General features: G+C 56.7%; 51 protein-coding genes and 3 pseudogenes (2 of these 54 running past the window's edge). 32 read left to right on the top strand and 22 right to left on the bottom strand.

Going from position 1 to position 57,671, the window contains the following annotated elements; genetic code table 11:
* On the bottom strand, positions 1-721 hold the 5' portion of the coding sequence (locus PSES9_RS0104555) for an AraC family transcriptional regulator (RefSeq protein ID WP_238530369.1). 296 nt of this gene lie to the left of the window's left edge; the window shows 721 of its 1,017 coding nt (coding positions 1-721); it begins with the start codon at positions 719-721; the stop codon falls past the left edge of the window.
* 171 nt (positions 722-892) lie between these two features.
* On the opposite strand from PSES9_RS0104555, the gene PSES9_RS0104550 reads away from it, so the two are divergent.
* From PSES9_RS0104550 to PSES9_RS0104540, 3 genes are read left to right on the top strand one after another with little or no spacing between them, the layout of a single operon-like run.
* Positions 893-1,831 (top strand): 3-keto-5-aminohexanoate cleavage protein, encoded by a 939-nt coding sequence (locus PSES9_RS0104550; protein WP_010484558.1) that lies wholly within the window; start codon positions 893-895, stop codon positions 1,829-1,831.
* 44 nt (positions 1,832-1,875) lie between these two features.
* The gene (locus PSES9_RS0104545) at positions 1,876-3,198 is read left to right on the top strand and encodes an MFS transporter (protein WP_010484556.1); all 1,323 of its coding nucleotides are present in this window, start codon (positions 1,876-1,878) and stop codon (positions 3,196-3,198) included.
* An 11-nt stretch (positions 3,199-3,209) separates the two neighbouring features.
* Positions 3,210-4,001 (top strand): SDR family oxidoreductase, encoded by a 792-nt coding sequence (locus PSES9_RS0104540; protein WP_010484553.1) that lies wholly within the window; start codon positions 3,210-3,212, stop codon positions 3,999-4,001.
* A gap of 109 nt (positions 4,002-4,110) precedes the next feature.
* Here the strand turns inward: PSES9_RS0104540 and phnX are convergent, their stop codons facing one another.
* The 5 genes from phnX to phnD form a co-directional block, all read right to left on the bottom strand.
* Complete coding sequence (gene phnX / locus PSES9_RS0104535) at positions 4,111-4,938, bottom strand: phosphonoacetaldehyde hydrolase (RefSeq protein WP_010484551.1); 828 nt, start codon at positions 4,936-4,938, stop codon at positions 4,111-4,113.
* Between the two features lie 208 nt (positions 4,939-5,146).
* Positions 5,147-6,238, bottom strand: a complete 1,092-nt coding sequence (psrA, locus tag PSES9_RS0104525; RefSeq protein ID WP_010484549.1) for an iron-containing alcohol dehydrogenase PsrA — start codon at positions 6,236-6,238, stop codon at positions 5,147-5,149.
* Between the two features lie 188 nt (positions 6,239-6,426).
* Positions 6,427-7,245, bottom strand: coding sequence for a phosphonate ABC transporter, permease protein PhnE (gene phnE, locus PSES9_RS0104520; RefSeq protein ID WP_029529370.1), 819 nt, complete (start codon positions 7,243-7,245; stop codon positions 6,427-6,429).
* A 1-nt stretch (position 7,246) separates the two neighbouring features.
* Complete coding sequence (gene phnC / locus PSES9_RS0104515) at positions 7,247-8,044, bottom strand: phosphonate ABC transporter ATP-binding protein (RefSeq protein ID WP_010484544.1); 798 nt, start codon at positions 8,042-8,044, stop codon at positions 7,247-7,249.
* The gene (gene phnD / locus PSES9_RS0104510) at positions 8,041-8,907 is read right to left on the bottom strand and encodes a phosphonate ABC transporter substrate-binding protein (protein ID WP_010484542.1); all 867 of its coding nucleotides are present in this window, start codon (positions 8,905-8,907) and stop codon (positions 8,041-8,043) included. Before phnD ends, phnC begins: the two co-directional genes overlap by 4 nt.
* A 112-nt stretch (positions 8,908-9,019) precedes the next feature.
* On the opposite strand from phnD, the gene PSES9_RS0104505 reads away from it, so the two are divergent.
* Both PSES9_RS0104505 and PSES9_RS0104500 read left to right on the top strand, forming a co-directional pair.
* Positions 9,020-9,892 carry a LysR substrate-binding domain-containing protein gene (locus PSES9_RS0104505; RefSeq protein WP_010484541.1) on the top strand — a complete coding sequence of 291 codons (873 nt, stop codon included), beginning with the start codon at positions 9,020-9,022 and terminating at the stop codon, positions 9,890-9,892.
* Between the two features lie 280 nt (positions 9,893-10,172).
* The gene (locus PSES9_RS0104500; protein WP_029529369.1) at positions 10,173-10,907 is read left to right on the top strand and encodes a substrate-binding periplasmic protein; all 735 of its coding nucleotides are present in this window, start codon (positions 10,173-10,175) and stop codon (positions 10,905-10,907) included.
* A gap of 209 nt (positions 10,908-11,116) precedes the next feature.
* Here PSES9_RS0104500 and PSES9_RS0104495 read toward each other — a convergent pair whose 3' ends face one another.
* Together PSES9_RS0104495 and PSES9_RS0104490 are read right to left on the bottom strand one after the other, a co-directional pair.
* Entirely contained in the window at positions 11,117-12,121 is a 1,005-nt protein-coding gene (locus PSES9_RS0104495; protein ID WP_010484538.1) for a DUF2860 family protein, read from the bottom strand.
* 622 nt (positions 12,122-12,743) lie between these two features.
* The gene (locus PSES9_RS0104490) at positions 12,744-13,442 is read right to left on the bottom strand and encodes a cytochrome P460 family protein (RefSeq protein ID WP_010484537.1); all 699 of its coding nucleotides are present in this window, start codon (positions 13,440-13,442) and stop codon (positions 12,744-12,746) included.
* A gap of 477 nt (positions 13,443-13,919) precedes the next feature.
* Between PSES9_RS0104490 and PSES9_RS0104485 the strand changes: the two genes are divergently transcribed.
* The 13 genes from PSES9_RS0104485 to PSES9_RS0104430 all read left to right on the top strand — a co-directional run bounded on the left by PSES9_RS0104485 (position 13,920) and on the right by PSES9_RS0104430 (position 31,179).
* The gene (locus tag PSES9_RS0104485; protein ID WP_010484536.1) at positions 13,920-14,900 is read left to right on the top strand and encodes an AAA family ATPase; all 981 of its coding nucleotides are present in this window, start codon (positions 13,920-13,922) and stop codon (positions 14,898-14,900) included.
* Between the two features lie 14 nt (positions 14,901-14,914).
* Complete coding sequence (locus PSES9_RS0104480) at positions 14,915-15,865, top strand: DUF58 domain-containing protein (RefSeq protein ID WP_010484535.1); 951 nt, start codon at positions 14,915-14,917, stop codon at positions 15,863-15,865.
* Complete coding sequence (locus tag PSES9_RS0104475) at positions 15,862-16,368, top strand: DUF4381 domain-containing protein (RefSeq protein ID WP_010484534.1); 507 nt, start codon at positions 15,862-15,864, stop codon at positions 16,366-16,368. The genes PSES9_RS0104480 and PSES9_RS0104475 overlap by 4 nt, the downstream gene beginning before the upstream one ends.
* Entirely contained in the window at positions 16,355-17,356 is a 1,002-nt protein-coding gene (locus tag PSES9_RS0104470) for a vWA domain-containing protein (protein ID WP_010484533.1), read from the top strand. The genes PSES9_RS0104475 and PSES9_RS0104470 overlap by 14 nt, the downstream gene beginning before the upstream one ends.
* 1 nt (position 17,357) lies before the next feature.
* Positions 17,358-18,956: a VWA domain-containing protein gene (locus tag PSES9_RS0104465; protein ID WP_010484532.1), complete on the top strand. Its 1,599-nt coding sequence runs from the start codon at positions 17,358-17,360 to the stop codon at positions 18,954-18,956.
* Complete coding sequence (locus PSES9_RS24245) at positions 18,953-19,480, top strand: hypothetical protein (RefSeq protein ID WP_051120928.1); 528 nt, start codon at positions 18,953-18,955, stop codon at positions 19,478-19,480. The genes PSES9_RS0104465 and PSES9_RS24245 overlap by 4 nt, the downstream gene beginning before the upstream one ends.
* 259 nt (positions 19,481-19,739) lie before the next feature.
* Complete coding sequence (locus PSES9_RS24240; protein WP_051120926.1) at positions 19,740-20,291, top strand: hypothetical protein; 552 nt, start codon at positions 19,740-19,742, stop codon at positions 20,289-20,291.
* Positions 20,292-20,322: 31 nt separating this feature from the next.
* Positions 20,323-21,330, top strand: a complete 1,008-nt coding sequence (locus PSES9_RS0104455; RefSeq protein ID WP_010484531.1) for an HAD family hydrolase — start codon at positions 20,323-20,325, stop codon at positions 21,328-21,330.
* Positions 21,331-21,428: 98 nt separating this feature from the next.
* The gene (locus PSES9_RS0104450; protein WP_029529367.1) at positions 21,429-23,015 is read left to right on the top strand and encodes an arylsulfatase; all 1,587 of its coding nucleotides are present in this window, start codon (positions 21,429-21,431) and stop codon (positions 23,013-23,015) included.
* A 180-nt stretch (positions 23,016-23,195) separates the two neighbouring features.
* Positions 23,196-25,667: a fused MFS/spermidine synthase gene (locus PSES9_RS0104445; protein WP_010484529.1), complete on the top strand. Its 2,472-nt coding sequence runs from the start codon at positions 23,196-23,198 to the stop codon at positions 25,665-25,667.
* 162 nt (positions 25,668-25,829) lie between these two features.
* Positions 25,830-27,014, top strand: a complete 1,185-nt coding sequence (locus PSES9_RS0104440; protein ID WP_083840242.1) for a BamA/TamA family outer membrane protein — start codon at positions 25,830-25,832, stop codon at positions 27,012-27,014.
* Between the two features lie 197 nt (positions 27,015-27,211).
* A complete protein-coding gene (locus PSES9_RS0104435) occupies positions 27,212-29,734 on the top strand; it encodes a penicillin acylase family protein (protein ID WP_010484527.1) in 2,523 nt (840 codons plus the stop codon).
* Between the two features lie 332 nt (positions 29,735-30,066).
* Positions 30,067-31,179, top strand: coding sequence for an AI-2E family transporter (locus tag PSES9_RS0104430; RefSeq protein WP_010484525.1), 1,113 nt, complete (start codon positions 30,067-30,069; stop codon positions 31,177-31,179).
* Between the two features lie 18 nt (positions 31,180-31,197).
* Here PSES9_RS0104430 and umuC read toward each other — a convergent pair whose 3' ends face one another.
* From umuC to dcd, 4 genes are all read right to left on the bottom strand, one after another.
* Positions 31,198-32,472, bottom strand: coding sequence for a translesion error-prone DNA polymerase V subunit UmuC (umuC, locus tag PSES9_RS0104425; RefSeq protein ID WP_010484524.1), 1,275 nt, complete (start codon positions 32,470-32,472; stop codon positions 31,198-31,200).
* A 40-nt stretch (positions 32,473-32,512) separates the two neighbouring features.
* Complete coding sequence (locus tag PSES9_RS22985; RefSeq protein ID WP_051120932.1) at positions 32,513-32,890, bottom strand: LexA family protein; 378 nt, start codon at positions 32,888-32,890, stop codon at positions 32,513-32,515.
* 268 nt (positions 32,891-33,158) lie between these two features.
* The gene (locus PSES9_RS0104415) at positions 33,159-33,386 is read right to left on the bottom strand and encodes a hypothetical protein (RefSeq protein WP_010484521.1); all 228 of its coding nucleotides are present in this window, start codon (positions 33,384-33,386) and stop codon (positions 33,159-33,161) included.
* Positions 33,387-33,607: 221 nt separating this feature from the next.
* Entirely contained in the window at positions 33,608-34,174 is a 567-nt protein-coding gene (dcd, locus tag PSES9_RS0104410) for a dCTP deaminase (protein WP_010484519.1), read from the bottom strand.
* Between the two features lie 325 nt (positions 34,175-34,499).
* Here dcd and PSES9_RS0104405 point away from each other — a divergent pair, with 325 nt between their 5' ends.
* The gene (locus tag PSES9_RS0104405; RefSeq protein ID WP_010484518.1) at positions 34,500-34,709 is read left to right on the top strand and encodes a cold-shock protein; all 210 of its coding nucleotides are present in this window, start codon (positions 34,500-34,502) and stop codon (positions 34,707-34,709) included.
* A 106-nt stretch (positions 34,710-34,815) separates the two neighbouring features.
* Here the strand turns inward: PSES9_RS0104405 and apbC are convergent.
* Positions 34,816-35,938, bottom strand: a pseudogene (gene apbC / locus PSES9_RS22980) (iron-sulfur cluster carrier protein ApbC).
* 169 nt (positions 35,939-36,107) lie between these two features.
* Here apbC and metG point away from each other — a divergent pair.
* From metG to PSES9_RS0104355, 9 genes and pseudogenes are all read left to right on the top strand, one after another.
* Positions 36,108-38,150: a methionine--tRNA ligase gene (metG, locus tag PSES9_RS0104395; RefSeq protein WP_010484513.1), complete on the top strand. Its 2,043-nt coding sequence runs from the start codon at positions 36,108-36,110 to the stop codon at positions 38,148-38,150.
* Positions 38,151-38,313: 163 nt separating this feature from the next.
* The gene (rsxA, locus tag PSES9_RS0104390) at positions 38,314-38,898 is read left to right on the top strand and encodes an electron transport complex subunit RsxA (protein ID WP_010484511.1); all 585 of its coding nucleotides are present in this window, start codon (positions 38,314-38,316) and stop codon (positions 38,896-38,898) included.
* Positions 38,895-39,485 (top strand): electron transport complex subunit RsxB, encoded by a 591-nt coding sequence (gene rsxB / locus PSES9_RS0104385; protein WP_010484509.1) that lies wholly within the window; start codon positions 38,895-38,897, stop codon positions 39,483-39,485. The genes rsxA and rsxB overlap by 4 nt, the downstream gene beginning before the upstream one ends.
* Positions 39,482-42,184: pseudogene (gene rsxC / locus PSES9_RS22975) on the top strand (electron transport complex subunit RsxC). Before rsxB ends, rsxC begins: the two are co-directional and overlap by 4 nt.
* A 16-nt stretch (positions 42,185-42,200) precedes the next feature.
* Positions 42,201-43,232 (top strand): annotated as a pseudogene (gene rsxD / locus PSES9_RS22970) (electron transport complex subunit RsxD).
* Between the two features lie 30 nt (positions 43,233-43,262).
* Complete coding sequence (gene rsxG / locus PSES9_RS0104370; protein WP_177313038.1) at positions 43,263-43,889, top strand: electron transport complex subunit RsxG; 627 nt, start codon at positions 43,263-43,265, stop codon at positions 43,887-43,889.
* Positions 43,889-44,602: an electron transport complex subunit E gene (locus PSES9_RS0104365; protein ID WP_010484506.1), complete on the top strand. Its 714-nt coding sequence runs from the start codon at positions 43,889-43,891 to the stop codon at positions 44,600-44,602. Before rsxG ends, PSES9_RS0104365 begins: the two co-directional genes overlap by 1 nt.
* Positions 44,599-45,237: an endonuclease III gene (gene nth / locus PSES9_RS0104360; protein WP_010484503.1), complete on the top strand. Its 639-nt coding sequence runs from the start codon at positions 44,599-44,601 to the stop codon at positions 45,235-45,237. The genes PSES9_RS0104365 and nth overlap by 4 nt, the downstream gene beginning before the upstream one ends.
* 107 nt (positions 45,238-45,344) lie before the next feature.
* Positions 45,345-45,524, top strand: coding sequence for a PA3496 family putative envelope integrity protein (locus PSES9_RS0104355; protein ID WP_010484502.1), 180 nt, complete (start codon positions 45,345-45,347; stop codon positions 45,522-45,524).
* A 127-nt stretch (positions 45,525-45,651) separates the two neighbouring features.
* Here the strand turns inward: PSES9_RS0104355 and PSES9_RS0104350 are convergent, their stop codons facing one another.
* The 5 genes from PSES9_RS0104350 to PSES9_RS0104330 all read right to left on the bottom strand — a co-directional run bounded on the left by PSES9_RS0104350 (position 45,652) and on the right by PSES9_RS0104330 (position 50,156).
* Complete coding sequence (locus PSES9_RS0104350; protein WP_010484500.1) at positions 45,652-46,785, bottom strand: aminotransferase class V-fold PLP-dependent enzyme; 1,134 nt, start codon at positions 46,783-46,785, stop codon at positions 45,652-45,654.
* 83 nt (positions 46,786-46,868) lie between these two features.
* Positions 46,869-47,261: a lactoylglutathione lyase gene (gene gloA, locus PSES9_RS0104345; protein WP_010484498.1), complete on the bottom strand. Its 393-nt coding sequence runs from the start codon at positions 47,259-47,261 to the stop codon at positions 46,869-46,871.
* Positions 47,262-47,417: 156 nt separating this feature from the next.
* On the bottom strand, positions 47,418-47,708 hold the full coding sequence (locus tag PSES9_RS22965; RefSeq protein ID WP_010484496.1) for a hypothetical protein: 291 nt from the start codon (positions 47,706-47,708) through the stop codon (positions 47,418-47,420).
* 167 nt (positions 47,709-47,875) lie between these two features.
* Positions 47,876-49,093 (bottom strand): argininosuccinate synthase, encoded by a 1,218-nt coding sequence (locus PSES9_RS0104335; protein ID WP_010484494.1) that lies wholly within the window; start codon positions 49,091-49,093, stop codon positions 47,876-47,878.
* A gap of 130 nt (positions 49,094-49,223) precedes the next feature.
* On the bottom strand, positions 49,224-50,156 hold the full coding sequence (locus PSES9_RS0104330) for a flagellar protein MotY (RefSeq protein WP_010484492.1): 933 nt from the start codon (positions 50,154-50,156) through the stop codon (positions 49,224-49,226).
* 179 nt (positions 50,157-50,335) lie between these two features.
* On the opposite strand from PSES9_RS0104330, the gene pyrC reads away from it, so the two are divergent.
* A complete protein-coding gene (gene pyrC / locus PSES9_RS0104325) occupies positions 50,336-51,382 on the top strand; it encodes a dihydroorotase (protein WP_010484491.1) in 1,047 nt (348 codons plus the stop codon).
* Positions 51,379-52,053, top strand: a complete 675-nt coding sequence (gene rnt, locus PSES9_RS0104320; RefSeq protein ID WP_010484489.1) for a ribonuclease T — start codon at positions 51,379-51,381, stop codon at positions 52,051-52,053. Before pyrC ends, rnt begins: the two co-directional genes overlap by 4 nt.
* A gap of 118 nt (positions 52,054-52,171) precedes the next feature.
* On the opposite strand, the gene PSES9_RS0104315 is transcribed toward rnt, so the two are convergent.
* Positions 52,172-52,774 (bottom strand): peroxiredoxin, encoded by a 603-nt coding sequence (locus PSES9_RS0104315; RefSeq protein ID WP_010484487.1) that lies wholly within the window; start codon positions 52,772-52,774, stop codon positions 52,172-52,174.
* Positions 52,775-53,060: 286 nt separating this feature from the next.
* On the opposite strand from PSES9_RS0104315, the gene PSES9_RS0104310 reads away from it, so the two are divergent.
* Entirely contained in the window at positions 53,061-53,279 is a 219-nt protein-coding gene (locus PSES9_RS0104310) for a bacterioferritin-associated ferredoxin (RefSeq protein ID WP_010484485.1), read from the top strand.
* Between the two features lie 219 nt (positions 53,280-53,498).
* A complete protein-coding gene (gene bfr, locus PSES9_RS0104305; RefSeq protein WP_010484483.1) occupies positions 53,499-53,969 on the top strand; it encodes a bacterioferritin in 471 nt (156 codons plus the stop codon).
* Between the two features lie 66 nt (positions 53,970-54,035).
* Here bfr and PSES9_RS0104300 read toward each other — a convergent pair whose 3' ends face one another.
* The 3 genes from PSES9_RS0104300 to PSES9_RS0104290 form a co-directional block, all read right to left on the bottom strand.
* Positions 54,036-55,463 (bottom strand): MATE family efflux transporter, encoded by a 1,428-nt coding sequence (locus PSES9_RS0104300; protein ID WP_010484481.1) that lies wholly within the window; start codon positions 55,461-55,463, stop codon positions 54,036-54,038.
* A 145-nt stretch (positions 55,464-55,608) separates the two neighbouring features.
* Positions 55,609-55,935, bottom strand: coding sequence for a Grx4 family monothiol glutaredoxin (grxD, locus tag PSES9_RS0104295; RefSeq protein ID WP_010484479.1), 327 nt, complete (start codon positions 55,933-55,935; stop codon positions 55,609-55,611).
* 120 nt (positions 55,936-56,055) lie between these two features.
* Positions 56,056-57,671, bottom strand: partial view of a molybdopterin oxidoreductase family protein gene (locus PSES9_RS0104290; protein WP_010484477.1) — the 3' portion only. Its footprint extends 493 nt past the window's final position; 1,616 of the gene's 2,109 nt are visible here — the last part of the coding sequence; the start codon falls outside the window, past its right edge; it ends in the stop codon at positions 56,056-56,058.

Here is a 57,671-nt window from a genome sequence, read left to right as displayed (position 1 = left end):
CCGAAATACCCGAAGACACCTTTGCCTGACCAATCAGGCGGTCGCAAGTTTCTTGCAATACCGTGGCCGTCAAACGATGTGCCAGATGGGGCTTTTGCTCAAGTATCGAGCTGTCGTAATACAGCTCGCACTGATCGTGATCGAAAATGCATGGGCAGCCCAGGTACTGCTCGTAGATCGCGGCATGGGCCGGAGCCGGGTAAGAAAAACAGGCTTTGGTTGGCGGACAGCTTTTCCCGAAAACATCCTGAAGGTGGGTGACGTGCTGGGTGAACTGCTGCTCGATAAGAAACTGCTTGATCTCCCTGGACGGGCTTGGGTTCGAAGCATCAGGGAAGGTCCACACCGCCTCGTTTTCATACTCATGCCATTCAATGGTCAGCGTAGGCGTTGCCAACGAATGGTATTTAACCCCAAGCCTGAAATAGTCCCGCAGCGACAAACAAGACATCAGCGCATAGCCATACATCCCATAGGCCGACAGGTGCAAGCGCGAACCGGTGATAAAGGGCGTGGCAGGGTCTTTCGACAAGCTCAGCGCGTTGCCGCAGACCGTCGCGTACTGGCGCACCGAAGTCAGCGCCGTCGCATCATAGATTTTGTCCTCGTCCACACCGCTGCCTCTCAGGCTGTCAGCCGGTGCAATGCCCTGCTCTGCAAGAACCTCAACTAATGCCGCAATTTTATAGGGAGCGTAGATACGCTCATTGAACAAAGGCATTTTGGGGGGCATTGGCTGGTTCCTTTCCCTGTCCTTTATAGATTCTTTTGTGTCCGTTAATGATCTTACCGACACATGGGAATTTCAATAAGCTTGTTTTATAGACCGCGCCTGCAAACGCCACCGCGTGTTATCGCGCCGGTAAAAGTCCAATAACAAGCCAGGTCCCCAATGAGCCAGTTGAATCGCAAAGTCATCATTTCCTGTGCAATTACAGGCGCCACGCACACGCCGTCGATGTCTGAATACCTTCCTCTCACACCGAGAGAAATCGAGGAACAGTCCATCGAAGCTGCCGAAGCTGGCGCAGCGATCCTGCACTTGCATGCACGCGACCCGGATGACGGCCGACCGACTCCTGACCCAGAAGTCTTCAGCCAATTCGTCCCGGCGATCGCCCAAGCAACAGATGCCGTTATCAACATCACCACCGGCGGCAGTACTCGCATGACGCTGGCGCAACGGCTCGCCTATCCGTTGATTGCCAAGCCCGAACTGTGCTCGCTGAATATGGGTTCGATGAATTTTTCTATCCACCCCATTGCCCGGAAAATTTCATCCTGGAGCCATGGCTGGGAGAAAGAACATATCGAGGGCATGGAAGATGTGGTGTTTAAAAACACCTTCAAAGACATCAAAGACATCATGCTCCAGCTCGGGGAATACGGTACCCGTTTCGAGTTTGAGTGCTACGACGTCGGCCACCTGTACAACCTGGCTTATTTCGTCGAACAAGGGCTCGTGAAACCGCCACTGTTTATCCAATCCTGTTTCGGTATTCTCGGCGGCCTCGGTGCCGACCCGGAAAACATGGCAGTCATGAGGTCCACTGCGGACCGCTTATTCGGCCGCCACAACTATGAGTTTTCGATTCTCGGTGCCGGCCGGCATCAACTGTCACTGACAACCATGGGCGTGATCATGGGCGGCAATGTGCGCGTAGGCCTGGAAGACAGCATCTATCTCGCCAAAGGGGTCAAGGCCAAAACCAATGCCGAGCAAGTACGAAAGATCCGCCACATCCTCGAAGAGTTGTCGTTCGAAATAGCTACACCCGAGGAAGCCCGGCAAATGCTTGGGCTCAAAGGCAAACACAAGGTCGAGATTTAACCTTTACCCGAACCTTGCAACAAAAATAAAAATGAGGCTTCTTCATGACAATCATGCTCAGCAGCGCAGAGATCCATGGGCTCGCCACCCGGCGGGCAATGGTCCGGCTTATACCCTTGATGTGCGCAATCTACTTCATGTCCTACCTGGACCGTACGAACGTCGCACTCGCCAAGTTTGCGCTGAGTGCAGACCTTGGCATCAGTGCAGCTGCATATGGCCTGGGCGCTGGAATTTTCTTCCTCGGCTATGCGTTGCTGGAGGTTCCTAGCAACCTTCTGGCGCACCGCATAGGTCCACGCCGCTGGATTGCCAGGATTGCCGTAACCTGGGGCGCGCTGTCCTCGGCCATGATGTTTGTCCAGGGCGAATGGTCCTTCTATTTGCTTCGGGTCCTGCTGGGTATCGCCGAAGCGGGCCTGTTCCCCGCACTGATGTATATGGTGACCCTGTGGTTTGCACCCAAGGATCGTGCGATAGCCGTCGGCTGGATTTACATAGCGCCTGCCTTGGCGCTGGTGATCGGCAATCCAATCGGGGGCGCACTGATGAAGATGGACGGCATTGGCGGCTTGCATGGCTGGCAGTGGATGTTCCTTCTGGAAGGTCTGCCCAGCATTATTGTGGGGGTAATCCTTTGGTTCAAATTGCCCGAGCGCCCACGCAACGCACGCTGGTTGAGCAAGGTGGAAGCCGAGTCACTAGAAGCCCATGCATTGCTCCCCGGGCATGCAAATCCCCATGACTACTCTGGTCACTGGGTTCAAGCACTGAAGCGCCCGACGACAATACTGATCGGATTGATTTACTTCCTTAACCAAGTGGCTTTCGTCGGGCTGGTGTTCTTCACGCCGTCGATCATCCAGCAAATGCAGATCAGTTCGCCATTAACCGTGGGCTTGCTATCAAGCAGTGTCGGCATCGGGTTTCTCGCTGGCGTTTTGATCCTGCCCAGGATTCACCGGAAAATAGCCCGCGACTGCTATTGCCTGGGATTGTTCACCTGCGGCCTGATTGCCAGCGCTGTTGCATTTACCCTGATCGACAATGCATCGGCGCGTATTGCCCTGTTTACCGCAACGGCCTTTTTCGCCGGTGGCGTTCTACCCATTTACTGGGCAATTGCCATGAAACGCCTGCAAGGCATTGAGGCCGCTGCAGGCTTGGCGTTTATCAACACCATCGGCCTGTTGGGCGGCTTCGCGGGGCCTTATCTGTTCGGTCTGGTAGAAAAGGCTTCGGGCTTGAGCTCGTCTGGTTTCTACGTGATCCTTGCAGCCGCCGTTCTGGGCTTGCTGCTGGTGCCCGCTCTGGCAAAAGCAATCAATGCTGAGACAAATGCCACAGCCATGCCGATTACCGAGTAAGAGGAAAACAGATGAGGATTGTTGACTTGCTAACGCCCGCTGCCAACTTGAAAGTTGTGATTACCGGTGGCGCAGCGGGAATCGGCGCGGTTATCGCCAAGGCGTTTTATGAGGTTGATGCGCAGGTCTACATTTGCGATATCGACGCCAGCGCTGTTGAACGCATGAAGCTTGAGCACCCGGGCATGCTAGGGGGCGTGGTGGATGTCAGTATCAAACAGCATGTCGACCGCATAATGGATGAAGCCATGGCCCTGCTTGGCGGCATAGACGTTCTCGTCAATAACGCAGGCATTGCCGGACCAACGGGCAACATCGACGAGCTGGATGCACACGCATGGGAGCAGACAGTTTCGACCAATCTTAATAGCCAGTACTACTTTCTGAGCAAAGCTGTGCCTTATCTCAGGCAATCAGGCCAGCACCCACACATTATTGCAATGTCATCGGTTGCCGGTCGGTTGGGCTATCCCTTCAGAACACCCTATGCATCAACCAAGTGGGCAATTGTCGGGCTCATGAAATCACTGGCCAATGAACTGGGCCCACACAATATAAGGGTGAACGCGATCCTGCCTGGGGTTGTTGCAGGTGAGCGCATGGATCGAGTAATTGGCGCGCGGGCAGAAACCCTGGGCATCAGCTTCGACTCAATGCGCGATCAGTACCTGGAGAAAATATCCCTACGCCGGATGGTCACCATGGAAGACGTTGCCGCCATGGCGCTGTTTTTGTCATCCCCAGCCGCAGTCAATATCACTGGCCAGGCGATAAGTATCGATGGGAACGTTGAATATCTATGATTGAGCTGCTCAGCACCGCCGCCCAGCAACAGGGCCACAAGCAGCCCTGCTGAACCTGAGGCGATGTGGCCATGTTGAAACCGACCACATCGCGACAGCATATGCCCGGTCAGTTGTTTTGCGGCGTCTCGCCACGAGCCAGCCGAGCGTTGATCTCATCGATTACCGCAGGCAACTCGGCAATGGTGTCGATCAAATAGTGCGGCCGCGAACCTTCGAACATCTGGCCGATACGTGCGCGCTCCTGCTCGAGCTTGTCTTGCGGCAGTGCCTTGAACTGCTCATAGGTCAGGCCCAGGGCATTGCCCGAGCAGGTCAGTGCGACTGTCCACATACCGGCACTGCGGCCTTCGAGAATGCCCGGCCAGGTGTCGTCGACCTTTACACAGGCAGCGACATCACTGATGCCCAGGGCGATGACATTGGCCAGCGACTGCGCCGGATGCGGACGGCCATTAGGCACCTCGTCGGTTGCGACCACATGATCCGGCACATAGCCGTTGGTACGCGCCAACTCGACCACCCGGGCCATGACCACCGCCGGATAACCTGAACAGGTCCCGATCTTCAAACCTTTGTCGCGCAATGCGGCGATGGCATCGAGCGCACCGGGGATCAGCGCCGAGTGGTCGGCAATCTTTTCGATTTGCAGCGGCATAAAACGCTCGTAAATGGCGGTGACATCAGCATCCGTCGGTGTGCGACCAAATGCTGCGCGGTAGCGCTCGGCAATCTGCGGATCGTTACACAGGGTGCGTATGTGATCCCACTTGCCCATGCCCATCGGACCGCGCGCCTCCTCCAGGGAAACCGCGACACCAAATTCAGCGAAGGCTTCAACGAAGATTTGCGTGGGTGCAAAGGAGCCAAAATCGACGACGGTGCCGGCCCAATCAAGAATCGCAGCCTGCAGGTGGGTGGGTTGCTGGTAGTTCATGGTTTTCTCCATTTGCAAAAACTCCGCAGACGCAGGAGCTGAATGAGGTTTGAAATCGATATTCATGTGTGCCTTTCGGCAATCCAGTTGAAATCCAAGTGCGCCCGGCTGAATCTGTATTGCTCGTCCTGATCCTGAAACGCTGGAGCAATACAACCTAGATCCAATACAGCACCAGCTGTGCGACCAGCAGCCAGCGCGGACAGGATCAGGCAGCCTGTGAACCGATAAAGTTCTTGCCGCGCGCGCCCTGCATGGCGGAGAAAACCATCTGCCGCGCCTCACCTTCGGTCACTCCGTAATCGGCAAACTCGGTTTTGACGTCCAGGCGATGGAGGAACGCACGCAATTGCGCCTGGGCTTGACCCAGGTCGGGTCCGAAGACTCGCTGCAGCGTCTGGTCCCGCCCCGCCTCCTTGCCCCAGGCCAGGCCCAGGACGTACGGCAAGGTGAAGGAACAGGCTATGCCGTGAGACAGGCCGTGACGCAGGGTCAGCTCATAGGAAATGGAATGCGCAAGGGCCGTCTTGGTGTTGGAAAAGGCCAATCCTGCTTTCAGGGCAGCCAAGGCCATGCGCGAGCGCAGTTCGCGGCTCGCCAGGTTTTGCTGCAGCAGGGGAAGACAATCGAAAATGTCCTCGATGGCAGAAACAGCAAGGGTGTCGGAAATCGGATTGGCGTTGACATTCCAGATCGACTCCAAGGCATGAGACAGCGCATCCAGCCCGGTCGAGACAGTTACAGCAGCGGGGAGCGTGAGCATCAAGTCTGGGTCGATGATAGCTGCAGTTGGCCAGGTGCACTGCAAATGCAGCGAATACTTCTTCTGCTGCTGCGAGTCCCAAATGGTTGCCCAAGGCGTTACTTCACTGCCGGTACCAGCGGTGGTCGGTACGGCTATCAGCCTCTTGTGGCGCGGCGGCGTAAAGGTTTTGCCAGTGGCCAACAGCGCCAGCAGCTCATCGAACTGGCCGGAGTCGGTGCCGACAATCAGCGCCTTCGCTGTGTCTATGGCGCTGCCGCCACCAACGGCCAGCACAACTTCACAGCCGGACGCCTGCTGCCAGAACCGCTCGTAGGTGGCGCGCAACTGGGCAACATCAGGATTAGGCTGGACGTTCTCGACCAGGTGAATCAAGCGATCGCCAAGCAATGCCTGGAGTGTGTCGATCAAACCCAGGTCACGCGCTTCGGGAAAAGTCACCAGGGCAACGGACTGGCCTTCGGTCAGGGCAACAACCTGGCTCAGGCTGCCAGCGCCGAAATAGGTGGCAACCGGGTTATGAAATTGGGCAGACATGACGCGTCCTTTTATTGTTTGAACCTGCGGCTTTAATAGTTTCCGAGTGATTCAGGCTCGAATCGATTGGTCCGGGGCGGTGATCGGTCAAACCCATAGCGCCCCTGGTCACAATGAAGTCGCTCATCGCACTGTTACTCCATCTATATGTTTTTTTGCGGCCAGGCCGAAGTGCATAAACAGGTCACTCAATGCCTGCCGTCGCCCTGAATGGCCTTGCGCAGACGACCTGAAAGCATGTCCGCGGCAATGACCATCAAGGTAATGACGATGATGCAGGTTGCCGTTTCCGGGTACTTGAACAGCTTGAGGCTGCTCACCAGCTCGAAACCCAAGCCGCCGGCACCGACCATTCCCAGCACCGTCGCGGAACGCAGGTTGACCTCGAACCGATACAGAATCACCGCGATCCAGGCAGTAATCACCTGCGGCAAGACCCCGAACACAATCACCTGCAGGGGCCTGGCCCCCGTTGCGCGAAGGGCTTCGAGCGGGCCTTGGTCAATTTCCTCGATACTGTCGGCAAAGAACTTTCCGAGCATGCCAACGCCGTGCACAGCCAAGGCCAGCACACCGGGAAACGGACCCAGGCCTACCGCCGAGACAAATACCAGTGCAAGAATCAGTTCATTGATGCTGCGAATCACGTTGAGCGCCTGCCGGGTCCCCTGATACAACCAGCGATTACTGTGCAGGTTGCGCGCAGCGAGGAATGCCAGCGGCACCGCGAAGAGGATGCCGAGCAGGGTTCCCCAGATGGCAATCTGCACCGTCTCAAGCGCCGGGGCGAGCAACTTTGGCAAGATGTCCAGATCAGGTGGCACCGAACGGCTGATGAAATCACCAATCTGCGGCAACCCCGCCGCCAACTCGCCCCAACTGAGCTCCGCGCCACCCGCACTCCAGTGCAGCAAGGCAATGATCACCAACAGCAGGGTGCCGCTGACGGCCCAGCCACGCAGGCTTTCAGGCGTACTCACCAGCCAGCGATATTCGTGCGTACCCATGTCAGCCTCCCAGTCCATTGGCATAGTGCAACTGCGGCGCATAGGCCGCGGCGGATTCATCTTCAGTGGATTCTGCGTCTGGATAGATACGCTGCAAGGTCGCCTCATCAAGGCCACTGGCATCGCCGTCGTAGACCAGCCGGCCATGGGCCAAACCGACAATACGGTCAGCGTATTCACGGGCGAACTCCACTTGATGCAGGTTGCACACCACGGTAATCCCCAGCTCGCGGCTGGCATCGTGCAGGTATTGCATGACCAGGCGTGCGGTCTTCGGGTCGAGACTGGCCACCGGCTCATCGGCCAGGATCACCTTGGGTTGCTGAGCCAGCGCCCGGGCGATGCCGACGCGCTGCATCTGCCCGCCGGACAGTGAGTCCGTTCGCGCATCGGCCTTGTGCGCCAGCCCGACACGAAGCAAGCACTGGCGAGCCAGTTCGACGTCAGCCTGGCTGAACAGCTGCAACACCGAGGCCAGGGTCGACACCGAAGCAAGCCGCCCGGTCAGCACGTTCTTCAATACCGACAGGCGCGGCACCACATTGTGGTGCTGGAAGATCATCGCCACCTGGCGACGCAGCGCACGCTCATCACGGGCATCCAATGCATCGATGCCGGCCACCTGCAGCTCACCGCCGTCGGCCCTGGCCAGACGGTTCATGCAACGCAGGAAGGTCGATTTACCCGCACCGGACTGACCAAGCACAACCACAAATTCACCAGCTCCGATTTGCAGATCGATGCCGCGCAGCACCTGGTTTCCACCGTAGTGCTTGCTCAGTTGGCTAACCCTGATCACTTCATCTTACTCAGGTCGAGATCGAGCACCTTGGCAGTATCGCGGACCACATCGTAGGCAGCATCGGTGGTCGGTTGAAAACCATTGAGCACACCTTGGTCGCCCCAAGGCACGTCCTTGACCTGGGCCAGCGCCTTGACCAGCTTCTGCTTAAGGGCCGGGTCCAGATCCTTGCGCCAGACCATCGGCGACTCCGGAATATCCGGCGAACTCCAGACAATCTGGATATCGTCTTGCTTGATCTGCCCCTGGCTGATCGCCGACGCGAGAATACGGTCAGCCACCGCTGCTGCGTCGACCTTACGGTTGACCACGGCCAAGATGCTGGCGTCATGGGAACCGGAGAACATCACCCGCGAAAACAGCTCTTCAGGCTGGTAGCCCGCCCGCTCAATACCGGCTTTGGGGAACAGGTGGCCGGAGGTTGAGCTCGGATCAACGAAGGCAAAGGTATGATCCTTGAGGTCTGCCAAGGTCTTAATACCACTGTCACGACGGGTGATGATCAAGCTGTGATAAGCGCTGGTGCCAGTCTTTTTGGTCACGGCCACAGCAAAAGCCTCGCTGTCGGCCATTTTATTGGCAAACACATAGGAAAACGGGCCCAGGTAGGCAACATCCAGCTTTTTCGAGCGCAAGGCCTCGATCACACCGTTGTAATCGGTCGCCACGAAGGGCTTCACCGGCATGCCCAGGCCTGCCTCGAGCTGGTCGAGCACTTGTTGGCTGCTTTCGACCATTGATTGCGAGTCCTCGGAAGGAATCAAGCCGATGCGCAGGGCAGACTCGGCCAATGCATGTGGACTGGCAAGCAGCGGCAATAAAACACTGCAGGCACAAAACAGTTTGCGAAAAGTGGTCATGGCATTTCCAGCAGTTGTTGTGGGAATGCCAGTTACCCTAACCCTTTAATGTGACGGTCATACGATCGATTCAATATGCATTTACGTCGAAAAGTATTGAAAGGATCTATGGATGTCGAACAGCAAACTGCGCGCCTTTCTGGCTGTCGCGCGACACGGCAGTTTCAGCGCAGGTGCCCGCTCCCTTGGCCTGAGCCAACCTACCATCACCACCCAGGTTCAAGCGCTGGAGCGCCAGCATAATCTCGAGCTCTTCCATCGCCGTGGCCGGCGCGCCGAGCTGTCCAGTGTCGGCCGCCAGCTACTGCCAATCGCCCAGCAACTAACTAGCCTGGAGGCCGAGGCAGACGGATTACTCCGAGACTCAGGCGCCCTCTCCCGCGGGCAACTGCGCCTGGGCGCCGTGGGGCCATTCCATGTCATAGAGATGGTCGATGCCTACCGGCGCGATTACCCGCAGATCGATCTGTCGATCCGTATCGGCAACTCCGCCTCAGTGCTGGCTGACCTTGAGAACTACGTGATAGAAATAGGCGTACTGGCTGGGTTTCATGACTCCCCGGCATTTCATAGCATGCTCTATGCACGCCACCCAATCATACTGTTCGCCCATCACACACATGCCTTGGCCCAACGCGACAGGGTTCGACTTGAAGAACTGCAAGGGCAACCCATGCTTTACCGCGAACAGGGCTCCACCACCCGCCTGGCGTTCGAAAAGGTGTTGGCTGAACGGCACGTCACACCCCGCATGGTCATGGAGATTGGCAGCCGCGAAGCCTTGCGCGAGGCAGTTGTGAGAGGAATCGGCCTGGGCATGGTTTCAGCGGCGGAATACATTGGCGACCCGCAACTCAAGGTGATCCGCATCGAAGGCGAGCCAATACACACCGAGACATATCTATACTGCCTGGCCGAACGCAAGGGCAGCCAGATGATAGAAAGCTTCCTTGCTTGCGCAGACCAGGCCCGACAGCAACGCTGAACGGTTTTGCTCAGCACAATGCCCAGCGGAAAACCAGAAGCCTGCCCTCGCCACTTAATACAGCCAAGTCGAGATCAGGGTCTATCCTTACTGACACCTCATTCTGGAACAGCCCATTATGGAACCTCTGAAAAACTACTGCGCTCGATATTACTGCGTTAAAAAACTGCTCAAAATGCTCATTTACAGCACGTAAACTCCGCTTTTCGCAGTTTTTTGCCTTGTCCTATCTTCGCTCGCTACCTTTTTCTGAGGCTCCTTAGGTGAACTAACCGAACCCGTGAAATATTCAACACTAACTACAGCGTTGCTCTGCCTCGTGCTAACGACCGTTGCCAGGGCCGGGCAATACCAGGTTGTTACCGAAGAGTGGGCGCCTTACAACTATAGTGAAAACAACCAGATCACCGGTATGGTTACCGAGGTCGTCAGGGCAATCATGGCGCGAACCGGGGATGACTTCGAGATAGTGCTGCTGCCCAGCATGCGAACCACGCACAGATTGAAAACCCGCCCCAAGACAATCATGTACTCCTTGTTCCGCACGGCTGAACGCGAACCTTTGTACAAATGGGTTGGACCGGTAGTGGAAGAGTCCATCCACCCTTACCAGTTGGCGAGTGCGCCGCCGATAAACTCCCTGGAGCAACTGCTGCACGCCCCGCGGATCACCACACGCTATGCCGGCCTGGTACCCAGAATGCTCCAGTCACTGGGTTTCAAAAACCTCGACACCAGCGCAACCCAGAATCTTCAGCTCTACCGCATGCTGCTGGCCGGGCGCACCGACATCATCATCGGCGATACAGATTCGGGGGTGGCTTATTACAGCCGTCAGTTGAATATTGCCCCAGGCACACTGCGCCAAATACCTATCGAGCTTTATCGTTCATCCTTGTATATAGCCTTTAGCCGCGACAGTGCTGACGAACGAGTAGCCGCCTGGGCCCGTGCACTGGAGCAACTGCGCGACTCAGGCGAGCTGGCGCGCATCCAGCAACGGTATGAACATTGATGAACTCCAGCCTGTCGCGCACAACCGGGCCCTGAACTGGTGCAAAGTCTGTAAGCTCAGGTTGTGTATGGACTTGACGCAAAAGCTGGATTCGAATGCCTCGACAGTGAATCTGCCGGGCCTTGGGGCGGGATGTTTCAGCGCAACTGCTTTCGACAGCCCGTATGGCCTGCCGAAAGCAGAGGTTGGGAGTGCTCCAGCCGTGAGGCTTAGAAGTTGTAAAGCATACCCAGGCTCAAGCTCTTGATGCTGGTGTCATAGAAGTCGATGTTGCTGTCTTCCTCACCGTAGTTGGCAACCACACGGGCGCGCCAGTTCTTCATGCCAAACGGCTCTTTGTAGGTCGCGGCGAAGGAAATACCCATGCGATCCAAGTCGGCCTTTTTGTCGTAGATCGGGTTGCGGTCATCGCTTTCCAAATGGCCCGCAGTCAAGTTGGTCACCAACTCCCAGCGGTCAAAACCTGTGTAAGCGTAGTTAAGTTCCATTTGATAACCATCCATGGCCATGGCATCGCCATCGAGGTCACGATTGATGTAGCTAAGTGTCGGGATAACAATATGGTCTCTGCCAATACCCCAGACATAACGTACATCGAGTTTACTTTCGTCACCTTCACGATCAAGCAGCTTGCGCTGCGCTGAGCTAAGGCCCAGGGCCTCACCACTGTCTTCATCGTCTATATCGATCTTGCGATGGGTATAGGTGACGTCGAAACCGGATTCAAAAATGTGTTCCCAAGACATACGCGCACCGGAACTAGTGCGGTCGGTTTCCTTGCGCTTGCCATTAACCAGGTATGGATCTTCCCAGACCTCAACAGGCGTGGAAGCAAGCAGGCTGGCGCTGATATTACCGAGATGGCCGATACCTTGGCGTACACCCAAAGCGAGAGTGCCGTCCTGGGTCAGGAAGTCCTCAAGCTCGGTACCACCAAAAAACTCGGTACGACTGCCTTGCAGTTTATAGGACAGGCCAAAAGCAGGAACGATTTTGCTAAAGCTCTTGCTGTCTGGGGAACTATTCAATGAGTCGATATGGCTGTCGCTGACATCTGTGCCGGCCAAGGTTGCAACTGTGTTGCTCTCCATGCGGTTGGCGCTAGCTCCCAGATATGCATAGCCACTGAAGCCATCTTTCTTCGGGATTCGGTCAAACGCCTGGGCTGAGCAAGCCACTGCCAAACCAAGGGTCGTCAAGATAAGTCTACGCATTTGTTACTCCTGTAAAACGCAGCTGGGCACGAGAAAAAATTCTTATTGGCTGAGGTTTCAAAACACAGACCAAACAGCATTTGTACTTGACCGTATTATCCTTGGCTCAACTTTAGACGATTTATACAGCAACCGATGTATTTCAACTGCAAGAATATGGTATCGCGCGACGGAATCAAACAGTGGCCTGTGCAACTTCCCAACCGCCTGTGCCTTGCGCCACTGGGTAGTTGAAACTCAGTCCGCGCTTGATGGTGATGGCAATCAAACGATGAAGTAGATCGGGTTGAAGTTAAAACACTTGAAGACGTCGCAGATAGGATCTGAATTCAAGCATTTCGAGACGTGGCTCGCACTTTCGACCAATAGACCTGAGCCAGTGGGTTTGCAGGCTCGGACATCATGCGGCCAGCACCCCCTTGCAAGAGCCCTGCCCACACAGCCTGCCGGGGCCTGAAGAGCCCACCGCCAAAGGCTCGCTGGACATGCTAGCCAATGCAGCCCTACGCATTCAGCACAAGCGCTCTTGGAGCCTCATGATTTTGATGGCCTGAGCAGGGCTGTGTACAGACCAGTACACAGCCCTGCTACATAAGCTGGGTTCAACCCATAAGTTCAGGGCTTATTGCAGCCCCAAGTGCAAGTCACTGAAGACATAATCCGTGTCTTTGGCATTGGCCACATGGCAACCCGCACATTTTTCATACGGCAGTACCTTGGCGGTCTGCGGATATGACTTGTCGTCCTTGGCAGGGCCATAAGAGAAGTATGCCCAGTTACCTGGCGCATTAGGGAAGCGGGCTGCATCCTTGACCATATAGGTGACGCCAAAGAAATCATTTTGGAAGATTCCCTTGCCGTGATTCGTCACGCAAACACCAGTGGTCTTGTCACACTTGCCAATGCTCTGCGGCCAGTGCTTGCCATTGTTCTTGCTGCAACTGCCGTTGTTTTTGTCGCAATCCTCGGACAGACGCGACTCACTGAACTCCTTGACGAACTGGGTACCGTCAGGCCACTTATTGGTCGCCTTGTATATGGCCAGTGCGGTTGGCTCGACATAGGTATTGCCGAACTGGACACCTTCTCTGACGCTGCCATCGAGAATGGTTCTGCTGCCTGGCGGCGTGGCGAATGTTCCGATATGCGTCCAGCTCCGATACCCCTCGGGGATGTGCGCTGTCTGAGCATCGACGAATTTGGCTTTAACCCCCTCGTCGAGAGACTCGGCTGCCTGGGCAATGCTGCCAATCGCAGTGAGCGAAAAAGCGAGCAGAAGCCATTTTGGGGTGTTACTGAGGATTTTGGCGCTACTGAACATAGTAATCTCCCTATCTATTTATGTTGCTCCAACCATCACGGTGCGACGAGCCTCAGTGGCTTGAGTATCCCCTGGAAAACAGGGTATTGGTCACCACGACCTGTCGCCCGAGCAATTAAATCGGGCTTGCCCAACCCACGACCCAAACTTTAGTGTTGCCAAAATCATTTAACGAAATTGTAAGAGCCCTCCTACAAGCTCAGACATTAAAGTAACCAGCTCGAATGCCTCCTGCAGAGGTTCAAACTGGTCAGCCTCAGAGGCAAAGCTTTATAACAATTGCGCGCATTGATTCTTCCAGCAAAACAAGCGTTAAGGACAACCAAGCCGCTTGCTGAAATTGAGTTACCAGCTACATTTAACCGAGTATTTCGGGTTCTAAATACCTGCATGTAAAATCTCGGTTCTTACTGCCGAAACCATGCGCTTTGGTGTAAGGGACTGTGTAAGTACGGCGTCGTTTTCAAGGAAATGTTCATGGATAGCAGAGAACAAGTTGTACATTTGGAACGCTTTGTCGGCCAGCGAGTTCTTGGGCAACAACAGACCATCAAATATGTGATCCTCGGATTATTAGCCAACGGTCATATCCTGCTGGAAAGCCTTCCAGGCCTTGCCAAGACCCGGACAGTCAAGGCACTGGCCGAGCATCTTGATGCCCAGATGAGCCGCATCCAGTTCACACCGGACCTATTGCCCTCGGACATTACTGGCGGCGAAATCCTCCAGCAGGTCGATGGCCAGAACCAGATCAAATTCCAGCCAGGGCCTTTGTTTGGCAACGTCATACTTGCCGACGAAATCAACCGTGCCCCGGCAAAAGTCCAGGCGGCCTTGCTCGAGGCGATGGAAGAGCGGCAGATAACCGTCGCCGGGCAGACCCACCCGATGTCGCAACTGTTCATCGTATTGGCGACACAAAACCCGATCGAGCAAGAAGGCACCTATCCCCTTCCAGAAGCGCAGATGGATCGCTTCCTGATGAAACTGGTGATGGATTACCCGCATACGGACGACGAAGCCCAGGTGCTGCGCATGCTCAGGGCCGAGGACCAGGCCGAGCATCAAGCCAAGTCCGCCGAGCAGGAGGTTCGCCTGGCCCAGGAAGTGATTTTCGCCGCGCGCCAGGAAGTGAACAAGGTGCATGTCTCAGAGGCGATAGACCGCTACCTAATAGACCTGATCAACGCGACGCGCTATCCCGCCGACTACGACGCCGACCTCGCCCGCTGGATCCATATTGGCGCCAGCCCACGCGGCGGCATCAGTCTGGACAGGGTTGCCAGAGCCCACGCCTGGCTGGCAGGCAATGACTTCGTTTCACCGGATGATGTTCGCGCCGTTATACACCCCGTGCTGCGACACCGGTTATTGCTCACCTACGACGCAGTGGCCGACGGTGTAAATGCAGATCAGGTGCTGGACCGTTTGCTCGACAAGGTGGCAATACCCGCCTGACTAGGAGCAGTACCATGCAGTCTTCCAAGACCGCTGCAGACGGATTCGTTTACGCATCATTGCCGCAACTCATGGCATTCGAGTATCGCGCTCGCGGCCTGAGCTTTATGGCTCGCCAGTCGCTATCCAGTGTCCTGTCCGGCAATCATGCTTCTCGCCTGCGCGGCCGGGGCTTGAGCTTCGACGAGTTGCGCCACTATATGCCTGGCGATAATTTACGTCATCTCGACTGGCGCGCCTCGATGCGCTACGGCAAACCCTTTGTGCGCAGCTATACCGAGGAGCGCGACCGCCCGACCTTGGTTCTTGTCGACCAGCGCATGAGCATGTTTTTTGGCTCGCAACGTAACTTTAAGTCAGTTACAGCGGCAGAGCTGGGCGCGCTTTGCGCCTGGATCGCGCTGCAAGCGGGCGACCGTGTAGGTGGCCTGGTATTCGGCGATGACCGCATCGAGCACATCCGCCCTTTGCGCAGCCGTTCGCGGGTCGAAGCCCTGTGCACAAGCATCGTTCGGCAAAACCATAGCTTGTCCGCCACCCAGCCTGATAGTGAATACGCGGACCAGTTGGACCAAGCCCTGCGCAACTGCCTGAGCCTGGCTGGTCACGACCACCTGATCTGCATTATCAGCGACTTTGCGGCGACCAGTGAACGCACGCTGCAACTGCTTAGAGAGCTAAAGACCCACAACGATGTAATCGCCATGCAGGTTTATGACCCCATTGCCCTGAATCTGCCGAGCACGGGGCGACTGATGGTCACCCAGGGCGAACTGCAAGTCGAACTGGAGGTTAACCACCGTCGGGTCAACAAACCACTGGGCGAGTTTCTCACGGGACGCCTGCGTCAAGTAGCGGAAATGCTGAGGCTCAGCCAGGTGCCTTTGATGATGTTCAGCACCGGTGAAGACAGCCTTGAACAGCTCAGGCAAGAGTTGGGCAGGCTTGCCCAGGTCCCGCGATGACAGCGCCTAGCACACCAAACATCAGCCAGTTGCAGGAATTGCCGCTGCCAACACCCGCGTTTAGCTATTTTCCGCAAACCTGGGGCTGGCTCGTATTGTTGCTGGTTAGCCTGCTTATCTTCACCACCTGGGCATTTCTGCGCTGGCGTCGATGGCTTCGTAACCACTATCGCCGCGAGGCTTTATTGCGCTTGTCGCAACTGCAAGATGCCTCCACGGATAAAGACCTGCGCCTGGGCGCCTTGCGTGAACTTCCTGAACTGCTCAAGCGCGTGGCGCTGTCGATGCCAAACGCCCCCGAGGTGGCCAACTTGAGCGGCGCCCAGTGGCAAGGCTTCTTGCAAAGTACAAGCCCTGCCCCTCTGCCCGCTGACCTTAGCCAACAACTGGCCCTGCTGGCCTATGCGCCACAGGCACAACTGCAGGCATTGGAGCCCGAGCAGATCGACAGCCTGTTTAGCACCTGCAAGCAATGGATCGAGGCTCACCATGTGGCAGCTTGATTACCCTTGGCTGATGCTTCTTTTGCCGTTGCCCTGGCTGACGTACCGTTATTTGAGCGAGTACCGCGAGTCTCGCAGTGCCGTTCGCGTTCCATTTTTCAGAGCCGTGAGCCAGGCCGCTGGACAGGTCCCCGGCCAGTCCAAATCCAACGGTGCCCGCTGGCAGCTGCTGATCAACCTGCTTGTCTGGACGCTGGTATTGCTCGCCTGCGCTCGCCCGGTCTATGTTGAAAAGCCTATTGAGCATACGCAGCCAACCCGCGACCTGATGCTGGCTATCGACATTTCCCAGTCGATGGAGACGCGTGACTACAGCAACGCCAACGGCGAGCAAACCGACCGCCTCAGCGCGGTCAAGGATGTCGTTCGGGATTTCATTGAAGAACGCAAGGACGACCGCATTGGCCTGATCGTGTTTGGCACTGGCGCCTATCCACAGGCACCGCTGACCCTGGATCATGCCAGCCTGCATATTTTGCTCGATGAAGTAGGCATCGGCATGGCCGGGCCCAACACCGCATTAGGCGATGCCATCGGCCTGACCATAAAACTGCTGGATAAAGCCAAGGAACAAGAAAAGGTCCTGATCCTGCTCACCGATGGCAATGACACCGGCAGCGCAATAACACCCGACCATGCAGCTGACCTGGCGGCCAGCAAAGGCATCGTGGTGCACACCATCGGCATTGGCGATCCCCAGGCCACTGGCGAGTCGAAGGTCGACCTGCAAATGCTGGAAAACATCGCCAACATTACCAACGGCAAATTCTTCCGTGCCGACGACCTTAGTGCGCTGAAGCAGGTCTATGACACGCTTGACCGGATCACTCCGCACAAGGTCAAAACCTTCAGCCATCAACCCAAGCGCGACCTGTTCTGGTGGCCGCTGGGTGCTGCCCTGCTCTTGCTTGCATTGAGTCATTGTATCTCCGCCATCGCCGTGCGCATGTCCTCGATGGCCGCCCCCCAGTCACAACAGGAGCGCTGAGATGGATATCGACCTGAGCGCCCTGCACTTCCTTCGTCCTCTCTGGCTACTGCTCATACTGCCAGGCATAGCACTGCCCATCATCTGGGCGCACCGCCACGACCTGAATCGTCAACTGCGGGGCGCCATCGCACCGCACTTGCTCAAGCACCTGGTAATAAAGCCGCAGGACAACCAGCGTCTACGTCCCGTGCACCTGCTTGCGGCACTACTCATTCTGGGTGCGATTGCCGCTGCTGGCCCGACCTGGCAACAGGATCGTCCGGATTTCCTTGATGATCGCGCACCGCTCATATTGGCCGTGGACTTGTCGCCCTCGATGGATGCAGACGATGTACCACCAACGCGCTTGAGCGCGGTACGCCATAAATTACACGACCTGATCGAGCGCCGCGCCGGAGCACGCACAGCATTGATTGCCTATGCAGGAAGTGCTCACCTGGTGTTACCGGCAACCGACGATCCAGCGTTGCTCGATACCTTCCTGCAAGCACTATCCACCGGCCTCATAAATAAAGCAGGGCATGACGTGCTGGGCGTGATCGACCAGGCCAAGCGATTGCTGGAAGCAGAAAAAAGCCCCGGAACCCTTGTTCTGATTACCGACGGCGCCGATCCTGCCCTGAACAAGCAGATAGACGAGCATCTCAAGGGCGTTGACCTACAGGTTCTGGTTCTGGCCGTAGGCAGCAAGCCTTCAATCGTGGTCCGCAATGCCCAGGGGCAACCGCAGGTTGATGCCGATGGCCGCCCAGTGGTTGCCAACTTTGACAGCAAGGCACTGCAAGCACTCGCCGACGCGGCCAATGCGCCACTGGGAAGCCTGACCCTCAACGACGATGATCTTGACTGGATAGAACTGCACGCCCAGCGCCACTTTCAAGCAGTCAGCGACCAAGGGAAGCAGATTCACTGGAAGGATGCTGGCTACTGGTTGTGCTGGCCATTGTTGCTGATCGCCCTGTTTTGCGTACGCCGCGGCTGGCGCGTGCATTGGCTGGCCAGTCTGGTGCTTGCATTCGGGCTCGGCTTGCCAGCAGCTCCGGCACAAGCCGGAGCACTGGCCGATGCCTTTTTCACTGCGGATCAACAAGGCCGCTGGGCCTTCGAGCACCAGCGCTACCCACAAGCGGCGGCTCGCTTTAGTGATCCTTATTGGAAAGGGGTCGCCGCTTATAATGCCGCCGACTATGACGCCGTCCTCGTCAACTTCGCCAACCAGGATAGCGCCCAGGCATTCTTCTATATGGGCAATAGCTACGTACGTTTATTCCGCTTCCCCGAAGCGATTAGCGCATACCAGCATGCACTCAAACTGCAACCAGAATTTCCTCAGGCCACCAGCAACCTGGCCCTTGCCCAGGCCCTGCAGAAAGACTATGAAAACCAGCAGGAAGCTGGCACACCTGACGAAAAACCGGATGAAATCAAGTTCGATAACAAATCCGATCAAGGCAAGGACATCGCCCAGCCAGTGGCCAAGGCAGCATCCGATCAACTTTGGCTGGATAACCTGACCACCTCGCCCGCTCGCTTTCTCAAGCAGAAGTTTGCACTTCAAGACGCCAAACGCCAGCAGGAAACGGAGGCCTCGCCATGAAGCGCCTGATCCTGCTTCTTGCCTTGTTACTGCCATGGCCGGCGTTGGCCGATGAGCCAAGCGTGCTTGTCGACAGCCGCCTGGTGCCGGAAGCACAAGTGTTAGTCGGCGGCACCATCAATCTCGAAGTCGACCTGCTCGTCGACACCTGGTTCACCAGTGCGCCCCAACTGCCTAAACTGGAACTGCCGGGCGCGGTTGTATCCGCGCCAAGCTCGGAAGCGACCCACCTCACTCAAAGGCGCCAAGGCAAAACCTTTTTTGGCTTGCGCTTCACCTACCGGATCACGCCACAACAAGCGCAGACCTTCGATATTCCTGCGCTAAGCATTCAACTGCAGCCCGGGCAAGGCAGCAAGCCACAGACGGTACAAACGCAGGCCCAAAGCTTCAACGCGGTACAACCCGTCGGTGCCAGCCACGACAAGCATGTATTGGTAGCCAAAGAGGTCACCTTTACCCAGAGAGGTCACCTTTACCCAGAACATTGTTCGCCCCCACGACCCGCTACGCGTTGGCGATAGCATCAGCCGCCAACTCAATATCCGCGCGATAGATGCGCAGGCACTGCTGATACCGGCACCTGAGGCAGCTGAAATAGAGGGGCTTAAACACTATGTTCAAACGCCTGAAATCCAGCCACTGGATGACGGTCGAGGTGGCATTACTGGCGGTATACGTAACGACACCCTGACCTATGTTGTCAGTGAGCCGGGCAACTACACACTACCCGCGATCGAATTGAAGTGGTGGAACCAAGCCGGGGAGCAGCAGACAGCATCAGTGCCCAAGGTCAGCTTCAAGGCCCAGGGTCAAAGCAGCTACAGTGGGCCGTTTTCAATTAGCGAAGACCTGCGCCAGCTGGGCCGAAATACTCGCGTGCATATCGCACGCCATTGGCTTCTGCTGAGCGGCTTGATCCTCTTTGCAGTTGCCATGGTTTATTTCGGCAGACCTTACTGGCAGCGCGGCTGGCAATCATTTTTACGCAAGCGAGCAGCGCATCGGCAGGCTTGGCTTGACTCACCTGATTACGCCTGGCAACAACTTCAGGCACGACTGAATGATCAAACCTTGCCCCTTGACGAGCTATACCGTTGGCTCAAGCGAGATACCGATGAAAATACCTTCATCGGTGCAACCGAAGACTTGCCCTCGCATCTTAGAGAACAGCTGCTAACCTTCCTGAACGACCGTTACGCACTGAACCCGTCCCCTCTAGCTGGGGTTTCAGAGCGAAAAAAGGTGCTGTCTGAAATCCGTAAATTACTAAAACAGCGGCGTTCACCCGCCTCAGTGACAGGCCAGCTAAAACCGCTAAACCCAACACACTAAAACACTGGTAATGCTAAACAAGGATGGCTCTATGCTTGGATTGAATACACAAACGTCATGGCGCGGGCTGGTCGCACTATTGCTGGTTTTACCCATGCTGGCCCAGGCGGCCGATGAACTACCGTCTTGGAATGATGGCCCCTCGCGTCAGGCCATCGTAGAGTTTGTCCAGGCGGTCACCAGCGAAGGCAGCAAGGATTATGTGCCCGTTGCCGAGCGCATTGCCGTGTTTGATAACGACGGCACCTTGTGGAGCGAACAGCCGATGTACTTCCAGCTGCTATTCGCCCTGAGTGAGGTCAAACGCCTGGCACCACAGCACCCTGAGTGGAAAACCGAACAACCCTTCAAGGCCGTCCTCGAAAACGACCACAAGACCCTTGCCGCCAGTGGCATGGAGGGCCTGATGAAGATCGTTGGTGCCACTCATACAGGTATCAGCACTGCAACATTCAAAGAGAATGCGGAGCGCTGGCTGGCCAGCGCCAAACACCCAAAATCCACAAAACCATTCACTGAAATGGTGTTCCAGCCGATGCTGGAGCTGCTTGACTACCTGCGCGCCAATGGCTTCAAAACCTACATCGTTTCGGGTGGCGAAGTGGAATTTATGCGGGTCTTTGCCGAAGAGGTCTACGGCATTCCACCTGAGCAGGTGATTGGTACCACCTTCGTGACTAAGTTCCAGGACCAGGATGGCAAGTACTCGATCCTGCGTGAGCCCAAGCTGGCGCTTAACGATGACGGCCCGGGCAAACCGGTGAGCATCCAGTCAGTTATCGGGCGTCGGCCAATTTTTGCTTTTGGCAACTCTGATGGCGACCTGCAAATGCTGCAATGGACTACCGCAGGTGAGGGCAAGCGCTTTGCAGGCATAGTCCATCACACCGATGCCAAGCGCGAATGGGCCTATGACCGTGACAGCAAGATTGGTCGCCTGGACAAGGCGCTTGATGCCGCCAAAGCCCATGACTGGACCGTCGTAGATATGGCCGGGGAGTGGAAAAACATCCATCCCTTTGAGTTGAATCAGCCTTAGGCTTTTTTCAATCAAAACGCCAGTAATCGCTGGTACATGTACTAACCTTTTAAACCACTGCTGTAATCGTCAAATTCGTACACAAAGGAAATACGAGCATGAGAACCCCTCGGAAATGGATACCGCGAGTTGCACTCGCGATGGCTACAGCCATAAGTGCCTCAGCTGCAATAGCCGCAGACAAACCCAATATCCTGGTGATATTCGGGGATGACGTCGGCCAGACCAATATCAGTGCCTACGGTCAGGGTGTTGTCGGCTACGAAACACCGAACATCGATAAGATTGCCGCAGCGGGTATGAAGTTTACTGACTACTATGCTGAAAACAGCTGCACAGCTGGACGCTCAACCTTCATCACTGGCCAAACCATTTTCCGCACAGGCCTTTCGAAAGTAGGTCTGCCTGGAGTTCCGGTAGGCCTGCAGGATCGCGATATCACCATTGCTCAGGCGCTCAAGCCACTTGGTTATGCAACCGGCCAATTTGGTAAGAACCACTTGGGGGACCGTGACGAATACCTGCCGACCAACCATGGTTTCGATGAGTTCTTCGGCAACCTTTACCACCTCAATGCTGAAGAAGAACCTGAGCGTGAGCTCTGGCCGAAGGACGATACAGAATTCGTCAAGAACGCTTCTCCACGGGGTGTAATCAAATCCACTGCTGACGGAAAGATCGAAGACACTGGCGCGCTTAATAGCAAGCGCATGGAAACCATTGACGACGACACGACTCAAGCTGCAATCAACTTCATCGAGAAACAAGCTAAAGCGGACAAACCCTTCTTCGTGTGGATGAACACCACACGTATGCACTTGTTCACGCACGTACGTGAATCGATGCGAGGTCAGAGCGGGATGCCTGGCAATGAGTACGCTGACGGGATGATCGAGCACGACGAAGACGTCGGCATGCTACTCAAAAAGCTGGATGACTTGAAAATTGCCGACAACACCATTGTGGTTTACACCACAGACAACGGCCCTAACCAGTTCTCCTGGCCGGATGCGGCAACCACGCCATTCCGTAATGAGAAGAACTCTAACTGGGAAGGTGCATACCGAGTACCGGCAATGATCCGCTGGCCGGGCCATATCAAGCCAGGAACCATTTCCCGTGAAATGTTCTCTGGGCTCGACTGGTTCCCGACACTGCTTGCAGCGGCCGGTGATACTGATATCAAAGAAAGGCTTTTGAAGGGGACCGACGTAGGCGGTAAAAACTTCAAAGTACACCTTGATGGCTACAACCAGCTGGACTACCTGACAGGTAAAACCGACAAGGGTGCACGTAACGAGTTCTACTACTTCAACGATGATACCGATTTGGTCGCCATGCGCTTTGACAACTGGAAAGTTGTTTTCTGTGAGCAACGCGAACCTGGTGGTATGAAAGTCTGGAGCGAGCCCTTCGTCTGCCTTCGTCTACCGAAGATTTTCAACCTGCGGATGGATCCGTTTGAGCGGGCGGATATTGTTTCCGACCAGTACTACGACTTCTTGACCAAGAACGTGTACATCACCGAGCAGGCGACTCAGCGAGCAGCCAAGTTCTTGCAAACCTTCGTCGAGTATCCACCTAGCCAACGTCCAGCGAGCTTCAGCATCGACCAGATTCGCGCAAAGATCGATAAACAGATCGAAGCCAAGATGCAAGAAGCAGAAGCTGCGAAAAAACAGTGACGTAACACTTGGCGCCCGCTTGCTTGGGGCGCTATCTTGAAAACCTGCGACGGGGCAACCTGTCGCAGGTTTTCTCATATCAGATAAGGCACTTTTTTGATGTCCTCAGCCGCCAAATCATCTCGTGCCCGATCTCGTGGTGCGGTTGCTGATACCTCTGTAAACCTTCTTGCCCTACCCATGCTGATTCCCGTGCTGTTGCTGCTTATTTCCGGCTGCGCAGCCTTGGTCTATCAGGTGCTTTGGGTCAAACAACTTTCTTTGGTGGTCGGGGTTGAGGTCTATGCCATCACCACGGGCATCAGCGCATTCTTTGCCGGCCTGGCCTTGGGCGGCTTGATTTTCGGTCGTTGGGCCGATCGCCTGAGTCGTCCGATTCGACTTTATGCAGCCCTGGAAGTGATAGTGGCTGTGCTCGGGATTGCGGCCACTTATGCCTTGTCGCAATCGGCCGGCCTGTTCGCTCGGCTCGAAGGCAGCATCGGCTTGCTTGCCTGGCTGCTGCCCTTTGCATTGGTCGGCATACCCGCGTTTTTCATGGGTGGCACATTACCGGTTCTGGTGCGTGCCTTGTCACCTGCCGAAGGTCACCTCGGTGAAGCGGGTGGCCGCCTGTATGCCGGCAATACCGCCGGGGCAATCGCTGGTACATTACTGGCGGCTTTTATCCTGATTCCACAATTAGGCGTCACTGGCAGTGCCTACGCTGCGGCCATGCTTAACTTGCTTGCCGGTGGCGGAGCCTGGCTCGCACGGCGCAGTGATCAAAGGCTGCCTGAACCAGCAGTCGCATCCCCTGCTCCGCGTTCAAACATGGCCCGCCTGGCCATTGCCTTGTATTGCATCGCCGGCGGCGTAGCTCTTGGCTACGAGGTGGTCTGGACACAATCGATCGTGCCCTTCATGAGCACCCGCGCCTTCGCGTTCTCCGTGGTCTTGGCCACCTATCTCACCGGCTTGGTACTGGGTAGCGCCTTATATGCGCGCCGCGCCGATCGCATTGCCGATCCCTGGGGGCTATTCGGCCTCTTAATCGCCGCAGCCGGCCTGCTCGCCTTGCTGCAGATTGCTGGGCTGGGCCGCTGGTTGATCATTGCCCAGAGCCAGGCGGAGTTCTTAGTACTGCAACTGACTGGCAATGACCTCGCCGGAATGTCTGCCCGCTTTGCTGTCGCCGCGCTATGCGTAGTGTTCCTGCCCACGACCTTACTTGGGGCGGCCTTCCCGCTGGCGTTGCGCCTGGCGGTCAACAGCAGTCACGTCGGCCGGGATGTCGGCGCCGTGGTTGCGCTCAACACTCTCGGCGGTATTGTCGGGGTGGTGCTCACCGGTTTCGTCCTGGTGCCTGAACTGGGTCTGGTGCGAACCCTGGTCGTGCTGGCCGTAATCGCTGCATTGATCGGCGCCGTAGCCGTGCTCAAAGGTGCAGCGGTAGGCAAGGGAATGCGCTTCGCCGTTTTGACACTTGGCCTGGCCACCCTCATCGGCGGGGCACTTACGCCACCGCAACGGCTTGCTGATCTGCTACCCGGGGCGCGCAACGGCAAGATAGTGTTCTACAAGGAAGGCCGTAGCGGCACGGTCGCTGTGGTCACCCAGGGTCGAGCCGAACGCCAGTTCAACCGCCTGTATATCCAGGGCGTTTCCAATACGGGCGACGCCATGCCTTCGCTGCGCTATATGCGCCTGCAAGCACTGCTGCCGCTGCTGATCCATAAAGGCCAGCCGCAATCGGCGCTGGTCATTGGCTTTGGCACCGGGATCACCGTCGGAGCCATGTTGCGCTACAGCGACCTGAAAAAACCGGTTGTCGCCGAACTGCTGCCGGAAGTGCTCGAAGCCGCGCCACTGTTCAACGGTAACTATAACGCCGCAGAAAACCCGCAATTGGACATTCGCTTACGCGACGGCCGCCGTGAACTGCTGCGCAGCGCCGAGCGCTACGACCTGGTGACCCTGGAGCCACCGCCACCATCGGCCGCCGGAGTGGTCAACCTCTATTCCCGGGACTTCTACGCTCTGGCTGCCAGTCGCCTGCAGCCCGGTGGACTGGTTGCCCAATGGCTGCCACTGCCTACGCAGAACATCGAAGACAGCCGTTCATTGGTGCGCAGCTTTATTGATGTATTTCCCCACGCCACGCTCTGGACCACCGAGCTCCACGAGATGCTGCTGATTGGCTCTCTGGAGCCTATATCGCTATCAGTGCCTGATATCGAGCAACGCTTCGAGCGCCCACAGATTGCAGAGTCGCTAAGGGAGGTGGGGATTGATACCCCTGCGGCGTTGCTCGCGACCTGGATCACCGACCGCAAGGGGCTCGAGCGCTTTGCCGGTGATGCGCCTGCTGTCACCGACGATCGCCCACGTATCGAATACGCTCCCTGGGTACGCTCGAAGGAAATCACTCGCGTGTTGCCAGCGCTGCTTGAACTCCATAGCGCCCCTCCACTGGTCGATACTGATGATGCCTTTCGTGCCGAGGTCGCCAATAACTGGACACGCCTGCAGCACTTTTACGCAGCGGGCCTGTTCTCCTACCAGCGCGATCGCGAAGGCTGGACCCGCGAAGTGCGCCAATTGCTGAGGACTGACAGCAATAACCCTTACTACAGCTGGTTTCTGGGCCTACCTGAAAGCCGGTCAAACTGACGCCAACTGCCGTGCCCTGCAGCCACACTGCGGGGCACTCAGCTGCAGTAGCGATTTAGTCGAAACCGGCCCCTGAAGCTCAAAACAATATCCAAGCCCTTTAGTCCAGGCTTAAAAAGGCCGAACTATACTGCAATTCAAATTCCGCCCGAGCCTCTCCGGATGAGTTTGAGAACATGGTCGTACTTACCCTGCTTGTGGGCATTGATCCAGCCATCCTGGGCAAACGCCGACTTCTTCAACAAACATATGATCGACCCCGATGACGGCCAGTTCGACACCAGCAGCTACTTGTCCGAGGTACCCAATGGATTCCTGCCAGTCCCGAGCCTGATCACTGAACCGGCAGTTGGTACCGGGTTGGCGCTGGGTGCGCTGTTCTTCCATGAGTCCGATGAGCAACGCAAGCAGCGCAGCCAAAGCCAGGCAATGCTGCCTGAAAACATCAGCATTCTTGGCGGCATGGGTACGGAGAATGGTACCTGGGGCGCCGCCATCGGCCACCTTGGATTCTGGATGCAAGACAGCTTGCGCTACCGTGGTGTTCTGGCCTATGCCTCGCCCAACCTCGAGTTTTATTCGCTGCCACGTATCGGTGACCTGGGTAAATCGGTTGAGTTGAACCTGGAAGGCCCGGTGGTCTTCCAGGATCTCAAGTATCGTCTTCCCGGGACCAAGGTGTTCATCGGTGGCCGCCAGCTGTACCGCAAAGTGACAAGCAAGCTGGTCAGCTCGCCAGACCTGTCGAATTTGCCAAGCGCCGTACGGGAGTTTCTTCAACGGCAAACGGATAAATCAATCACAACTTCCGGCCTGGGACTGGTGTTGGAGTACGACAGCCGCGACAACCCCTTCAACCCGCAAAAGGGTTATTACTACTCAAGCAATTACAGCCTGTTTGACGACAGCATTGGCAGCGATGTCGAGTACAGTAGCTATCAGATTTCCGGCTTGAACTATTGGCAGCTCAATAGTCGCTGGAACCTGGGGTTGCGCCTGCAGGTCGACGCCGTCAACGCCCGTGGCGACGCCCCCCTACCGCCTTATGTTCCGCCCTTCATCGACCTGCGTGGCGTCTCGAAATCGCGCTATCAAGGCAACAGGGTCACGGTCGCGGAAATCCAGTTGGACTATAAGCTGAGCCCACGCTGGACGCTGGGAGTGTTTACAGGAACAGGCCGCGCTGCCGAGCACTTCAATGAGCTCGGCAGCGCCGAGGAAGTCAACAGCTATGGCACAGGTTTTCGCTACTTGATAGCCAAGCGTTATGGCCTGGTGATGGGCGTGGATGTTGCTGCAGGCCCAGAAGACAATGCGGTATATATCCAGACCGGCTCAACCTGGTAATAGCAACAAGGCATGCTGCTGGATCGTGGCTAAATGCCTGCCGAAAATATCAATCCAGCGCTTGCCAGTTAATGCGCCGCTGACTAACTTACGCAGCGCCAACCAAACAGCTCAAACAGCCCGCAACCCTGGCCTCCAGCCTGCTAGGCTTTGCTGAATGAATCATCGACCCGCTCCACCCGTCAGGAGTTTGCTGCATGCAATCGCGTGTGTTTCGTCCAACAGCCGTATTGATCAGTGCCGTGCTCGCGCTCAGCGGTTGCCAATCGTTTCTAAGCAGTCGCTACGCTGATAGCGTGCCTCCGGAACAAGGCATAGTCGCGGTTAAAGGTTTGGCCAAGGGAGCGGTCGTCAGGCGCAATGCCCTGGGCATGCCGCTGATTGAAACCAGCACCCTGCATGACGCCATTTTCACCCTTGGCTATGTGCATGCCGGTGACCGCCTCAGCCAGATGGTCGGCATGCGTTTGCTCGCGGAAGGTCGCTTGTCGGAAATGGTTGGCCCCGGCGCGCTGGAGGTCGACCGGCTGATGCGTGCAGCCAACCTCAGGCAAAGTGCCGAGCAGCTGTACAAGGGAGCATCGCCACGCCTGAAGAAGATTTTCGAGGTGTATGCACGCGGGGTGAACGCCTATATGTTTCGCTTCCGTGACAAGTTGCCGATGGACCTCGCCGAATCTGGCTACCGCCCCGCGTACTGGAAAGCTGAAGACTCGGCTCTGCTGTTCAGCCTGATCAACTTCGGGTTGTCGGTCAACCTGCAAGAAGAAATCGCCGCATTGGTCATGGCGCAAAAAGTCGGCAACGAAAACCTCGCCTGGCTGCTGCCGACTTACCCGGACGAACCCCTGCCCTTTGCCGAAGCCGACAAGCTCAAGGGCTTGAGCCTCAGCGGTCAGATCAGCGAATTAACCGCCATCGACTCAGCCATTCAACAAGTGGCAGACACCCGTTTGCTCAGTGTTGCCGCTTCCAACAACTGGGCAGTAAGCCCGCAAAAGACCCGCAGCGCAAAGAGTTTGCTGGCCAATGACACCCACTTGCCATTGTCATTGCCGTCAATGTGGAGCTTCGTGCAAATCCGCGCGCCGAAATACCAGGTGGCGGGTGTCTCAATCGCAGGCGTGCCTGCGGTGGTTGCAGGCTTCAACGGCAAAGTCGCATGGGGCATGACCATGGTCATGGGCGACAACCAAGATATATTCCTGGAGAAAATCAAGCGCCAGAACGGCCAGCTCTACTACCTAGCCGAAGGTAAGTGGCAGCCTGCCAAGCAGCGCCAGGAGACCTTTTTCATCAAAGGCCAGAACCCCGTACGCGAAACGATTTTTGAAACTCGCCACGGCCCGCTGCTGAACTCGGTATTGGGTGAACGCAAGCACCCGCTGCAACCGATACAGATCAGCAGTGGCTACGGGCTGGCCTTGCAAACCGCACAATTGGAGTCCGACCAGAGCCTCGATGCCTTTTTTGACCTGTCCCGTGCGCAGTCGGCCGAAAAAGCATCGACCGCCACCCGTGAAATCCGTGCAATACCGCTGAACATTGTTTTTGCCGATGCCGAGCATATCGGCTGGCAAGTCACTGGTCGTTTCCCTAATCGGCGCGCCGGTGTTGGCCTGATGCCCTCCCCCGGCTGGAGCAGCGAGTACGACTGGGACGGCTATGCAGAACCGATGCTCCATCCCTATGATCAAGATCCGCAGCAAGGCTGGATCGCAACCGCCAACAATCGCACCGTACCGCGCGGCTACGGCATGCAGCTGTCCAACTCCTGGCATTACCCTGAGCGCGCCGAGCGAATCGCCCAGTTGCTCAACAGCGGCAAGCAAGACCTGCGCAGCACCAAAGCCATGCAGTACGACCAGACCACCCTGTTTGCCGGCAAGCTGCAAAGCATGTTCGAGGCTCCAGGCATGGCCGAGCAGCTTGCGCAAGCAATCAAGGCAATGCCGCCAGCCGATGCCACCAATGCACGCAATACGCTGAAACGGCTGATGGCCTTCGATGGCAAGCTCGCGGCCAATTCGGCTGACGCAGCGCTGTACAGTGCGTTTTTGCATGAAAGCGCACGGCAGACATTCCTCGATGAGCTGGGTCCCGATACCAGCGCGGCATGGAAAGCGCTGGTCGAAACCGCCGGCATCTCCTACTCCGCCCAGGCGGACCATCTGCTCGGCCGTGATGACAGCCCGTTCTGGGACGATATCAACACCCCGCAGAAAGAAACCAAGGCCATGATCCTGGCACGCAGCCTGAGCGCCGCCGCCAGCTTCATACAAGCCAAGCTCGGCAGCGATCCGGCAGGCTGGCAGTGGGGCAAGTTGCACAGCTACAACTGGATCAGCGACAGCAGCAAAGCGGCGCCCATGCTCAGCGCCAGCCAACGCGCCAGCTTAAGTACCCTCGGCAGCTACCTTGATCGCGGCCCATACCCTGCCGGTGGCGACCACAGCACCCTGAATGTCTCGGCTTACCACTGGGGACAGGACTTCGATACCTGGTTGATTCCAGCCATGCGCATTGCTGTCGACTTTGGCCTGGACGAACCTTTCTACGGGGTTAACAGTTCCGGACAATCAGGCAATCCAGCCAGTGACCACTACGCCGATGGCATTGATGCATGGCTCAAGGGCCAATACATGAGCTTTCCGTTCAAGTCGCAAAATATCGATAAGGTCTACGGCAACAAGCGCTTGCTGCTCACACCCGGCAAATAACCCAGATTTACCAACAATCATGGAACCAATTGCTCAAGTAGCACTCTGAGTTAATGGACTTACTCCATGATCATCGTTTAGGGCGCCCTTTGGTGCCCTTTCTTTTGCCTGAAATTTAGGTGCCCCGCCGGCAAACCAGGCAATGGGCGATGACAAAGCCTGATTTTTCTATTGGCTGTGACTATCGACCCACAGTCGCCAATCTAATCTACTTAGCCAAATCAGCCGCTGACATGCAGCCCTCTTGTGTCTCATAGCATCTCTGGCAAGCGGCTATGCTGTAGCTAAACACGGGTTAGACCTCACGCCCAGCCATTCAGAAAGGAACTCAAATGTCGCCTACCTCGCCTCCCGAGCTGCAGTTTTCGCGCACCCTGCTCGATACCTTTATTCGCGCCGCGCTGATAGCGGCCCTGGTTTATGGCTGCTATCAGGTTTTTCACCCATTCCTGAGCATGATGCTCTGGGCATTGATACTGGCCGTTACCCTTTACCCATTGCATGGCATGGTCAAATCACGCCTGACCAGCCGCAGCGGCCATGCGGCGTCATTACTCGTGGCACTGGCAATTGCAGTGTTGCTGATCCCGGTGTATTTCCTCGGCAGTTCACTTACTGAATCCGTCCACGTTGCAATCGAGACCGTCAAAAGTGGCAGCGTGCATATTCCGCCGCCACCCGCCGTCGTTGAAAGCTGGCCAGTAATAGGTGGGCCACTCTACGGTTTCTGGACAAATGCAGCCTCTGACTTAACCGGCGTGCTGCAGACGGTGGCGCCACACCTGAAAGGGGTTTCCCTTGGCCTGCTGAGCAAGATCGCCGGTGTCAGTGTTGGCTTTTTGATCTTTATCGCCTCACTGATCATTGCCGGCGTGATCATCGCTTATGGCGAAACAGGCCACAGGAGCGCCATTCGCATTTCTGACCGCATCATCGGCACAGACCGCAGCCATAGCTTTATTACCCTGTGCGTCGCGACTATTCGCGCCGTTGCCCAAGGTGTAATCGGCATTGCCTTTATCCAGATGGTGGTGATTGGCATCGGCTTTATCGTGTTGGGTTTTCCGGGGGCGGGCCTGCTGGCGATGGTGGGATTGCTGCTGGGCAACATGAAGTTGCCCCTGCCGTTGGTCACTATCCCGGTGATCGCCTTTGTGTTCTTCACTGAAGGCGCCACATTGGCCACCATTATATTCGCCATCTACACCTTTATCGGCGGCTTGCTGGACAACATCCTCAAGCCGATACTCTTGGGCCGTGGCGTTGACGTCCCCATGCCGGTAATTCTTATCGGCGCCCTGGGCGGCATGCTGGCGGGGGGCATTATTGGTTTGTTCATCGGCCCTGTCGTGTTGGCCGTTGGCTACAAGCTGTTCTTGCAATGGGTCGATGCCGGGCAAACGCCTGCGGTGCAAACTGAAAGCGTGACCCAAGACACGCAATAACCATGCACCACAGTGGAGCTACTTGACGCGCCACAGTTGATCCAGCCGGGTTGTATAGCCCGGGCTCATCAACTCGCGGCGCATGCCCCACTCCGGCATTGCCGGCACACCGCAAGGGCGTACCGTGCCTTTGCCCCACTTGGCATTAATTGAGTCCAGAACCTGCATGACTTTATCGCTTGAGGCGGCCTGGGCGCCTGTGAACATATCGTCAGTAAACTCTCCACGCTGGCACAGCTCAAGCAACAGCACTTCGGCCTTGCTGAAGGCATAACCCGGACTAAAGGCATTCTCCAAGCCAGCCATCGCAACCTTGGTTATCAACCGCGTATCGTCAGTCGGGTAAGGCAACTCGCAAACCACACCTTTGGCGAATTTCGGCTCGTCAGGATTGAACATGCCAGTGCGCAGACTCACCCTGACCTTTTTGCACAAGGAGCCCTGGGCACGCAGCCTTTCACAGGCACGCGCGACATATGTAGCCACAGCCTCACGAATGGGTTCGATTTTTTTCAAGCGATAGCCAAACATTCGACTGCAACAAATTTCCTGCTTGGCCACAGCCAACTCTTCGAATTTTAGACAGGACGTGCCGCGTAGCTCCCGCGCGGTTTTCTCGATGACAACGCTGAAGCGCTTACGCAGCATCCAGGGATCCGCCTGGGCCAGGTCCCAGGCGGTCTTGATCCCCATGCGGGTCAGGTGCTGAGTCATGTTTCGGCCTACACCCCATACATCACTGACGTCACAGGCCTTGAGCAGCTTGTCGCGCCGCAGCGGATCAGTGATATCGACGACGCCATCGGTCTGGCGCTGCCAGCGCTTGGCAGCATGGTTGGCCAATTTGGCCAGGGTACGAGTACCGGCAATACCCACGCCGACTGGCAAGCCCGTATAAAGCTGCACTCTTGCGCGGATTTGCTGCCCCAACGGCTCAAATGGCGGCTTCATACCGGTTAGATCAGCAAAGGCTTCATCGATTGAATACACCTCAACAGCCGGAACCAAGCCCTCAATAGTCGCCATCACCCTCTGGCTCATATCACCGTATAAAGCGTAATTACTGGAGAACGCGAGGATACCCTTCTGCCTGAGACGTTCCTTTACCTGGAAATAAGGCTCGCCCATTTTCACAAAAGGCTTGGCGTCGGCGCTGCGAGCAATAACGCAGCCATCGTTATTGCTCAACACCACTATCGGCACCCTGGCCAGATCAGGCCGAAAGACACGTTCACAACTGGCGTAGAACGAGTTGCAGTCAACCAGGGCATACACCTTGCCCTGTTCAGACATGGTGGCGCACGCTGTAGCGCATGACGCCCCAAACGCTGAACTAATCGCCAGCCAGTACTGGACGTGGCGCATGGGCCGGGTTTTCCGACCTGAGCACATAGCCGCCATGTTCTTTGTGCAGGCGTTTTACCAACGGCTCGTTATTCAGCGCAGCAATCACTATATCGCCGGCCTTGGCTTCGATTGCGCGGTCAACCACACCCAAATCGCCATCAAAGATTCCGGCACCGATCATGCTGTCGCCCGCGACTCGCACCAGAAAGGTTTGCGGCAGACGTAGCCCAAGCAACTCATCCAGAGAAATTTCGCGCTCGATATGATCCTGCGCCGGTGACGGGAACCCGGCAGGCACATGAAAGGAATAAAGAGGCAACTCAGCTCCGCCAACAAGCTGGAGGCCGTGGTACTGGAAATACATGACGAAAGCCCATAAATACTGGTCATGCATACAGTACACTTTAATTAATGCCTTCGCCAAAACTTCAGACGAACCGTCCAGTATAGGCAGCACCTGTGCGCACAAGGCACCAGCTGCACAGCGTTACGCTGGACAAATACCGACCATTTATCGGCATCTACTGAACCAAAGACACAGGCAGACACTCAGAGAGAGTGGACTTACTCCATGATCATTTTTAGGGCGCCTCTGGCGCCTTTTCTTTTGCCCGGCATTAACCAGGCCAGGCCTACTCCTGCGCGATCCCCGTCACGGTAATCGCGTACCGTTCCAGAAGTTGCACTGCAGGCGTTTGTTCCTCATGGGGCAGCTCTTTGGGAGGCAGGGGCTTGAGGTTTTGCTCAGCCATGCGCAGCACCAACTCAACAGCCTCATCAATGCTGGGTTTTTGCGACGATTCAAACTCAAGACTCTCGGCGCTTTCATCGTGGTTATAGGTAATTCGCCAAACCGGCATAAAGCCTCCTCAATCTAAGGTTATGAACATCTAACCGCTATTCGGGCCTACAACCTTAGAAAGCGCAGAGCGATGACAGTTCGTTAGCGTTACATATTGAAAGCTATTGGATCGATCGTGGCTGAAGCAACATCAATCATCACACTGACCCGGTTGCTCAAACAGATTCTGCAGATATAAAAAAGCCCCGCAGTTTGCAGGGCTTTTCCAAAGTTTTGGAATCAGGCTTTTGGCAAGGTCACGCCACGCTGGCCCTGATACTTGCCACCGCGGTCCTTATAAGACACTTCGCACTCTTCATCCGACTCCAGGAAAAGCATCTGCGCCACGCCTTCGTTGGCGTAGATTTTCGCTGGCAGCGTCGTGGTATTGGAGAACTCCAGTGTAACGTGGCCTTCCCACTCGGGTTCAAGCGGGGTGACGTTGACTATGATGCCGCAGCGCGCATAGGTGCTCTTGCCGAGACAGATGGTCAGTACATTGCGTGGAATACGGAAGAACTCGACCGTGCGCGCCAGGGCAAATGAGTTCGGCGGGATGATGCAAACATCACTTTTCACATCAACGAAACTTTTTTCATCAAAGTTCTTGGGATCGACAGTCGCCGAGTTGATATTGGTGAAAACCTTGAATTCATCCGCGCAGCGAACGTCGTAACCGTAGCTTGAGACACCGTACGAGATTAATCGCTCGTTGCCCTCGGTACGTACTTGGCGCTCAACGAAAGGTTCGATCATGCCCTGTTCTTGGGCCATGCGGCGAATCCACTTATCCGATTTGATGCTCATGGCGGGCGTCCTGAGGTTAGTAATGACACAAAAGTGAGCGCATCTTACCGGGGCTGGCGGTAGGGTTCAAAGTTTGCCGTCGAATGTGCAAAAACTGAGCAATTTCTGATCCATCAGTCGTTAAATAACAGAAAGGTGCACACAGTATTCGCGCTTAGCGTGAAAAACGAGTATGGTGCTTCCACTGTGCTGCATGTGTCACCGCGAATCGCTACTTGATGCCTAGATTTCGATCCAAACATCGTCCGACTCCTAGTACTCGTTGCACTCAGTCCCGGCCTGGTTTTTTCCAGGGCTGTATATTACTTTTGTTAGGAGATTACACATGTCTAATCGTCAAACTGGCACCGTTAAGTGGTTCAACGACGAGAAAGGTTACGGCTTCATCACTCCACAATCTGGTGATGACCTGTTCGTACACTTCAAAGCTATCCAGAGCGATGGCTTCAAGAGCCTGAAAGAAGGCCAGCAAGTAACTTTCGTGGCCACTCGTGGTCAGAAAGGCATGCAAGCTGAGGAAGTACAAGTTATCTAACTTGTCCTCCCTATAAAGAACCCCGCTTCGGCGGGGTTTTTTTATGCCTGCAGAAACTCACCAGCCAGCAGCAATCCCGGCGCACCGGGACCGCCGCTGACGAGCCTCAGTCGTCGCTAACCGAAATAGTTGGCATGGCTTGCGCATTAGCACCACTTTGGGCAATTCGTGCACCAACGGTACGTGCGGTTTCCTGATAGATCATGGCTATCTGGCTTTCCGGGTCAGCGATGGTCGTTGGCTTGCCGCCATCTGACTGCATGCGGATGGCCATCGACAGCGGCAAAGAGGCAAGCAGATCGACATCAAACTGCTTGGCCAGCTTCTCACCGCCGCCTTCACCGAATAAATGCTCGGCATGACCGCAGTTCGAGCAGATGTGCACGGCCATGTTCTCGACCACGCCCAATACAGGGATATTGACCTTGCGGAACATCTCCACAAGGGATATTGACCTTGCGGAACATCTCCACCCCCTTCTTCGCATCCAGCAACGCCAAATCTTGCGGCGTGGTGACAATCACGGCACCGGCGACCGGGACTTTCTGCGCCAGTGTCAGCTGGATATCGCCAGTGCCTGGCGGCATGTCCACCACCAGATAATCCAGGTCAGTCCAGGCGGTCTGGGTGATCAACTGGATCAGCGCGCCGGACACCATCGGACCGCGCCACACCACGGGCGTATTCTCATCGGTCAGAAATGCCATGGACATCACTTCAACACCGTGGGCCTCAAGCGGCACGAACCATTTCTGATCCTTGACCAGTGGCCGTGTGCCCTCGGCGATGCCGAACATAATGCCCTGGCTAGGACCATAGATGTCGGCATCGAGAATACCCACCTTGGCGCCTTCACGGGCCAAGGCCAGGGCCAGGTTGGCCGCAGTGGTCGATTTGCCAACACCGCCTTTGCCCGAGGCAACCGCGATAATATTTTTAACATTGGCCAGTGCAGGCACTTGTTCTTGTGCCTTGTGCGCAGCAATCACGCAGTCAATCTGCACCTTGGCAGCCTCGACACCATCAAGATTGGTCAGCGCCATCTCCAGCACCTGCGCCCAGCCACTCTTGAACAAACCGGCGGCGTAGCCCAGTTCAAGGCGCACATTGACACTGCTGCCCTGAATATCGATCTCTCGCAGGCAACCGGCACTGACCGGGTCCTGATTCAAGTGCGGGTCGGTGTACTGACGCAGGGTGGCTTCAACTACTTCACGGGTGACAGACATGAAAACTCCCAAACAAAGGTCAAGTAACGCAGTCCAGCATGTTACCGCAAAGCCAGAGTTGCAACAGATGCCGACTTTTCCACCTTTGGACGGCCGCGCGGGATGAAAAAAAATGGCCAGGGCTATATAGTTGTCGACTTCCCTTGATTTACCAGTGCAGCCGATCTCTATGTCTGAAGCCCGCAAGATTCTCGTTACCAGCGCCCTGCCCTACGCCAACGGCTCGATCCACCTTGGCCATATGCTCGAGTACATTCAGACCGACATGTGGGTGCGCTTCCAGAAGCTGCGCGGCAACCAGTGCATCTATGTCTGCGCCGACGATGCCCATGGCTCGGCCATCATGCTGCGCGCCGAAAAAGAAGGCATCACGCCCGAGCAATTGATTGATAACGTCAAGGCCGAGCACACCGCCGACTTTGCCGACTTCGGGGTCGATTTCGACAATTACCACTCGACCCACTCCGAAGAAAATCGCGAGCTGTCTGCCGCGATCTATCTGAAACTGCGCGACGCCGGTCACATCGCCACGCGCTCGGTGACCCAGTATTTCGACCCGGAAAAGGGCATGTTCCTGGCCGACCGCTTCATCAAAGGCACCTGCCCGAAATGTGCGACGCCAGACCAGTACGGCGATAACTGCGAAAAATGTGGCGCGACCTACGAGCCAACAGAGCTGAAAGACCCGCGCTCGGCCATCTCTGGTGCCGTGCCGGTGCTGAAGGACTCCAAGCACTTCTTCTTCAAGCTGCCCGAGTTCGAGGCCATGCTCAAGCAATGGACGCGCGGTGGTGCGCTGCAAGATGCCGTTGCCAACAAGCTTGCCGAATGGCTCCACTCCGGCCTGCACGAATGGGACATCAGCCGTGATGCCCCCTATTTCGGCTTTGAGATTCCCGATGAGCCGGGCAAGTACTTCTATGTCTGGCTGGATGCGCCGATTGGCTACATGGCCAGCTTCAAGAACCTGTGTTCGCGCCGCCCTGACCTGGACTTCGACGCCTTCTGGAACCAGGACTCCAGCGCCGAGCTGTACCACTTCATCGGCAAGGACATCGTCAACTTCCACGCCCTGTTCTGGCCAGCCATGCTCGAAGGCGCGGGCCTGCGCAAGCCGACTGCGGTCAATGTACACGGCTATCTGACCGTCAACGGGCAGAAAATGTCGAAGTCGCGCGGCACCTTTATCAAGGCCCGCACCTACCTCGACCACCTCAACCCGGAATACCTGCGTTACTACTACGCCGCCAAACTGGGCCGTGGCGTTGATGACCTCGATCTCAACCTTGAAGACTTCGTGCAGAAGGTCAACTCCGACCTGATCGGCAAAGTGGTCAATATCGCCAGCCGTTGCGCCGGGTTTATCCACAAGGGTAACGCCGGCGTGCTGGTCGCCAGTAATGCCGCGCCTGAGCTGACAGAAGCCTTCAAGGCCGCAGCGCCAAGCATTGCGCAAGCCTATGAAACCCGCGACTTTGCCCGCGCAATGCGTGAAATCATGGGCCTGGCCGACCGCGCCAACGCCTGGATCGCCGACAAGGCGCCGTGGTCGCTGAACAAGCAGGAAGGCAAGCAGGAAGAAGTCCAGGCGATTTGCGCCCAGGCGATCAACCTGTTCCGCCAGTTGGTTATTTTCCTCAAGCCAGTGCTGCCAAACCTTGCCAGCGACGCCGAGAAGTTTCTCAATGTCGAACCGCTGCGCTGGGATGACCATCAAACCCAGCTGGCAGACCACCAACTGAACCCGTTCAGCGCACTGCTGACCCGTATCGAACCTGCGAAAATCGAAGCCATGACCGAAGCCTCCAAAGAAGACCTTGCCGCAGCTGAAGCCACCAACCAACCGGCGGGCAATGGTGAACTGGTAAAAGAGCCAATTGCCGCCGAGATCGCTTTCGACGCCTTTGCCGCAGTTGATTTGCGGGTTGCCCTGATTGAAAAGTGCGAGTTCGTCGAAGGCGCCGACAAACTGCTGCGCCTGAGCCTGGATATCGGTGATGCCAAGCGCAACGTCTTCTCCGGCATCAAGAGCGCCTACCCGGACCCAAGCAAGCTTGAGGGGCGCCTGACCCTGTATGTGGCCAACCTGGCCGCGCGCAAGATGAAGTTTGGTGTGTCCGAAGGCATGGTCCTGGCGGCTGGCCCCGGCGGCGAAGAGATTTACCTGCTCAGCCCGGACAGCGGTGCCAAGCCCGGCCAACGCGTCAAGTAACACGGCCCCAGGCGCTGTAACCCTGCCGCAGTACCTGCCACCAGCGGTGCTAGGCTTATAGGCCAATAACACTCAAGCCAATGCTGGCTTGAGTCTTATTTAGCTGTCATCGATAATAAACACCCTTTTTATACGGCCTTTGCCCGTCCAAACGGTACCCGCAATGACCGAACTCGCTCTGATTCTGGTTAGCGCCATCCTGGTCAACAACTTTGTGTTGGTGCAGTTTCTTGGCCTGTGCCCATTTATGGGTGTGTCGAAGAAAATCGAAACCGCGATTGGCTTGTCCCTGGCGACCCCCTTTGTCCTGACGCTGGCTGCCATGTGCAGTTCCCTGGTGCAGCAATACGTGCTAAAGCCACTGGATATCGAGTTCCTGCGCACCATCAGCTTTATCCTGGTGATCGCCGTGGTGGTGGAGTTTACCGAGGTGGTGGTTAAAAAGAATAGCCCGCTGCGGTACCGCGTCCTGGGGTTCTCCCTGCCGCTGATCACCACCAACTGCATTGTCTTGGGTGTTGCCCTGCTCAACGCCAACAAGAGCGAGTTCACCTTTATCACCGCCACTGCCAACGGCTTTGGCGCTGGCCTCGGCTTCTCCCTGGTCCTGGTCTTGTTTGCCGCCATGCGTGAGCGCATTGCCATTGCCGATGTACCCAAGTCATTCCAGGGCGCGGCAATCGGCATGGTCACCGCCGGCCTTATGTCGCTGGCCTTCATGGGCTTTACCGGGTTGATCAAGTTATGAGCCTGGTAATCAGCGCGGTTCTTGCGCTGCTGGCCCTGTGCCTGGTCTGCGGCGCCATCCTTGGTTACGCTGCGGTGCGTTTCAAGGTCGAAGGCGACCCCATTGCCGAGCAAGTCAACGCCCTGCTTCCACAAACCCAGTGCGGCCAGTGCGGTTATCCGGGCTGCAAGCCTTATGCCGAAGCCATTGCCGCTGGCGACAAGATCAACAAGTGCCCGCCCGGCGGCGAAGCGACCATCCAGGCGCTGGCCGATCTGCTGGATGTCGAGCCCGAGCCCCTTGATGCGGTCGAAGGCGAAAAGCCACAAATGGTCGCCTTCATCCGCGAAGCCGAATGCATTGGTTGCACCAAGTGCATCCAAGCCTGCCCGGTCGATGCAATTGTCGGCGCGGCCAAGCAGATGCACACGGTTATCGCCTCTGAATGCACCGGCTGCGACCTCTGTGTTGAGCCCTGCCCAGTTGATTGCATCGACATGCTCGAAGTCGGCAGCAGTGTACAAACCTGGAAATGGCAGCAGCCTCGGGCTCCCGGCCAACTAATCGCCACTGATCGCGACGCGAGCCACAGAGGCGAAGCTGCATGAGCCTGATGCAAATCTGGGATATTCCGGGCGGTATTCATCCGCCAGAGCGCAAAGACCTCTCCACCCAAACGCCGATCCAGGCCGCCCCATTGCCTGCGCGGTTGATAGTGCCGCTTAACCAGCATATCGGTGTTCCGGCCGAGCCAGTGGTTGCTTTTGGCGAGCATGTACTCAAGGGCCAACTGATCGCCAAGGCCAACGGTTTCGTGAGCGTACCGGTGCATGCACCGACATCCGGCAGCGTCAGCTTTATAGGCCCGCAGCCTTACCCGCACGTATCTGGCATGCTCGCCCCGGCCATCGTTATCGACAGCGACGGCAAGGATCAATGGTGCGCGCTACAGCCGTGCACCGACTATCGCCAGTTGGAGCCAAGCGCCCTGCTGGAGCTGATTCGTCAGGCCGGGATCAGTGGTTTGGGTGGAGCGGGTTTCCCCACAGCGGTGAAACTGACCGCACGCCCAACGCAAAAAATTCACACGCTGATTATCAACGGCACCGAGTGCGAACCCTATATCACCGCCGATGACATGCTGATGCGTGAGTTCGCCGCCGAGCTGGTTTCAGGCATCGAGATCCTCGCCCACCTGATCAATCCCGAGCAGGTGTTGATTGGCATCGAAGACAACAAGCCCGAAGCCATTGCCGCCGTGAAGCAAGCGGTGGGCGAGCGGCCGGTTTAAGTCTGCGTATTCCCAACCAAGTACCCCTCCGGCGGCGAGAAACAGCTTATCCAGATCCTGACCGGGGTCGAGGTGCCCAGCGGCGGCCTGCCTGCGGACATCGGCATGCTCTGCCAGAATGTCGGCAGCGCCGTTGCCGTACACAACGCGGTGGTACTCGGCCAGCCGTTGATCTCGCGGATCACCACCCTGACCGGCGAAGCGCTGGCGCGACCGATGAACCTCGAAGTATTGATCGGCACCCCTGTTGGCGAGTTACTCGACTTCACCGGGCTTGATCAGCAATCCTTGGGTCGTTTGATCATGGGCGGCCCGATGATGGGCTTCACCCTGCCCAACACAGATGTACCGGTGATCAAAACCAGCAACTGCCTGCTGGCATCCAGCGCCACGGAATTGCCTGCTCCAGCGCCAGCAATGCCATGCATTCGTTGCGGCGAATGCGCAGAGGCCTGCCCCGCCAGCTTGCTGCCGCAACAGTTGCACTTCTTTGCCCTCGGCCAGGACCACGAGCAGCTCAAGGCGCATAACCTGTTTGACTGCATCGAGTGCGGCGCCTGCGCCTATGTATGCCCCTCAAGCATTCCCCTGGTGCAGTACTATCGCGCCGCCAAGGGCGAGATTCGCGACCTGGAGCAGAAACAGCTCAAGGCCGAACAATCCAAGCAACGCTTCGAACTGCGCCAGGAGCGCTTGCGTCTCGCTGAAGAGAAAAAAGAAGCCGAGCGCAAAGCCCGCCAGGAGCGTGCCGCTCGCGCCAAGGCTGCCCAGACAGAGAGCCCGGCTACCGAGCCCGCCAACAGCACGGCTGCAAGCCCGGCCAGCAGCCTGAGCGATGAGTTGAAGAAGCTGAAGATTCAGGCAAGCATGGCGCAAGTCGCCCTGAAGAAAGCCGAAAAACAGCTCGCCGCGCACGACACACCTGAACTGCACACGCAGGCCAGCAACCTGCGCGAGGCAGCGCAAAAGGCACAAGAAGCCCTGGACACTGCTCTGGCCGCCGAGCCAGCCGCAGCACCAGCAGGCCCCACCGCCAATGATGCCGAGTTGAAAAAGGCCAAGACCGATGCCGCCATGCTGCGCGCGCAGCTGCGCAAGTTGGAGAAGATCGAAGCACCCACCGCCGAGCAAGCCAGCGAGTTGCAAAACCTGCGCGACCAGCTCGAGACGGCCGAGAAACGACTCACCAGCCTGCAGACAACCGCAACAGCGGCACCTGCCAAGCCAGCGCCCGCCGTCAATGATGCCGAGTTGAAAAGGGCAAAGATCGATCCCGCCATGCTGCGCGCCCACCTGCGCAAGCTGAAAAAGATCGAAGCACCCCCCGCCGAGCAACCCAGCGAGTTGCAAAACCTGCGCGACCAGCTCGAAGCAGCCGAAAAACGGCTCGCCAGCCTGCAGGCAACCGCAACAGCGGCACCTGCCAAGCCAGCGCCCGCCGCCAATGATGCCGAACTGAAAAAGGCCAAGATCGATGCCGCCATGCTGCGCGCCCAACTGCGCAAGCTGGAAAAGATCGAAACACCAACCGCCGAGCAAGCCACTGAGTTGCAAAACCTGCGCGACCAGCTCGAGACGGCCGAGAAACTGCTCACCAGCCTGCAGGCGCCTGTAGCAGCCGCGCCAGAAAAAACCGAGGCCAGTGTTGATCCATTGAAGAAAGCCAAGGTTGAACTGGCCATGGCCCGCGCGGCCTTGAAAAAAGCTGAAAAGGCCGGGGTCGAAGCCGATCAACTAAGCCGCTTGGCAGCCGCAGTAACGGCCGCCGAACAAGCCTTGCATGCTGCAGAGGAAGCATCGAGCAAACCCGCGCCACAATTGCAGCGCAGCGACAAGCGCCCGATTGACGAAACCAGCCGCGCCCTGAAAACCGAAGCGGCCTTCGCCCGCGCCGACCTGCGCAAACTGGAACGCGCCGAGAACGCCGATACTGCTGCCCTTGAGGCTGCACGCTCGCGCCTGGCTGCTGCCGAACAGGCACTGGCGACGCACCAGGCCACAGACCCAACCCTTTAGAGAGACTCGACAGCCAATGGCCTTGCCCCGCATCACATCGCCCCACGCCAAGGGCAGCAATCGCACACAGCGCGTCATGCTGCAGGTGTTGCTGGCAACCGTGCCCGGGATTATCGCCCTGACCTGGCTGTTCGGCTTTGGCACGCTGATCAATCTGATTTGGGCCAGCGCCTGCGCCCTGGGCTTTGAGGCATTGATTCTTGCCCTGCGTAAGCGCCCTGTAGGCTTCTTCCTCAAGGATTACAGCGCACTGGTGACTGCGGTACTGCTCGCACTGGCTTTGCCGCCCTACGCGCCCTGGTGGCTCACGCTGGTGGCAACGGGCTTCGCCATCAGCTTTGGCAAGCAACTGTATGGTGGCCTGGGGCAAAACCCGTTCAATCCGGCAATGGTCGGTTACGTCGTGGTGCTGGTTTCGTTTCCGGTCGAGATGACCAGTTGGCCAGCGCCGCACATGGTCGGTCCGCTGGATGCCGTGCAGCATATTTTTGGCTTGGCCAGCCTGCCCGACGGTTGGGCGCAAGCCACGGCCCTGGACGCGCTGAAGATCAATAAAAGCCTGACCATTGATGAACTCTGGATGCAAAACCCGGCTTTTGGTCGCTTCGGCGGCGCCGGAGCCGAGGTGGTCAACCTCGCCTTCCTGCTCGGCGGTATCTAACTGCTGCGCAAACGCCTGTTCACCTGGCATGCGCCCATCGGCATGCTCGCAGCATTGGCAATCATGAGCTTATTGTTCTGGAACGGCAGCGGCTCGGACTCCCACGGCTCACCACTGTTCCACCTGCTCAGTGGCGCAACCATGCTCGGTGCGTTCTTTATCGTCACCGATCCGGTTTCGGGCGCGACCAGTAACCTGGGACGCTTGCTCTTTGGCATAGGCGTGGGCGTGCTGGTCTACGTAATCCGTGCCTGGGGCGGCTATCCAGATGGCGTTGCCTTTGGCGTCTTGCTGATGAACCTGGCGGCGCCCACCATCGATTACTACACACGACCACGCACCTACGGTCATCGCAAGCCCACCCGTGGCTTCAAGCTCGGAGAATAACCAGTGGCCTTGCCTGAAATCAGCCGGTCGATGATCAAGAACAGCTTGGTGCTGGGACTCTTTGCAGTGGTCACCGTCGGCACAGTGGCGCTTACCCAACTGGGCACCGCATCACGTATCGAAACCGCGCAGCGTGAGGCCCAGGTCCGCGCGCTTGCGCAGATATTGCCCAGCGGCAGCTATGACAATCACCTGCTCGACAATGTTGTCCAGGTGTTTGATCCGAAACTGCTTGGCCTGAAAACACCAGAAGATGCCTACATTGCCCTCAAAGACGGCAAGCCCAGTGCAATCATCCTCAAGGCCGTCGCCCCGGATGGTTACAGCGGCGCGATTCACCTGCTGATCGGAATTAACGCCAATGGCACGCTGACCGGGGTAAGAGCGCTCAACCACCGTGAAACACCGGGCTTGGGCGACCGCATCGACCTGAGCAAAAGCAACTGGATCTTGGGCTTTAACGGCAAGTCGCTGAGCAACCCGGACGACAGCGGCTGGGCGGTCAAGAAAGACCACGGCGTGTTCGACCAGTTTGCCGGGGCCACTATCACGCCCCGAGCCGTGGTCAAGGCCGTGCACAAGGCCTTGCAGTACTTCGATGCCCACCAGCAACAACTGTTTGCCACTGAGCGTACGCCCAAACAGGAATCCAACTGATGGCCAGCACCAGCTACCGCGAAATCACCCTCAACGGCCTGTGGAAGAACAACCCCGGACTGGTTCAGTTGCTTGGCCTGTGCCCGCTGCTTGGCACCAGTAACTCCACGGTCAATGCCTTGGGCCTGGCACTGGCCAGCGCCCTGGTACTGATTTGCTCCAACACCGCAGTGTCGCTGGTGCGCGGCGTGGTGAACACCGCCGTGCGTCTTCCGGCGTTTGTGATGATCATTGCCGCACTGACCACCTGTATCGAGCTATTGATGCAGGCCTATACCTATGAGCTTTATCAGATTCTCGGCATTTTTATTCCGCTGATCACCACCAACTGCGTGATCCTGGGCCGCGCAGATGCCTTTGCCGCGAAGAACGATCCAGGCCGTGCAGCCTATGATGGTTTGATGATGGGCCTGGGTTTTGCAGCGGTGCTGGTGTCCATAGGCGCCATTCGCGAGTTGCTCGGCACCGGTATTCTGTTTGCCAATATGCAGTTGCTCTTTGGCCCCGCCGCAGCGAATTGGAAGATCACCCTGTTCAGCGACTACCAAGGCTTCTTGCTGGCCATTTTGCCGCCCGGTGCCTTTATCGTGCTGGGTTTGTTGATTGCCGGTAAAAACCGCATCGATTCAATATTGGCCGAGCGCGCCAAGGCCAGGCAGCCTGAAGTTGTGGTGCAAAGCCGCCGCGTTCGTGTAACAGGAGTCATTGAGTGAATGCCGCCAAACGCTACGAAATCTTCCGCCGCCTGCATGAAGACAACCCCGAGCCCAAAACCGAGCTGGCCTACAGCACACCCTTTGAGCTGTTGATTGCGGTCATCCTCTCGGCGCAAGCCACGGACGTTGGCGTGAACAAGGCCACGGCCAAGCTCTACCCCGTCGCCAATACTCCGGAAGCGATTTACGCCCTGGGGTACGACGGCCTGTGCGAGTACGTGAAAACCATTGGCTTGTATCCGAGCAAGGCAAAAAACATCGTCGAAACCTGCCGTATGCTGATTGAGTTGCACAACAGCCAGGTGCCAGAAACCCGCGAAGCGCTCGAAGCGCTGCCAGGCGTGGGCCGCAAGACCGCCAATGTGGTGCTCAACACGGCATTCCGCCAGTTCACCATGGCGGTCGACACCCATATTTTCCGCTTCAGCAATCGCACGGGCGTGGCCCCGGGCAAGAACGTGCTAGAGGTCGAAAAGAAGCTGCTGAAGTTTGTCCCCAAGGATTTTCTACTCGACGCCCACCACTGGATGATCCTCCACGGCCGCTACGTGTGCCAGGCGCGCAAACCGCGCTGTGGCAGTTGCCGCATCGAAGATCTGTGCGAATACAAGCAGAAAACATCTGACGATTGATTTTACAGTGACTTTTCTATCCTCCTGATTGAAAAAATCTTTTTTACCCGCTGCGATTTTGCCGCTATAAGGTGCGCAAATGGCTTGCACAGCCCGGAGTGGAAGATATGAGCACTGACAAAGAAGACCTGGACCTCGACGACGACTTTGTCTCAGACGATAGCGATGATAACGATGCACCGGTTGAGGTGGCGAAAACCAACCTGACCAAGCGCCGCATCATTGATAATTTTCTGGACGAACGCCGCCTGAACAAACAGCTGGCTGAATACGATTTCGATTTGTAAGCACTGCCCTGCATCAACGGCCCTTCCTGAAGCCTATAGCGCAGCAGGATCGACTCAGCAGGTTGAAAGGCAATAGCGCGGTCCAGAACCAGCGCTATTGCATTGTTTCACCCCGCCAAACCAGTGGCTATTCAGCCAGTACCTTATCCAACGCGTCCGCCAAGGTTGCGACCGTGCGCTCCAGGTTATTGAGCTTATCAAGACCAAACAGGCCCAAACGGAAAGTCTGGAAGTCTGCGGGCTCGTCACACATCAGAGGCACGCCCGAGGCGATCTGCAAGCCCTGGGCAGCAAACTTCTTACCGGTCTTGATATCGGCATCATCGGTGTAGCAAACCACCACGCCAGGCGCTTCAAAGCCCGCCGCCGCCACACTTTTAAAGCCCTTCTCTGCCAGCAAGGCACGAACCCTATCGCCAAGCGCCTGTTGTTCATCGCGCACTACATCAAAACCGTACTGCTCGGTTTCTTTCATCACATCGCGAAAGCGCACCAGTGAGTCGCTTGGCATGGTCGCGTGATAGGCGTGACCACCCTGCTCGTAGGCGCCCATAATCTGCAGCCACTTTTTCAGGTCGCAAGCAAAGCTGCTGCTTTCGGTACTTTCGATACGCTCGCGAGCCAACTCGCTGAACATTACCAATGCGCAGCATGGCGACCCGCTCCAGCCTTTCTGCGGTGCGCTGATCAGAATGTCCACGGCATTGGCCTGCATATCAACCCACAGCGCACCAGAGGCAATGCAGTCGAGCACGAAGATACCGCCAACCGCATGCACCGCATCGCCAATGGCGCGCATGTAGGCGTCTGGAAGAATGATTCCAGATGAGGTTTCAACGTGCGGAGCAAAGACTACGTCGGGCTTTTCCCGATGAATCGCGGCAACCACTTCTTCAATAGGCGCTGGGGCAAACGCTGCCTGGGGCTCAGTGCTTACAGGCCGCGCTTTGAGTACGGTGCTGTGCGCAGCAATCTTGCCCATCTCGAGAATCTGCGTCCAACGGTAGCTGAACCAACCATTACGCACGATCAGGCATTTTTTATCGCCGGCAAACTGACGCGCGACGGCCTCCATGCCAAAGGTACCGCTGCCTGGAACCACGGCCACTGCATGGGCGTTATAAACCTGCTTGAGGGTGCGCGAAATATCATTCATGACCTGCTGGAATGACTGCGACATGTGATTCAGCGAACGATCGGTATACACCACCGAATATTCAAGCAGGCCTTCTGGATCAACAGATGAGACTGAATTGTGCATAGGGTTACCTTGTAGACAGTGGCAGTAAATGCGCAGGGCTCGGCTGGATTGCAGCACAGTGCCCTGGGCTGGCAAGTGGCAAATCAGTCGTTGCGTGAGGGCGACAACAGCTCGATCTTATAGCCGTCCGGGTCTTCGACAAACGCAAGAATGCTGGTGCCATGCATCATCGGGCCTGGTTCACGGGTAATCTTGCCGCCGCGCGAGCGGATGTCATCACAGGCTTTGTAAACGTCCTCGACTTCCAGGGCAATGTGCCCGTAGCCGTTGCCAAGGTCGTAACTTTCGGTGCCCCAGTTGTGGGTCAGTTCAAGTACCGAGTTGTGCGCTTCATCCCCGTAGCCAACAAAGGCCAGGGTGAATTTACCGTCCGGATAATCCTTGCGGCGCAGCAGGGTCATGCCCAGCACTTCGGTGTAGAAAGCGATGGATTTATCCATATCGCCGACGCGTAGCATGGTATGCAACAAGCGCATGATAAAGGCTCCATAGAGTCGTTATGGCAAATGCAAAAGGCCACTATTTGGCCTCTACTAAATGAAAGCCTATTGTGAGCGCCCTAACGGATTCTGACCAGTCTTGCGCTCGATCAAGCCCCTGGAGCGCTGGACCTGGATTATAGGGAAAGCGCTCTAAAGCGCTTTCTTGAGGGTTTTTCGGCCTAGATCGTCCTTGGCATCATGCGCCCGGTCCTTCTTGTCGGAGATACCATCTTTTGCGTCATCGACCTTATCTTTCTTGTCGTCCAGACCCATGCTATCGGAAGCGGCTTCTTTTGCATCACAGCGACCACCAACACCCACGGTGGCTTTCATGGCTGCGCTTTTAGCTGCCTTTTCAGGGGTGCAATCGGGGTCAATAACCCCAGCCTGGAGGTTCAAGCAAAACAGGCCAAGGCTTAGGCCAGCGAGTAATTTGTACATGAGCACTACTCCTTTTAAAGGCGGACAACGCGAAGGTTATCCGCCATGGCTCAAACGCCTGAACCGTCAGAGATGAGCCAACTTTTCACCTGTTCGCGCCAACCAATGACGCATAAAAAAGCCTCATATAGACAAGGCTATATGAGGCTTGATGGACTACTGAAAGCTTAGATCAGTTTGCGACCCTTGTTGGCAGCAATACGCATGCGCAGGGCATTCAACTTGATAAAGCCTGCGGCGTCTTGCTGGTTGTAGGCTCCGCCGTCTTCCTCGAAGGTTGCGATGTTGGCATCAAACAGCGATTCATCCGACTTGCGGCCGACAACGATAACGTTACCCTTGTACAGTTTCATGCGAACCACGCCGTTCACGTTGACCTGCGAGGCATCGATCATCTGCTGCAGCATGGTGCGCTCAGGGCTCCACCAGAAACCGTTGTAGATCAGGCTGGCGTACTTAGGCATCAGCTCATCCTTGAGGTGAGCGACTTCGCGGTCCAGAGTGATCGACTCAATGGCGCGGTGCCCCTTGAGCATGATGGTGCCGCCTGGGGTTTCGTAGCAGCCGCGCGACTTCATGCCGACAAAGCGGTTCTCGACGATGTCGAGGCGACCAATACCGTTCTCGCCACCGATGCGGTTGAGCTCGGTCAGCACAGTTGCAGGCGTCATTTCCTTGCCGTCGATGGCAACGATGTCACCCGCGCGGTAAGTCAGTTCGATGTAGGTTGGGGTGTCCGGCGCCAGCTCTGGCGACTTGGTCCAACGCCACATGTCTTCTTCGTGCTCGGTCCAGGTATCTTCCAGCACGCCGCCTTCATAGGAGATGTGCAGCAAGTTGGCATCCATCGAGTATGGCGATTTCTTCTTGCCGTGGCGCTCGATTGGGATGCCGTGCTTTTCAGCGTAATCCATCAGTTTTTCGCGGGACATCAGGTCCCACTCGCGCCACGGGGCAATCACCTTGACGCCCGGCTTGAGTGCATAGGCGCCCAGTTCGAAACGAACCTGGTCGTTGCCTTTGCCGGTGGCACCATGGGAAATGGCGTCAGCGCCGGTTTCGTTGGCAATTTCGATCAAGCGCTTGGCAATCAGCGGACGCGCGATCGAGGTACCGAGCAGGTACTCGCCTTCGTAAACAGTGTTGGCACGGAACATCGGGAAGACGAAATCGCGAACGAACTCTTCGCGCAGGTCATCAATGTAGATTTCCTTGACGCCCATGGCCTGAGCTTTAGCGCGAGCTGGCTCAACTTCTTCGCCTTGACCGAGGTCAGCAGTGAAGGTCACTACTTCACAGTTGTAAGTATCTTGCAGCCACTTGAGGATCACTGAAGTGTCCAGGCCACCGGAATATGCCAGGACTACCTTGTTTACATCGGCCATGCCATGAACTCCATGGGGTTGTACGGAAAGCCGACCATTCTACTGACCCTGGCGGCCAATTTACAGAGGCGCGACAGCTTAAGACGACGAGGCGACAAATTGTTTAGCCGATGCGACTGCAAAAACCCGGTCAGGAAGTCGCGGCGGGATCGGCTGGCGCTGTAGCTTTTGGCGCCGGAGCCGGCTCATCCGGGGCTTTTTCAACAGCCTGCTCGGGGACTTTATCCAAAGTGATGGACACGCGCCGGTTCTTCGCCCGATTGGCCGGGCTGTTATTGGGCACTATTGGGTAGCGCTCGCCGTGGAAGCGCATGGTGATTTGCTCCGCTGGCACACCGTGCGCTTCCAGGTAGCTCATGACCGCCATTGCCCGGCGCCGCGACAAGTCGCGGTTGGTCAAACGGCTGCCACTGTTATCGGAATGGCCCTCAAGCAGAATTCGATTGACCGCAGGATCCGACTTGAGGAAATCCAGGAGTATCTGCAGCTTGGCCTCGGCCATTGGATTAAGATCGACGCCACCATTGGGAAAGCCAATGCGACTCTGCCTGACCTGATTGAAGTTAACCGGAAGCAGCTTGGCGGTGCAGGCCAGGTAATCGGTGTAGGCCTTCTTGAACTTGACCGGTAGCAGGCGGACTTCAACCCGCTCTCCTCCTTGAATAGCCAGATGCTGCACCAACGGGCTGCGACCATCCAGCAACCCGGCGAGCAAACGTCCGGCTTGGGCCTGGGAACTGTTGAACGGAATATTGCCGTCGCTAACCCCAACCCGACCCAGGTTGATATCCGAGCGTCCCGGCTGCCACGGTGCGGCCGCCGCAAGCAAGGTTGCCGAGCCAGGGCTCAGCCAGCGGCCTTGGGTCTGCAAACGAAAAGTGGCTTGCTCACCAGCCTTCCTGACAAACTCACCGACGCCGAAATCCGTCACGGGCTGCGACAGCCGACACTCGAACTTATCGCCCTCCACTGTCCACTCAACATTCTCCAGACGCGTCTGAAAGCTAATGCCCCATGCAGGCAAACAGGTGCTCAAGCCAATGAGCAAGCACAGTGGGGTCATCGAAAGTTGGCGCACGGTGGGCTCCACACGTAATCACGGGTTTGCCTTTGATATCGGTTGCAGGCGCAAAAACTTAAGTACGCTGGTCGTGGATTTGCGCGTTAAGCGCACGGACGGCGTGCTCTGATGGGGGTTTTCCGGTAGGATTCGAGCCACGTTTTACCCGCCTGGAAGCCTCCATGATCGACCGTCTTACTCTGCTGCGTCCCGATGACTGGCATATTCACCTGCGCGACGGAGCTGTTCTGCCGCACACAGTGGCTGACGTTGCGCGTACTTTTAGCCGTGCCATCATCATGCCCAACCTGGTTCCGCCAGTACGCAACACCAGCGAAGCCGGTGCCTATCGCCAGCGCATACTCAGCGCCCGTCCGGAAGGCAGCCAGTTCGAACCGTTGATGGTGCTGTACCTCACCGACCAGACCAGCCCTGAAGATGTTCGCAGCGCCAAGGCCTCGGGCTTTGTCCATGCTGCCAAACTGTACCCAGCCGGCGCGACCACCAACTCCGATTCCGGCGTGACCAGTATCGACAATATATTCGCCACCCTGGAAGCCATGGCCGAAGTCGGCTTGCCGCTCTTGGTTCATGGAGAGGTGACCCGCAGTGACATCGATATCTTCGACCGCGAAAAACAGTTTATCGATGAGCACCTTGGTCGAGTGGTCGAGCGCTTCCCAACCTTGAAAGTCGTTTTCGAACACATCACCACCCGTGATGCCGTGGAGTTCGTCAAGGCCGCACCTGCCAACGTAGGCGCAACCATTACCGCTCACCACCTGCTATACAACCGCAATCACATGCTGGTCGGCGGTATTCGCCCGCACTTCTATTGCCTGCCGATCCTCAAGCGCAATGTGCATCAGGAAGCCTTGCTTGATGTCGCCACCAGCGATAATCGCAAGTTCTTCCTCGGCACCGACTCGGCGCCGCACGCCTTGCACGCCAAGGAATCAGCCTGTGGTTGCGCCGGCTGCTACACAGCCTTCGCCGCTATAGAGTTGTATGCCGAAGCTTTCGAGCAGCGCAATGCCCTGGACAAACTCGAAGCCTTCGCCAGCCTCAACGGCCCCGACTTCTATGGCCTGGCGCGCAATACCGAGACCATTACCCTGGTCCGTGACGACTGGGACGTACCGGCCAGCCTGCCTTTCGGTGAGCAAACTGTTACTCCACTGCGTGCTGGTGAAACCCTGCGCTGGCGCCTGCTGGAGCAAACTCAATGAGTGAAGATCAGTACGAAGAAGAACTGGAGGGCAACGCGCCCTCAGGCCCGCGCCACCCAATGGCGGCGCGTTTTCGCGGCTATCTGCCGGTGGTGGTAGATGTCGAAACCGGCGGTTTCAACAGTGCCACCGACGCGCTGCTGGAAATCGCCGCAACCACAGTAGGGATCGATGAACAGGGTTTTCTGTACCCCGACCACACCCACTTCTTCCGTGTAGAACCCTTTGCGGGGGCGAACATCGAACAGGCGGCGCTGGAGTTCACCGGCATCAAGCTTGATCATCCGCTGCGCATGGCGGTGAGCGAGGAACATGCCCTGACTGAAATCTTCCGTGGCCTGCGCAAGTCGCTGAAAGCCAATGGATGCAAACGCGCCATTCTGGTTGGGCACAACAGCAGCTTTGACCTTGGTTTTCTTAATGCGGCGGTTGCCCGTACCGGCATCAAGCGCAACCCCTTCCATCCATTCTCAAGCTTCGACACCGCAACCCTGGCTGGCTTGGCCTATGGCCAAACCGTTCTGGCCAAAGCCTGCCAGGCGGCGAGCATCGAGTTTGATGGTCGTGAAGCACATTCGGCACGTTACGACACCGAAAAGACAGCCGAGCTGTTCTGCGGCATCGTCAACCGCTGGAAAGAGATGGGTGGCTGGGAAGACTTCGACGACTGAAGCCCTTGCACGGGCGATGCTGAACTCATGAACAACGCATAAAAAAACCGGCCATAAGCCGGTTTTTTTATGCGCCAGGTAACGCTCAGGTGAGCAGCGCCCACCTGAAGGCAAACCCTTACAGGTTGGCAGCGTTCTCGGACAGGTAGGCAGCAACACCGTCTGGCGATGCAGTCATGCCTTTGTCGCCTTTCTTCCAGTTTGCCGGGCAAACTTCGCCGTGCTCTTCGGTGAACTGCAGGGCATCAACCAGACGCAGCAGCTCGTCCATGTTACGGCCCAGCGGCAGGTCGTTCACGATCTGCGAGCGAACAACACCGTTGAGGTCGATCAGGAAAGCGCCACGGAAAGCCACGCCGCCTTCAGACTCAACGTCGTAGGCTTTGCAGATGTCGTGGTTGATGTCAGCTGCCAAGGTGTACTTGACCTGGCCAATGCCGCCCTTGTCTACCGGGGTGTTGCGCCATGCGTTGTGGGTGAAGTGGGAGTCGATGGAAACACCGATCACTTCAACGTTACGCGCCTGGAACTCAGGAATACGGTGATCCAGAGCGATCAGCTCCGAAGGGCATACGAAGGTGAAGTCCAGCGGGTAGAAAAATACCAGGCCATATTTGCCTTTGATCGCAGAGGACAGGCTGAAGCTGTCAACGATTTCGCCTGTACCCAATACAGCTGCGACGTCGAAATCAGGGGCTTTCTTACCTACGAGTACGCTCATTCGATATCTCCTAAAAAGTTTTGAGTAGTGCGAGTAGCCTAGCGCTATAACACGACAACGCAATGACGCTCCCCGCACTGACTGGGCCCACCATCATACACTTCGATTTTAGGCCTCGCCCACCGCTTTTTGACCTTGGGTCCTGCAAGGCAACTCAGCCAGGGGATAACCGTTCATCAGGGTTTTTCGATTTATCCAACATACGCTGCGGATGGCTTTGACAAGCATTCTCATTAACATTAGTATCCATCGCAACGAAACAGTCTTTGAGCAGTGAGTCTTAACTATGTATGTCTGCCTCTGCGAAGGTGTCACTGACGGCCAGATCCGCGATGCAATCTACGAAGGTTGCTGCAGCTACCGTGAAGTCCGTGAAGCAACAGGCGTTGCCAGCCAATGCGGAAAATGCGCCTGCCTGGCCAAATCGGTTGTCCGCGAGACCCTGACCGAGGTCCATGCCAACCAGGGCGCCCTCGCCTATCAGGCCAATTTTGTAGCTGCTTGATATTTTTTATCGCAGCTAAAACCAGACCTATCCAAAGCCGGATTTAAGATCCGGCTTTTTTATGCCCAAAATTCAATGACTTAATACTTAGATGCAGAACTTAAACATTCGTATTAAGTTTAAATTTAACTTATCTATCAAACACTTAGGTTTGACAGTAGTAGTTTATGCGCTCAAAATTTGCTTCACATATTTTTTCGGCACAGGGCAGGCACGCAAATGAAAGGCGACAAGAAAGTCATCCAGCATCTGAACAAGATCCTCGGTAACGAGCTGGTCGCGATCAACCAATACTTCCTGCATGCCCGCATGTACGAAGACTGGGGCCTGAAAAAACTCGGCGAGCACGAGTACCACGAATCGATCGACGAAATGAAACACGCTGACAAATTGATCAAGCGTATTCTTTTCCTCGAAGGCCTGCCCAACCTGCAAGACCTTGGCAAAATTCTCATTGGTGAAAATACCAAGGAAATGCTTGAGTGCGATCTGAAGATCGAACACAAAGCGCACACCGACCTGAAAGCCGCGATTGCCTACTGCGAGAGCGTTGGCGACTTTGCCAGCCGTGAATTGCTGGAAGATATTCTGTGCTCCGAGGAAGAGCACATCGACTGGCTCGAAACCCAACTCAGCCTGCTCGAGGCCATTGGCCTGCAAAACTACCTGCAGTCGCAAATGGACGAATGATCCTGTTGCTTGAATCAAAAAAACGGCAGCCCCGGGCTGCCGTTTTTTTATGCCTCCAATAACGAGCTAGCGATAGCCCTCTTCAACCAAAGCTTCCTCAGAAACCCTGCGCACCTGCTGATCTTCCTCGGTGAGCCGGGTTTTCTTCCAGTCGCCTCTGGCAAACCAGCACAATGAAATAATCGCGATCAGCACATTGGTGACCGGAAATGACCACCACAAGCCAGCAGCACCCAACTGCGTGTGCTTGGCCAATACATAGGCCAGCGGGAATTGCAGCATCCACTGTGCAACCAGCGCGATAACCATCGCACTGAGCATGTTACCCGAGGCCCTGAATGCAGAAACGATGCACAGTTGAATACCAATGCAGCCCCAGGCCAACGCCATGATGCGAATGAAATCCGTGCCCTGATTGATCACCACGGCCTCGCCCGGCACAAAGAACGCCACCAGGTGTGGGGCAATCGCATACACCAGCAAACCCACGACAGTCAGGCCAACAAAGCCATACAAGGCCCCTAGCTGGGTGATTTTCGAGGCGCGGTTGATATTGCCTGCGCCTATGTTCTGGCCGACCAGGGTCGAGACGGCCATTGAAATGCCCATCGCGGGAATGGTGATGACTTGCAGAATATTGGCGCCAATACCGTAGGCGGCGATTGTGCCGGTATCGAAACTGGCTACCAGAAAAGACATGACGATCAGCCCCAGGCCTCGAGTAGAGAGTTCAACCGAACCTGGGAAACCAAGAAAGAACGCTTTGCGGATATAGCCCAGGTCCGGCTTGAACCCTGCCCACTTGACTTGAATCCCGTGGCGCCCGCGCAAAAACACCCACATCCCCAAGCTGGCCGCTATTGCTTGAGTCACCAAAGTCGCCATGGCCGCGCCCGTGACACCAAAACCCGGTACGGGCCCCCAACCGAAAATAAACAACGGGTCGAGGCCGAAGTTGAGCAACACCGTTGCCAGCACAATCAGCAAAGGCACTCGCGTTTGCCCGACACCGCGCATCAGGGACTGGAACATGAAGAAGATAAATACAAAGATCACGCCAACAAATGACACACGCATGTATCCCAGGGCGCTGTCATACACATTTGCCTCGACGCCGAGCAACTTGAGCAGATATGGGGACAAGATATAACCAAGGGTGCCCAGAACCACTGAACTGATCATCACCATCAGCATGGTCTGCGCAGCCACATGATTAACCATGTCCGGGCGTCCAGACCCCATGTACTGGGCAGTCAGTGTAGCGCCGGCCATTGCCAGCCCTGCTCCCAGCGCTATCACCAGAAATGTGACAGGCGTGCTGACAGCTACCGCCGCCACGGCCGACGCCCCCAGGCGACCAACCCAATAGGTGTCGGTCAGTTGATAACCGGCCTGCAACAAGTTGGCGATAATGATCGGCACCGCCAGCGACAGCAGCGCCCTGGCAATGGAACCATTGAGAAACTGATGCTGACGCTGGCTACTGCTACTCATCTCATATCCCTGTTTTGCCTGGCGAGCGACTGCGATAGAGACCCTATGGAACCTGAGCAGTTCAGCAACGATCCGGGACAAAGGGTTTGCGCAAGGCAAAAAAAAATCGATGCCGAGGCATCGATTTTTCCAGAACCCGCGAAGCTTAGGCTTCGGACTTCTCAACTGCCGCCTTGATCATGGGCTGCAGTTCACCATTGTCAAACATCTCGGCAATGATATCGCTGCCGCCGACCAATTCACCACCGACCCAGAGTTGCGGGAAAGTTGGCCAGTTGGCGTACTTTGGCAGATTGGCGCGGATATCCGGATTCTGCAGGATATCGACATAGGCGAACTTTTCGCCACACGCCATGACGACCTGCGAGGCCTTGGACGAGAAGCCACACTGCGGGGCATTCGGCGAGCCTTTCATGTACAACAGAACGGGGTTGTTGGCGATCTGTTCTTTGATGGTTTCGATGATATCCATTGGGCACCTCAGGACTAAGCTTTACGACTCAAAAGTCGACACGGTTGGCGCTATTGTAGCGAAAAGCCGAGTGTAATGCTTGGTCGGAAACAACCCAGCCCAAATACCGACCTGAGCCTCTCAGGCGGCGACTATTTCGACCGGCACCCCATTCAGCGCGGCATTTCCTGATAGCGCATCGAGTTGCAGCTCGTCGGTCAGGTCATTGGCACTGGCACCCGGCTGATGACTGGCAATTGCCATTTGCACTCCAGGCCGGGCATGCCCCCAACCATGAGGCAGGCTCACCACACCCGGCATCATGTCAGCGCTGGCGGCGACCTCCACCTCAATCAGCCCAACCCGTGAGCGCACCCGCACCCGCTGGCCATCCGTCAAGCCACGGCTGGTCAGATCTGCAGGATGCATTAACAGTTGATGACGCGGCTTGCCCTTCACCAGGCGGTGATAATTGTGCATCCACGAATTATTACTGCGCACGTGCCGGCGACCAATCAGCAACAGTTCATCGGCAGCAGCCAAAGGTTGCTGGGCAAAGCGCTGCAGGTCAGCCATGAAGAGAGCAGGCGCCGCCTGCACCTTTTTATCCTCCGTACGAATACGGGCGGCCAAATTAGCCTTGAGCGGTCCCAGATCCAGGCCATGGGGGTGTTCGCGCAGCGCATCAACACTGAGCTTATGCTCGGAGTTGTCACCATAGGCACCGCGCCGCAGGCCCATGTCGATCATCTTGACAGGGGCCATGGTTGGCTTGAGTTCGGTGCCCATTTTTGCAGAGAACGCCTTGGCCAGGCCGATGAATATTTCCCAGTCATGCAAGGCATTGGCGGGCTTGTCCAGTACCGGCTCGTTGAAGCGCGTGACATTACGCACCGCGAAGCTGTTAAAGGTGGTGTCGTAGTGATCGTGCTCCAGCGGCGCAGTCGGCGGCAGGATCAAATCGGCGTAGCGAGTGGTTTCATTGATGTAAAAGTCGATGCTGAGCATGAACTCCAGACCATCGAGCGCCTGCTCCAGCTTGCGCCCGTTGGGCGTCGACAACACCGGATTACCCGCTACGCTGACCAAGGCTTTGACCTGCCCCTCGCCTTCGGTCAGCATTTCCTCGGCCAGCGCCGCGACCGGCAGTTCGCCGCCATACTCAGGCAAGCCTGAAACCCTGCTTTGCCAAACATTGAAGTGCCCCCCCGAGGTGCTCGCCACCAAGTCAACCGCCGGCTCGGTGCAAAGCGCACCGCCAACCCGATCCAGGTTGCCAGTCACCAGGTTGATCAACTGCACCAACCACTGGCACAGGGTGCCGAATGCCTGGGTCGAAACGCCCATACGCCCGTAGCACACCGCTTTATCAGCGCCAGCGAAGTCCCGCGCCAACTGGCGGATAACGTCAGCTGGAACAGCGCAACGCTCACTCATTGCCTCGGCGCTAAAACCGGCAACGGCCTCACGCACTGCCTGCAAGCCCTCTACATCCAAGTGGGTCTGGCGTGTTAGGTTTTCACTGAACAGGGTGTTCAAAAGAGCAAGCAGCAGCGCGGCATCCTGCCCGGGACGGATAAACAGGTGTTGGTCGGCAATTGCGGCGGTTTCCGTGCGGCGCGGGTCAACCACCACAAACTTGCCGCCACGGGCCTTGATTGCCTTCAGCCGCTTCTCGACATCCGGCACCGTCATGATGCTGCCGTTGGACGCTAGCGGATTGCCCCCGAGGATCAACATAAAGTCGGTGTGATCGA

The organism is Pseudomonas sp. S9, assembly GCF_000222125.1.
In the GTDB taxonomy this organism is placed as follows: domain Bacteria; phylum Pseudomonadota; class Gammaproteobacteria; order Pseudomonadales; family Pseudomonadaceae; genus Aquipseudomonas; species Aquipseudomonas segetis.
Note: the sequence above shows the minus strand (reverse complement) of the source record. Positions and strands in the feature narration are given on the sequence as shown.

What these genes read in the sequence shown, in the direction of transcription:
- PSES9_RS0104550 (WP_010484558.1), top strand. Translation starts at nt 893, where the DNA reads ATGAGCCAGTTGAATCGCAAAGTCATCATTTCCTGTGCAATTACAGGC.
- PSES9_RS0104545 (WP_010484556.1), top strand. Translation starts at nt 1,876, where the DNA reads ATGACAATCATGCTCAGCAGCGCAGAGATCCATGGGCTCGCCACCCGG.
- PSES9_RS0104540 (WP_010484553.1), top strand. Translation starts at nt 3,210, where the DNA reads ATGAGGATTGTTGACTTGCTAACGCCCGCTGCCAACTTGAAAGTTGTG.
- phnX (WP_010484551.1), bottom strand. Translation starts at nt 4,938, where the DNA reads ATGAACTACCAGCAACCCACCCACCTGCAGGCTGCGATTCTTGATTGG.
- psrA (WP_010484549.1), bottom strand. Translation starts at nt 6,238, where the DNA reads ATGTCTGCCCAATTTCATAACCCGGTTGCCACCTATTTCGGCGCTGGC.
- phnE (WP_029529370.1), bottom strand. Translation starts at nt 7,245, where the DNA reads ATGGGTACGCACGAATATCGCTGGCTGGTGAGTACGCCTGAAAGCCTG.
- phnD (WP_010484542.1), bottom strand. Translation starts at nt 8,907, where the DNA reads ATGACCACTTTTCGCAAACTGTTTTGTGCCTGCAGTGTTTTATTGCCG.
- PSES9_RS0104505 (WP_010484541.1), top strand. Translation starts at nt 9,020, where the DNA reads ATGTCGAACAGCAAACTGCGCGCCTTTCTGGCTGTCGCGCGACACGGC.
- PSES9_RS0104495 (WP_010484538.1), bottom strand. Translation starts at nt 12,121, where the DNA reads ATGCGTAGACTTATCTTGACGACCCTTGGTTTGGCAGTGGCTTGCTCA.
- PSES9_RS0104490 (WP_010484537.1), bottom strand. Translation starts at nt 13,442, where the DNA reads ATGTTCAGTAGCGCCAAAATCCTCAGTAACACCCCAAAATGGCTTCTG.
- PSES9_RS0104485 (WP_010484536.1), top strand. Translation starts at nt 13,920, where the DNA reads ATGGATAGCAGAGAACAAGTTGTACATTTGGAACGCTTTGTCGGCCAG.
- PSES9_RS0104480 (WP_010484535.1), top strand. Translation starts at nt 14,915, where the DNA reads ATGCAGTCTTCCAAGACCGCTGCAGACGGATTCGTTTACGCATCATTG.
- PSES9_RS0104475 (WP_010484534.1), top strand. Translation starts at nt 15,862, where the DNA reads ATGACAGCGCCTAGCACACCAAACATCAGCCAGTTGCAGGAATTGCCG.
- PSES9_RS0104470 (WP_010484533.1), top strand. Translation starts at nt 16,355, where the DNA reads ATGTGGCAGCTTGATTACCCTTGGCTGATGCTTCTTTTGCCGTTGCCC.
- PSES9_RS0104465 (WP_010484532.1), top strand. Translation starts at nt 17,358, where the DNA reads ATGGATATCGACCTGAGCGCCCTGCACTTCCTTCGTCCTCTCTGGCTA.
- PSES9_RS24245 (WP_051120928.1), top strand. Translation starts at nt 18,953, where the DNA reads ATGAAGCGCCTGATCCTGCTTCTTGCCTTGTTACTGCCATGGCCGGCG.
- PSES9_RS0104455 (WP_010484531.1), top strand. Translation starts at nt 20,323, where the DNA reads ATGCTTGGATTGAATACACAAACGTCATGGCGCGGGCTGGTCGCACTA.
- PSES9_RS0104450 (WP_029529367.1), top strand. Translation starts at nt 21,429, where the DNA reads ATGAGAACCCCTCGGAAATGGATACCGCGAGTTGCACTCGCGATGGCT.
- PSES9_RS0104445 (WP_010484529.1), top strand. Translation starts at nt 23,196, where the DNA reads ATGCTGATTCCCGTGCTGTTGCTGCTTATTTCCGGCTGCGCAGCCTTG.
- PSES9_RS0104440 (WP_083840242.1), top strand. Translation starts at nt 25,830, where the DNA reads ATGAGTTTGAGAACATGGTCGTACTTACCCTGCTTGTGGGCATTGATC.
- PSES9_RS0104435 (WP_010484527.1), top strand. Translation starts at nt 27,212, where the DNA reads ATGCAATCGCGTGTGTTTCGTCCAACAGCCGTATTGATCAGTGCCGTG.
- PSES9_RS0104430 (WP_010484525.1), top strand. Translation starts at nt 30,067, where the DNA reads ATGTCGCCTACCTCGCCTCCCGAGCTGCAGTTTTCGCGCACCCTGCTC.
- umuC (WP_010484524.1), bottom strand. Translation starts at nt 32,472, where the DNA reads ATGTCTGAACAGGGCAAGGTGTATGCCCTGGTTGACTGCAACTCGTTC.
- PSES9_RS22985 (WP_051120932.1), bottom strand. Translation starts at nt 32,890, where the DNA reads ATGTATTTCCAGTACCACGGCCTCCAGCTTGTTGGCGGAGCTGAGTTG.
- PSES9_RS0104415 (WP_010484521.1), bottom strand. Translation starts at nt 33,386, where the DNA reads ATGCCGGTTTGGCGAATTACCTATAACCACGATGAAAGCGCCGAGAGT.
- dcd (WP_010484519.1), bottom strand. Translation starts at nt 34,174, where the DNA reads ATGAGCATCAAATCGGATAAGTGGATTCGCCGCATGGCCCAAGAACAG.
- PSES9_RS0104405 (WP_010484518.1), top strand. Translation starts at nt 34,500, where the DNA reads ATGTCTAATCGTCAAACTGGCACCGTTAAGTGGTTCAACGACGAGAAA.
- metG (WP_010484513.1), top strand. Translation starts at nt 36,108, where the DNA reads ATGTCTGAAGCCCGCAAGATTCTCGTTACCAGCGCCCTGCCCTACGCC.
- rsxA (WP_010484511.1), top strand. Translation starts at nt 38,314, where the DNA reads ATGACCGAACTCGCTCTGATTCTGGTTAGCGCCATCCTGGTCAACAAC.
- rsxB (WP_010484509.1), top strand. Translation starts at nt 38,895, where the DNA reads ATGAGCCTGGTAATCAGCGCGGTTCTTGCGCTGCTGGCCCTGTGCCTG.
- rsxG (WP_177313038.1), top strand. Translation starts at nt 43,263, where the DNA reads ATGATCAAGAACAGCTTGGTGCTGGGACTCTTTGCAGTGGTCACCGTC.
- PSES9_RS0104365 (WP_010484506.1), top strand. Translation starts at nt 43,889, where the DNA reads ATGGCCAGCACCAGCTACCGCGAAATCACCCTCAACGGCCTGTGGAAG.
- PSES9_RS0104355 (WP_010484502.1), top strand. Translation starts at nt 45,345, where the DNA reads ATGAGCACTGACAAAGAAGACCTGGACCTCGACGACGACTTTGTCTCA.
- PSES9_RS0104350 (WP_010484500.1), bottom strand. Translation starts at nt 46,785, where the DNA reads ATGCACAATTCAGTCTCATCTGTTGATCCAGAAGGCCTGCTTGAATAT.
- gloA (WP_010484498.1), bottom strand. Translation starts at nt 47,261, where the DNA reads ATGCGCTTGTTGCATACCATGCTACGCGTCGGCGATATGGATAAATCC.
- PSES9_RS22965 (WP_010484496.1), bottom strand. Translation starts at nt 47,708, where the DNA reads ATGTACAAATTACTCGCTGGCCTAAGCCTTGGCCTGTTTTGCTTGAAC.
- PSES9_RS0104335 (WP_010484494.1), bottom strand. Translation starts at nt 49,093, where the DNA reads ATGGCCGATGTAAACAAGGTAGTCCTGGCATATTCCGGTGGCCTGGAC.
- PSES9_RS0104330 (WP_010484492.1), bottom strand. Translation starts at nt 50,156, where the DNA reads ATGACCCCACTGTGCTTGCTCATTGGCTTGAGCACCTGTTTGCCTGCA.
- pyrC (WP_010484491.1), top strand. Translation starts at nt 50,336, where the DNA reads ATGATCGACCGTCTTACTCTGCTGCGTCCCGATGACTGGCATATTCAC.
- rnt (WP_010484489.1), top strand. Translation starts at nt 51,379, where the DNA reads ATGAGTGAAGATCAGTACGAAGAAGAACTGGAGGGCAACGCGCCCTCA.
- PSES9_RS0104315 (WP_010484487.1), bottom strand. Translation starts at nt 52,774, where the DNA reads ATGAGCGTACTCGTAGGTAAGAAAGCCCCTGATTTCGACGTCGCAGCT.
- PSES9_RS0104310 (WP_010484485.1), top strand. Translation starts at nt 53,061, where the DNA reads ATGTATGTCTGCCTCTGCGAAGGTGTCACTGACGGCCAGATCCGCGAT.
- bfr (WP_010484483.1), top strand. Translation starts at nt 53,499, where the DNA reads ATGAAAGGCGACAAGAAAGTCATCCAGCATCTGAACAAGATCCTCGGT.
- PSES9_RS0104300 (WP_010484481.1), bottom strand. Translation starts at nt 55,463, where the DNA reads ATGAGTAGCAGTAGCCAGCGTCAGCATCAGTTTCTCAATGGTTCCATT.
- grxD (WP_010484479.1), bottom strand. Translation starts at nt 55,935, where the DNA reads ATGGATATCATCGAAACCATCAAAGAACAGATCGCCAACAACCCCGTT.